This is a genomic window from Winogradskyella sp. (genome assembly GCF_045105575.1).
GTDB lineage: Bacteria > Bacteroidota > Bacteroidia > Flavobacteriales > Flavobacteriaceae > Winogradskyella.
In genome coordinates, this window is sequence record NZ_JBGCDQ010000016.1 from 1 (window position 1) to 57,671 (window position 57,671).

The window sequence follows — 57,671 nt, forward strand, 5'->3', positions numbered from 1 at the left end:
ATTGATGACATAATTACGCTTTTGCTTTTGCTTTAACTTTCATTTTTTCTCTTCTTCTCTCAGCCCATGAAATAGCATGTTTGTCTAAACTCACAGTTAAGTAACGCATAAAACGCTCATCACGTCTAAATTCTACCTCTAGTGGCTCAATTGCTTGTCCATCTACAGTAAATTCAAATAAGTGATAAAAGCCACTTTTTTTGTTTTGGATTGGATACGCTAGCTTTTTTAAGCCCCAATCTTCTTTGGATATCATCTTAGCACCTTTAGAAACGAGGAAATCCTCATATTTCTTTACTGTCTCCTTTATCTGATCTTCAGATAAAACGGGATTTAAGATGAAAACAGTTTCATAATGATTCATAATAAATAATTTTGTTTATTGTTAAAACGGCTGCAAAAATACACATTTATTCTATATTTGCCTATTCATTTTACAACTACTTTTCTACGTCCTATTTTAAGGCTAAAATCCTCTAAAAAATATGTTAATCACGACGCTTTGTCGGTAATATTTGTTTTTTAACCGAATTTATCGTACTATTGTCGATATCTTAACCTAAAATAAATAATGTTATGACTTTAAACTGTGTAGTTGTTGATGATTCTGCGATTCAGCGCCTCTCTATAGTAAAGTTAATTGAGAATCATTCCTCACTTAATCTTATTGCAGAGTACAGCAGTGCGTTAGAAACAAAAAACGGTCTTAATACCCATAAGGTTGATCTTATCTTCTTAGATATAGAGATGCCAGTATTAAACGGTTTTGAGTTGCTAGATGTGCTCAACAACAAACCCCAAATTATTTTTGTTACCGGTAAAACCGAGTATGCTTTTAAAGCATTTAATTACGATGCTACTGATTATCTTCAGAAACCAATTACAAAAGAACGTTTTAACGTTGCCGTAGAAAAAGCTATTGAGCAGCACAAATTAAAACTCGATTTTAATGAGACTGATGGTGAACATATCTTTGTAAAAAGTAATCTTAAAAAACGTAAAGTTTATATTAAGGATATTAAATGGATTGAAGCCCTTGGTGATTACGTAAAAGTGGTTACAGAAGAAAACAGCCTCGTTGTTTTGTCAACTATGAAGGCCTTTGAACAAGAATTACCAGAGGGTAAATTCTTGAGAATTCACAAATCCTATATTGTGAATCTAGACAAAATTGACCGATTTAACAGTAAAAATGTTGAAGTTGGTGCTTATGAAATTCCATTGAGTCGAAATAAAAAGACCCAATTAGTAGATGCGTTAAATAATATGTAGAATTTTTACATCTCTTATTTAGAGAATTACATTATAAGTTTTAAAAAATCCTGAGCTTTTGCTTGGGATTTTTTAGTTTACTTCACTAAAGTTCCCTTGAGAGGACTTTAGGGATGTTTTTGAAATTTTAGACTATATAGATTTTTTTAAGTATATATTTATAGTAGTAGATAAAGACGTAAGATAAAGCAAGACCATATTTGACTATTGTTTGAAATACTAGGCGATTCACTTTTTCAGCGGAATTGGTTCAACTTACAAATTATGTCTAACTCATAGCCTAAGACTTCAGACCTGCGAGGTTTGAAAAACCTGCTAGGTCTTAGTAGCATTAGTAATTATCCACATTAAGAATAACTCTAACAGACCTAAAATCCTTAACCGCATTAAAACTATTCTCAATCTTCATAATGGCTGCTTTTGTTTTGCCTAAAGATTGGTTTTGAGGTATTTTAACTAAAATATTTTTATGATATAAATTACGGATTCGCGATACTGGTGGAAATTCTGGTCCTAAAACATTCGCTTTAAAAATTTGTTTTAATGATTTAGCATACCAATCTGCCGCTAAATTGACACGATTGTAATCTTTGTGCTTAAACGTAATTTTAATCAATCTAAAGATCGGTGGATATTTATAATTGTAACGTTCATTCATCTGTTCCGCAAACATTTCCTTATAAGAATTGGTAGACACTTGTTGTAAAATATTATGATGCGGATTATAAGTCTGAATTAATACTTTTCCCCTTAAATCAGTCCGTCCGGCTCTACCAGAAACTTGTGCCATTAATTGATAACTGCGCTCGTGAGCTCTAAAATCAGGAAAGTTGAGTAGATTATCTGCATTCATAATACCAACTAACTTTACGAATCTAAAATCGAGACCTTTAGTCAGCATTTGGGTACCGACCAAAATATCAACTTCACGCTGTTCAAAACTATTTATTATTTTCTCGAAACCATATTTGCCTCTTGTGGTATCTAAATCCATCCGTGCCACTTTCTTTTCAGGAAATAGTACTTTGACTTCTTCTTCTATTTGTTCGGTTCCAAACCCTTTGGTGTCTAAAGTTGAATTGCCACAACCTTGACAACTTTTTAGCATGGCCGAATTATAACCACAATAATGACAACGCAACTGATCTCTGTATTGGTGATACGTTAAACTCACATCGCAATTAGGACATTGCGGAGAGATTCCGCAAGTGGTACATTCTATAATTGGTGAAAATCCACGTCTATTCTGAAATAAGATAATTTGAAAACCTTCTTCTAGTGTTTCCGTCATTTCTTGAATGAGGCGATCGCTAAAATGCCCTTTCATGCGTTTTCGTTTGTACTTATCTGCTAGATCGACCAATTCAATATCTGGCATCATGACGTTGTTGAAACGCGTATTTAATTCTACCAAACCATACTTACCTTGGCTGGCATTATAATAACTTTCTAAACTTGGTGTTGCCGAACCTAAAAGCGTTTTTGCTTTAAATAAATTAGCCAAAACTATGGCAGCATCTCTAGCATGATAACGTGGTGCAGGATCGAATTGTTTGTAAGACGATTCATGTTCTTCGTCAACAATGATTAATCCTAAATTATGAAAAGGTAATAATAAAGCCGAACGTGCTCCGATGATGACTTGGGCTTTTTCGGAATTATTCAACATATTTTGCCAAACCTCTACCCTTTCATTTCCTGAATATCTGGAATGAAACACAGCTACCTTTTCGCCAAAATAATCTTGAAGACGACCTACCAATTGTGTCGTCAAGGCTATTTCAGGCAAGAGATATAACACTTGTTTTCCTATATCGAGCTGTTTTTGAATGAGCTGCACATAAATCTCAGTTTTACCAGAAGACGTGACACCATGCAACAATACCACAGACTTTTCTTTAAAAAACGTTTCAACCTCATCATAGGCTTTTTGTTGCGCTTCACTTAAACGTTTAGCATCCGCATCTCCTTCGCCTTCAAACTGAATACGATCGGTTTTAATATGGTATTCTTCTAAGATTTGTTTATCAATTAATGCTTTTACGATGGAAGTTGATGTGCCACTGCGTGATGTTAATTCCGAAACTTTTATGGGTTGCTTTAACGATGCTTCCATGGTAAATAAAGTCAACACTACTTCGCGCTGTTTTGGAGCACGACTTAATTCTTCTAATAATTCTTGTAGTTTTTCTTGCGATTTATGATTGTGATGCAACTTTACATATCGCACTAATTTTGGTGTGTACTTTTCGTAAAGTTCTTCCTGTAAATTTAAAACCCCTTTTTTAACCAAATTATTGATAATTGGCAACACGCGCTTTTTATCTAATATGGAAACCACCTCATTAATTTTTAAGGAGGATTGGTGTTGTAAGGCTTCATAAATTAAAAATTCTTCATCTTTTAATTCAGAATCATTAATAGTTATGTTTTCATTTTTTGAAATAAGGGTTTCACTTTCTAACAAAAATGCATTTGGCATTGCAGCACGCATTACTTCACCTAGACTGCACATGTAATATTGAGAAATCCACTCCCAATGTTGCAATTGGTTTTCTGTAATTACTGGAGTATCATCTAATATTTGATGAATGGTTTTGGCATCATAAGCTGTTGGTGGATTTTGATGAATGCTATAAACTAAAGCCGTATAAATTTTACTTTTACCAAAAGGCACAGCCACGCGCATGCCAACTGAAAGAAACTTTGCTTCTGCTTCTGTAATATGGTATGTAAACGCTTTTTGAAGCGGAATTGGTAAAATAACATCTATAAAATGCAGCATTATTTTACACGTTTCCAGTATTGTGTTTTGTAGAAAAAAGCAATGTAACCTCGTACTTCTAAAGTATCAGGATTGTCTTCTAATTTCAGTCTGCATGAGTATTCTTTACCGTTACTAGGATTGAGAATACTGCCATCTTCGTAGACGTCATCATCTTTTGTTAAACCGTCAATAATAACCATACCCAAAATAGGTTGATCTTTATTTTCATCTTCGCACTCGGTGCATTTTGAATTCTTTTTTTTCGGATTTAATAGTTTGATAATTTTACCGTAAACTTTTCCATCGACCTCATAGATTTCTACAATCGATTTTTCTTCGCCAGTTTCGTCATCAATGGTTTTCCAAGTACCAAAAATCGATTGTGCAGAAACGGCATAGCCAGTAAGGCACGTAAAAATTAAAATCATTATATTCTTAATCATAAGCTAGTGTATTTTAGTGATACTTCAAAAATAAGCGGTTTAATTAAAAAAACCATCTCGATTTGAGATGGTTTGTTAACACTTGAAAAAAAATATAATTATTCTTTTACTATTTTGAACGTTGCCTTTTGAGTTTCCGTTTCAAGACTTAAAATGTAAATTCCTGATTCTAAATTTTCTAATTCAAGTTTTCTTAAGTCTTTTGTTGTATGATAAACTTCTTTACCTGTGATATCATAGATGACTATTTTTTCAAAGGTTAGAGACTCTGATACTTCAATGTTAATAATGTCTGTAAATGAATTTGGGCTGATTTGAACTATTTTATATAAACTATCCTCTATCCCTAGATTTGGATTTATTGTAAATATTTCACATTCATAGAATGACCATTCATCAAAAGAATTTTGCACTCGGATACAAAAGAAATGATCACCTTCTGAAAGTCCATCAGTACCAATATTAATAATTTGTGGAGAACTAGAGATATCAAGAGGTTCGCCGAAACCAATACCAGGATCACTATCTATAAAATATTCTGCGGTTACCACATCTAATTGGTCTATTTGAAAATCTTTTATATAAATAATCTGCCTATCATAATGACTCCAATTATTATCACTATTAAAAGTCCTAATATATAAATCGTGAAACCCATCTGACAAACTTGAAATCTCAATGGTATAAGTTTGACTAAGTTCGCCAGAGTTTGCGTTTACTGTTAAACTTGTACCATTACCAACTCCAGGATCTGAGTCAAAAAAATATTCCGCAGAATCTATGCTTTGGGCATATGCAATGGAACTAAGTAGCATTGAAAAGACTAATATTATACTTTTCATAATTTTTTAGTTTGATGAAGATTCAATTGTAACTTCGATAGTACCGCCTGGTGCTACCTGCTCTGTAATAGCTGTTATGCTAACTGATGGAATACCTGCCGTAAAACCAGAATTATTAAAAACGAAATTAATGTTGTCATAAAGACCCATATCTAAACCGCCAGCTCCTGAGCCTATTGCTGGTGAGCCCGCTTGTAGATTATAATCGTCTAAAGCCGCTTCAAAATCATCATTATTTACATTAACAAATAAGGGGTCGACATTATCTAAATTATTTGAACCTTCCATTAAATCAACGTTACCAGTGCCTTGATTATATGATAAACAATTTTCAAAAATTACGCCTGGACTATTATTATTGGTGTCTGATGGACCACGGTCATCATAAAAAATACAGTTCTGCAATATGATAGAACCGTTTGCATTACCTGCATTTGTTGCGGGAACCTGAACGCCAGAAGTTGCTCTAAAAAAGATATTATTTCTTATTGTAATTGAATTATAGTTTTCGTCAACTATAATTCTACTCCTTATGATATTATTCGTTATAATTAGGTCTGTTGCATTTCCCATTATAGTTCCTGTAACTGACCCTCTAATGATTACATTATTAACACCCTCATCTTGAGTAAAACTTCCAAAATCGATTCTATTATTAACTCTACAGTTTTCAATAATTATATCTTGAATTTGTAATATAGAATTTTGACAATCAATACGATCTGTTATGTACAAACCTGTAAATCTGGAATTAGATGCATTATCTTCAAGAACAATTTCTTCGATAATTGTATTCCTCAAAGTATTACTATGGCCAAAACCAATAAGATTAATTGATTTATTGACTATAATCTCTCCATAAGTCAATTCTGAAGGATGCACATAAATAATGTCACCTGAAGCTGCTTCATCTATGGCCAGCTGCAAATCACTATACTCGGCATTTGCACCCACCGAATTATCTACGGTAATTATTGTTTGAGCGTTTATAAAAAATGATGATATTAAAAACATCAAACTGAGGGTTGTAATTTGTTTCATTTTGTTTTTGGTTTTAAGAATTAATTAATAGCTAAATAAATATGGCATCTTATCGCACTATCCTTTTTAAGGTAAATGCAACAGAGACACTAAAGTTTTTATTAAAATTAAGGGTAATAAATTAGTTGATAGCAGTTTTAGGAGATACTAAAAATCAAAATAATAGTGAATTCCTGCTCCATAAGAAAGCCCTGCAAAAGAGCCAAAAACAGAATTGAATCTACCACCAACATAACCGAGTTCGGCACTAAAGGTAAAACCTTCAACAAATTCTGGAATTTCCAATTCTACTCCTCCACCGAGACCAAAAGAAACCGTATTTGATGATTGAGAGATACCGAAAAAATCATCTCTAACTGAAAAATAACCCAACTGCGCATAAGCGTATGGTTTGTAAAAAATCTCATCATCACTAATACCACCAACATCAAAATTATAAATATAACGTCCGGAAGCAGCAAAAGAAGCACTACCAAAACCATAGGCTCCAAAACCAGCAATAACTTGAGCTCCATGAGTTTCTGTAATGTTATATTTTAGACTTACACCATAAGCTGGGTAAGAAGACACTAAACCTACAGCTGCTGCACCAGGCTCTGCCATGACTTGCGCTTGTACGTTTGCAAAAAACATAAAACTAAACAATAGGGTAAAAAGGTAATTAGTTTTCATAATAAAATGGATTGATTAATAATAATATTTTTATGTGTTTTGATCTAAGTACAAAACACATAATAAATTAATAATGAGGTAAGTAAAGAACATTCAATTCAAAAGAAACAGCAAACAATCACGTTAAAAAGCATATATTATCGTCAAAATAAACTTACAGATTTTCAATTTAAAAATTCAATATTTAACACCTATGTATTAAAAACTATATACATGAATGTAACGGTTTCATAAGTCTATATTATAAGGCACATTGCTAAAGACTCCGTTAGATATCGCATAAGTCACTTCTATAAAGGGTTCTTTTACAATATAGCTAAAGCTTCCTGAAATGGTCTCGTTAGAGGTATCAATTGCTGAAATTGCTAATGTTGCACTTATGGTTTCATCCGCATCAATATAAACATCGTTGCTTCCTTCAAAAAAGTACAGCCCTAACAAATTATCTTCTGGGTAGTTAAAATTTGCCCCAGCAACAATAACATTTGGGTCTTCCATTACTAACGTCAACCCTAACTGTGTTGTTTCAGTCTCATCAAAAATATCATCCAAAGCTATAGCTCCAACTGAAAATCCATAAACTGTTTCTGTACCAACCTCGGCACTGATAAGTGCAGCACCAGCACCATCTAAACCTGAATCGAAATCTTTTGTCTGTCCATTTATCTTTGCGCTTAGTGTTCCTTCCGAATCAAATCCAAGCTGATCGATAATTTCATCTTCAAGATTACAACTTGTTAAGCCGATTGCAATTAAACATAACAGTATTTTTTTCATGAGTATCTGGTTTTTAATTTATAATTGAATCATTAATTGTTAAGATTTATCCGTTTCCTATTTTAAATAATTTACGTAATGCTGTTGTATCCTTATTTTTTTTCACTTTTGAATTATTCGTGTTCTTCTTTTTAGAAGGTTTTTTAACTGTTTTATCTAAAGTTCCTTTTCTTCTAGTCTGCGCACTGGACATCTTTTGTATTTCATTTTGTAATTCAACTTCTCCCAGCCTAGTCTTATTGGTAATTGTGTTTCCTGCCTTTTTATCAGCAAGTGCTCGCAACTGCGCTACTTTTGTGTCTAAATCACCAAAATAGATTTTATCATAGAGTGCAATAGCTTCCGTGTAGCGTTTTTGCTCTTCATATACCCATGCCAAAGACAATAATTCATTTCTGGTTGCTTTAGCATTCTCTCTTTTAGGGTTAAGCTCTAAGCTTTTGATAAGATCTGCCTCAGCTGCCTTAATATTTCCTAATTTAAAATGAACCTCAGCTCTCATAAAATAAGCGGCTGCATTTGGTCTTAATGCCACCACTTGATCATATTTGTCTAAATCGTTTTCTTTTGTATTTTCTTGCGCAATAAGCTTTTTACTCGTTCTCTGAAAGTCTATATGTTGATAATAAACATCGCATGTATAAATTAGTTCAGAATACATCGCTATTAATAAGTCCTTTCTAGCTATTTGTCCTTTCTGAAATTTTTTATTGAGATCTGGCTCTATAATTTGAGCATCAATTTGTGTTGCATACTCAGGTAGCGTTTCTCTTAAACAAATTTTGATGGCATTATTAGTGAGTGTACGTTTTAAACTTTCTTGTTCTAAACATGCGCACATATCTGCTCTGAACTCAGTTTTATAAGTTTGTGCATTTACAGATGGCGCTCCTAGTATTAGAGCTATAACTAACATACAAATTTTCATATCTCTAAGTTTTAAGTTGTTGCTAATTGTCATCGTCTTCCTCTGTACCTAAAACATATGCTTTAACAGAAAGCATACAAAACTTTAGTGCTTTCTTAGAGCGGTTTAAGTTGAAGGTCGCTTTAGCCTGTCTCATAAACGAAGCATCACTAATATCTTCCGCAATATTGGGTATTTCTTGCCAAAGGCTATCTACATCACTTTGAGCACGCTCCATTAATTCATCTTCAAGGTCTGCTGGTATATCTACTCCGGCTTTTACTAAACTATCGTACACAAATACTTTATGGTATAACTCGAAAGAATGCTTTACAAAATTATCTACACTAGTAATTTTAGATTTATTTTTAGGTGGTTTAACACGTATATCTTGAGACCAAATAGATGTTGATATAAGACCTATTATTAATAAAATGATGACATTTTTTTGATATTTACTTTGAAGGATTTTCATAACAATTAGATTAATTATTTAAATCAAAGAAACAACAGACTCCATATATTTCCTATCCTTAATTTATAAGTGCGCACTTTGACTTTATTTTCGCGACAAAAGAATGGCAAATAAAAAAAATTAAATTACTTTTAACTAGCTATTAATTAAACATATGAAGTTCTACCTTAACCTCTTTATTATATTAGGTTCATTGCTCTGTTTTGCTCAACAACAAAAAATTGATTCTCTTATTCTTGAATTAGAAGTTCAAAATGGAGAAACTATAAGTAAACTTAAAATCCTTAATCAGTTAGCAAATTCTTATCAGTACACTAATCCCGAACTGGGCTTAGGTTATGCGGAAAATGCCATAGAACTTGCTAAAACTCTTAAATTAAAAGACGAAGAAATTTTAGCTTATAAATACAAAGCATACAATTACACAGCCTTATCTAAAGACTCATTAGCTATCGCTACCTATGATCGTATTATTAAAATTCAAACCGAACGTAAAAAATGGAGCGAAGTCGCAAAAGCAACCTACAATAAGGGCTTGTTATTACATGGTCAGTCCTATTACAACCAAGCAAACACCTGTAACCGTAAAGCATATGAAATTTTTGAAAGAGAAAAAGATAGTTTTTTAATGTCGGTAGTGCTTAATAGTATTGGTATTAATGAAATGTATTTGTCTTTATATCCAGAAGCTATTGAAAACTTTCTCAAAGCGTCTACCCTCAACGAACTTACAAACAAAACTGAAACTAATCGCCATGCTGCAATCTTAACCAATATTGGTATTCTATATGTGCGACTAGAAAAATATGACCGTGCACTTAATTATTACAATAAAAGTCTCGAAATCAGCAAAAAACTCAATGCAGAGTATGAAATTGCAAATCTTTATACCAATATTGGCAACTTATATGATGGTATTGACCAACCACAAAAAGCTATAGATTATTATCAACAATCTTTTGATATTATGAAACGTATTAACGACGATTTTGGTATTGCCAGTGCCCTCGCTAATACTGGAATTGCCTATATCAGCTTAAAAAACTATGATAAAGCTTTATCATATCTAACTAGGACAATACCTTTATTCAAAGCACTTAACAATACTAATAGTTTAGCGATAACCTATGAAAGTATTGGAACCGCACATTTTGAAAACGCAGCAGAAAGTACCACTAAAAAAAGCCTACTTACTAAAGCCAAGCTTAATTTTGAAAAAGCCCTGATGTATGCAACAGAAATTAATAGTATCGTAAGAAAAGCTAGCGCATTTGAAAAATTAGCTCAAGTAAATTATCAACTGAACGACTTTAAATCTGCCTATCTTCATAAAAATGAAGCAGAAAAATTAAAAGACAGTGTTATGTCTTCTGAAAAGAAAGAAGAAATTGCTAAACTCGAGGCAAAGTACGAATATGAAAAGAAGGAGGTTGCACTTAATGCCATTCATGATAAAGAACAAGCTTTAAAAGAAGTAGAACTTACGCAACACAAATTAATGATAAAATCATCAATCATAGGCGTTAGTGTTTTAGCCATCGCAGCTATCATTAGTTTTATTCTCTATCGACGAAAACAAGAAGCAAAAGTAAAGGCGAAAGAAGCAGAATTTAATCTCAAAGTTTCTGACACAGAACTTAAAGCTTTACGAGCTCAAATGAATCCGCATTTTATTTTTAACTCCTTAAATTCGATTAACTCATATATAGCAAAAAATGATACAGAAAATGCAACAAATTATCTGACTAAATTCTCCAAATTAATGCGTGAAACGTTAGAAAAGTCTGCACAAAAAGAAATTACGCTTAACGAAGACATTCATATCTTAAAAACTTATATGGATATCGAGAACAAGCGTTCTAATAATAGCTTTAAATATAAAATTATGGTTGATGACGCTATTGATCCTGAAAATGCCTTAATTCCTCCGATGATTCTTCAACCATTTGTAGAAAATAGTATTATCCATGGCTTAAGAGATTTTAAGCAAGATGGAATTATTCATATTAATTATAAAAAAGAAAAGGAAATGATGGTTTGCAGTATTGAAGACAATGGAGTCGGGAGAGCAAAGTCCTCTCTATCTAAAACAACATCTAAAAAACAATCTTTAGGTGTTAGCATTACAAAAAGTAGAATAGAAATTCTCAATAAAATTAAGAATACAAAGGGAGATGTCACCATTATAGATAAACCAAACGGCACCAGAATTGAAGTTAAACTTCCACTAACATTAGCTTTTTAAAGATGATTAAAACTCTCATAATAGACGACGAAGAACATTGCAGAGAACGTATTAAAAAATTGATTGCAGACCATGGAGAAAACTTAGAAATTATAGGAACATGTCATACCGTTGAAGATGCATTGATAAAAACGAAAACTCTTTTTCCTGATTTAGTTTTTCTTGATATTGAAATTCACGACAAAACTGGCTTTGAGTATTTAGAACAATTGAAGTCTTACAATTTTAATCTAATTTTTACAACTGCTTTTGATAACTACGCGATTAAAGCCTTCAAATATAGTGCTATGGACTATCTATTAAAACCCATTGATAGTGAGGATTTTATAAACGCAATGAAACGGCTAAACAAAAAGAGAGTTTCAGAAAATTCAGACCTTCGCATACATGCCCTTATTAAAAATCTAAAAAGCGATGAGAAGAAAAAAACCATTACTATTCCTACTGCAAATGGATTTGAAATATTAGAAGTTGAAAATATTATTCATTGCGAAGCCGATACCAGCTATACTCATATACAAACTACGACTAACAAACTACTTGTATCAAAACCCATTAAATTTTACCAAGAACTATTAGAAGATTTGAATTTTTTTAGAATTCATAATTCACACCTTGTTAATATAGATCATATAAAAAAATATACTAAGGGAAAAGGAGGCTATGTCACTATGTCCAATAACAGTCATATCGATGTGTCAACCAGAAGAAAAGAAGCTTTTTTAAAACTTTTTAATTAATATCGTTTTTAGCCTGAGGATACTTCCTCAAAAACTGAAGCGACGCATTCAACTCATAACCCAAAAGTAAAATATTAGAGTTAAGCCATAAATACAATAACAAAATTAACAAACCACCAATAGAACCATAAAGTTCATTATACTGAGAAAAGTTGTTGATATAAATACCAAATAGATATGATGTTAGAATAATAAGCAAAGTGGTGAGTAAAGCACCTATTGAAAAGAAGCGCGTATTCCTGCCTTCGCGAGTACCAAAATAATAGAGCGTAGCCGTTGCCAGATATACCATTAATACAAAGAACATATACTTGGCAAAAATAATCCAACCAATACCAGAATTTGATTCTGATGCGGATTCGTGATTAATACTTTGGTACAAAGGCTCAATCACATAAATCTGAAAATATCCAAAAACAGCAACGGTCAATAAAACCAATATGGCTAAGATTAGCGCAATACCAAATGCGTATAAATATTGTCTAAAAACATTGCGCGTCAATTGCTCATGATATGAATTTTCAAAACCTGAAAAAACAGCATTTACACCATTCGCCATAAGTAACATTGACAATAAAAATACAGATGATAACAACCCTGAACCAGAACCTCCGCTGATATTTTCAAAAATATTAGAAAAGAAAAACTCAGAGGTCTGTGGTGGTAAAAATGAATTTAAAAAATCTAAAAAATCAGTTTGAAAATCAGATATTGGAATATGTGGAATTAAGATAATCACAAACAACAAAAACGGGAAAATGGCTGTAAAAAAACTAAAAGCAATAGCACTAGCTCTAGTCGTTAGGGCACCTTTAACAATACCTTTAATATACAGTTCTATGAGATCATAAACCGATAAACCTTCAAAACCAGGCAATTTAATCTGCTTAAAAAAACGCACGACTAAATTCAACACCGGAATCTTATCTAATTTATCTTCTATGGGTTGACTCATTTTATGGCTTTTTGCTTTTGGCCCTTTGCCTTTGGCTTATCATTATTAAGTATTTTACTTGTTACTTGTAAAAAAAAAAAAAAAACTAATTCAAACCGCTTTTAAACTTAAATCTTTATTATAGACTGAATGGGTTAATGCACCAGACGAAATATAGTCCACACCACATTCCGCATATTTTCTGAGTGTATTTTCGTTGATACCACCAGAAGATTCAGTTAAGCATTGATTTCCAATAAGTTTTACGGCTTTGCGTGTATCGTCATAATTAAAATTGTCGATAAGAATGCGGTACACTCCACCACAATCTAAAATTTCTTGTATCTCTTCAAGGTTTCTGGCTTCGACGATAATTTTTAAATCACGATTGGTATCTTTCAAATACTGCTTGGTTAAATTTATAGCTTTCGCTACTCCACCTGCAAAATCGATATGATTATCTTTTAACATTATCATATCATACAAGGCAAACCTATGGTTTTCTCCTCCTCCAATTTTGACAGCCCATTTTTCTAAAGCACGAATACCTGGTGTGGTTTTCCGAGTGTCTAAAATTTTTGTTTTTGTACCTTCTAATAGATCAACAAACGTTCTAGTTTTGGTTGCTATAGCACTCATACGTTGCATAGCATTTAACACCAAACGTTCTGCTTTCAATATGGATTGTGACGCACCTTCTACATAAAATACAATGTCGCCATATTTCACTTTTTCACCATCTTCAATTAAGGTTTCAACCCTCATGTCTTTATCAACATAAGCGAATACTTGCTTGGCAAATTCTACACCTGCAATAATACCTTCATCTTTTACCAACAACTTGGCTTTGCCTTGAGCTGTAGCAGGAATACATGCCAATGAGCTGTGGTCTCCATCACCAACATCTTCTCGTATCGCATTAGAAATTATTAATTCTATTTCTGTATCGAATTGTGCTTTTGAAATCATTTGTCTTGTAATTTGATGTAAAAATAGGAAATAGATTTACGATATCCGATTTTAGAATTACGAATTACAAATCGAAAAAATCAGGAAATCATGAATTGTAAATCGTAAGTCGTAAATTTGAACCATGCAAATAAAACTCATCGCCATTGGCAAAACCGATAACAAAAACCTCCAAGCCTTAATTGCAGATTACACCAAACGTCTTGGCTTTTACGTTAAATTTGAAATTGAAATTATTCCAGATTTAAAGAAGGTTAAACATTTATCTGAAGCTCAACAAAAGGAAAAGGAAGGAGACCTCATTCTGTCTAAAACCACAACATCTGATGTGCTCATTCTTCTCGATGAAAACGGCAAACAATTAGATTCCGTTTCGTTTTCTGGCTACTTACAAAAACACATGAATTCTGGTATTAAAACTTTAATTTTTGTGATTGGTGGTCCTTATGGGTTTTCAGAAGCGGTTTACAAAAGAGCCAATGGTAAATTAGGCTTATCGAAAATGACCTTTTCTCACCAAATGGTGCGTTTATTTTTTATAGAACAACTGTACAGAGGGTTTACAATTCTTAGAAATGAACCTTATCATCATCGCTAAAAACTATAAACCCTCTGAAATTAAACGTCGAATTTAATTAATGTGTTTTATATACTTCTTTTCTTTTTTTAAGTTGTCTCGTTAAATCGCTAATAGTTTCGTGCATTGCAGCTTCGTAAGTTTTTTCGTTAGAGGTGGCAAAAATTCGTGGTCCAGGTAAACTAAGTTCTATATTACATATTTTACCAGCATTGTGATCTTTTTCGTCATTCTTAAAATAAACCTGAGCTGATATAAGAAACTCAAATTTACTAGCTAATTTTTCTAACTTCTCTAGTGTTAATGCCGAAAGTGAACTACTTGCATCGATGTTTACATATTGAAAATTTACCGTCATAATCTATCTTATTTTAATGAATATTTCTTTTCACTAAGATACGAGATTTAGTTAATTTTAAGACTGATAAATATCATAAAATTGAACTAATTTTTTTGAAGAATGATAAAAAAAGTAGTTTATAAAATGTAAGCCATCCTGATCTAACTGACACAAATATTTCAGTTATTAATTGTGGTTATCGCTTTTTCTTGGTCTTAAACCTGTAACCAATGGCTAACTTAGCATTAGTAAGGTTTAATCGATACTTATTACCAAAATCGAAATCAGTAGCATATAAACCGTTGCTGTAGGTTAAACTTACATAATACTGATTTAAACTATAATTTAATCCTGCATGAAAATCTAACTTGTAAAGCAGCGGATTCGATGGTCGGTAAGTCGCATTCGGTAACGTGATTTTTTTATTCATTAAACCCAAACCTGGCATTACGTTAATTGTAGCCGTAATATTCTCTGGTAATTTAAAATAAGAAACCACACCTGCCAACACTCCTATTGAAACTGCCTGATAACGTCTAATATTGGCACGTTCATTAAAAAAAGCAGCCGTTGTTTCTGATAAAATACCAGGTTGTGTAGAAAAATAATCAAAACTACCAAACGCACCCAAACCTGCAGTAATAAAAACACGCTTATGCTCGTCCTTATCTAAACCCGCTTTTAACAGCGCATAAGAAAAAGCAATGTCATCTAAAGTGCGTAAATAATTAAACCCTAAACTTACAGAACGCAAATCATTTATAAAGATGGTTGGTGCATCAACATTATTTTTTGATCTAAATCCTTTATAGGTTTGTGCGTAAACATTTACAAAATGACGCTCATTTACAATCGTCATGCCTTGAAGATCAAATCGTGTGGTTTCCTCTTTATTGCGCCCTCTAATATTAAAAGCCACATCTACAATCATTTTTTCATTGGCAAAACCAACTCCCAAACCATTTCTATTATTGGGTACAAAACGTACTCTAGCATTTTCATTTTGAACTCTAAATCGATTATCTTTATAATTAGCAAATATCCGTATGGAGTAATTTTCGATATTTCTATCAATCAGCAGCGAATCTAAATCATTTAAATCTTGTGCATTAAGCACAATACAGCAAAAACAAGCTACTAAAATTAGCCAAAGCCTTTGAATTAAGGTCTTTTTAAAATTATCCTGTTTTAACAAATGATACGTAATTAGTCTCTATTTTTACAACAGCTAAATTACATTAATAAAAAGATACTATGCAACTTGTTTTCGCTACTAATAATTTAAATAAACTCAAAGAAGTCCAAGTACTAATGCCTAAACCTATTGAGCTACTTAGTTTGGCAACAATTAGATGTACAGAAGATATTCCTGAAACACAAGACACTATTGAAGGCAATGCCATACAAAAAGCGGAATTCCTTAAAACACATTACAACTACAATTGCTTTGCTGACGATACAGGTTTAGAAGTTGAAGCTTTAAATGGTGCACCTGGAGTCTATTCCGCACGCTATGCAGGACCTCAGCGCAATGCAAAAGACAACACCAATAAATTACTAGCCGAACTCAAAGATAAACCGAACAGAAATGCGCAGTTTAAAACCGTCATCGCTTTACAGCTTAATGATAAATTACATACGTTTACAGGAATTTGCAAAGGCACAATTACGGAGAAAAAACACGGTGAAGGAGGTTTCGGTTACGACCCAATATTTAAACCCGAAGGTTCTATAAAAACCTTTGCTGAGATGTCTTTGGAAGAAAAAAATAGAATTGGCCATCGTGGAAAGGCTGTACAACAACTTATAGAATTTCTTAATAAATTATAAAAAAAACCTTATCAAACCTACAGGTTTTTCGCTTCTATCCACTTACTCATATACTTTATACTTTGCATGGTTTGATGCATAAACAACTGACCCATAAAATTCTGTTGTCTATGTTTTTGTAAGTTTTCTGAAAGTGTTTTTAAATGCGAATAGAACGTACCCTCAAAATGCAAACGATTAAAACGTTCATTTAAAACTTCAAAACCATTTTGTTGCTTTTGTTTCCATATTAAAGAATTGGTATAAAGCGAAACGGCTTTTTCTGCAAAGGCCTCAGGATGGTCTTCTACAAAACCATTGACTTCAAAATCACCAAACATACCTTCTGCTGCAATGGCAGTCATTACAGAAGGTGTTCCGTTTTGCATGGCATCAATAAGCTTGCCTTTAAGACCTGCTCCAAAACGTAACGACGCCAAACAAGCTTTGGCATTTTGCATCACCTCATTAGCATCTTCTGCAAATCTTTTAATGATAAAACCTTCTTTTGTGTTGTTCAGCTGTGTGACTTTTTGTGATGCATAAGATCCATAAACATGTAATTCAGTCCCAATAGCTGTCGGAGGCAATTGTTGTTTTATTAAAGGCCAAATCGTCTGTTTCAAATATAAAACAGCATCATAATTGGGTGCGTGTAAAAAGTTACCAATCGTAATGAAATGTGCTCGTGCTTCAAACCTTGGTAATTGGCTGATTTTTTCCTCTAAAATTGGTTCTAATAAAAAAGGAAGATAATACAGTAAACGTTTATCAATTTTAAACTGCTGGATTAATAAATCCATTTCAGCTTCAGAAATAATTAAACTTAAATCGCAGCGATAGATACTGGCAATTTCGCGCTTGGTGGTATCATTTTGAAGATAGCCAATAGACACTGCTGTATTTTGTTTGTGAGCCTCTTCCCTAGCCTTTCGTAAACCATGAAAATCTTCAGTGTCTAAAATTCTTATGGCATCCGGACATTGCTCCGCAACGCGCCAACCATATTGTTCTTCGGTCATAAAACGATCGAACAGAACGATTTCAGGATTCAGTTCGCTTACGAAAACATCAAACGATGTATCATTTAAAAGAATGGGTTTGGTATTGACATTTATAGCATTTAAATCGAACGTGTTCTCAGAGGTTTTAGCTGCAGAAGAAAACGTTACCTCGTACCCTTGACTTTGAAATTGTTGAATCAATTGAAGCATACGACTGCCTGCCGCAGAACTTTGAGGTTCTGGCCAAACAAAACCAATAATTAAAAGGCTGCTATGAGACATAACAACCTTTTAATTGCAGATTTATAATGCCAAAATAATAAAATGAATGTGGCATTTTTTGATTTTAATTACTTTTTAAATAGACGAAACGCTCTAAACGCTTAAGCTCTTTATCATCTACATATTTGCCTATTTCTTTTCTAAATTGTTTTAGATTTACGTAAGGTCGGTATTCATCAAATTCATGTGCCATTTTCTTTCCAACACCTGGTAATGCCAGAATATCTTCATCCGAAGCTGTATTTAATTCTACAGGCACAAACACATAATTTAAATAGCGTTCGACTTCATTTTCATCGACATACTTGCCAATTTCTCTCTTAAATTGTTTTACACTTATGTATGGTCTGTACTCTTCAAACTCATGAGCCATTCGGTCACCCACACCAGGAATCATCTTAAAATCAGCTTCCGCTGTGGTGTTTAAATTCAATGGAACGAAAACTTTTTTATAAAGTTCCTCAGTACCTTCACTTTGAAGAATAGTACTAAAATCTTTCATGTTTAAAAATGGTCGTTGCTCTAAAATCTGAGAAACAATATCCGCGGAAAGTCCTAAGGCATTTAAATCATCTTCCGTAGCTAAGTTCGCATTTAAAACAACCTTAACCGCTGCTTCTGGTTCACTTATTTTTTCATCCTTAGCTTCTGTTTCAACCGCAACACTTGGCTCTTGTTTCTCACTTGCTGCATCTTTACAAGATACAAATACCATAGAGGCTAAAACGAATACTACTAGTAATTTTGATATACTTTTCATTGTTTTTTATTTATAAGTATTAAATATGAATAACCAATTAATGCTAAAACTACCATACTAAGTGGCGCGAGGGCTGGCAATGCACCAGATAAGCTTTCAAAAAATAAATCCAAATTATTTGCTGTGGGCTGCATCTCTATTTCGAACTCATAATTAGCAATCAGATGCAAATATGAGCCATAAACGCCACTCAACGCTGTGATGATTAGCACGAACTTAAATACATTTTTGACTAATGTTGTTCTTAAAAAAAACAACACAATCATCATTAACATAAGCAAGCTTATACAAAGTATGGGAATGAACTGCAATCTATCTTCATAATGACTTAGAAGATACAAGTCTAATCCTGTACCTAACATCATAATTACAAAAGCCAATAAAATAGTTTTATGTAAACTCAAATGCTTTATCTTATAGGTTTAAAATTAATTTGAGATTGTAAAATTACACACGAAACCTTGGAAATAAAAATTATTTAGATAAATTCTAAATAAAAATAGGGTAAGCTTTGTAATACTCAATTACTAAGTTGAAATTTTTACTATTTTAGACCTTTAAAGCTAGCGTTTCAAATAGTAGAGACCTTAAAAAGCATCACATTTACTTTGACCAAAGATCAACTTTACAAAGAACTAAATTTCGTCAATCATTCGGGCGAAAAGCGATTGAAATATGCTCATCTTGTTATTGACAATCCAGAATTGATTACTCCGCTCCTAGACATTGTTTTTGATGTGGATGATAAAATATCGTGCCGAGCAGCTTGGGTATTAGAGTTTATGTGTGGAGAACAATTAGAGGCTCTTATTCCGCACCTTGATGTATTTACAAGTCATATGGCTAAAGTTCATTTAGATTCTGCCGTAAGACCTGTAGCCAAACTTTGCGAGTATCTTATTAAAGCGAATTATTCTAAAACAGACAACAAAATAAAAACACATCTTACCCAACCACATAAAGAAAAGATTATAGAAGCCTGTTTTGATTGGATGATTACTGATGAAAAAATTGCGCCCAAAGCGTATGCCATGCACAGTTTATTTTTATTAGGCAGAGACTATGATTGGATTCACCCTGAATTAGCCATTATTTTAGAACGTGATTATGAAATACAGAGTGCTGGTTTTAAAGCTCGTGCTCGTCATATTTTGAAGAAAATTAAGAGGTGATGGTAGTGGGAAGCGCGAAGATGGAAGATGGAAGATGGAAGATGGAAGATGGAAGATGGAAGATGGAAGATGGAAGATGGAAGATGGAAGACTAAAAATTACACAAAGTTTCACGGAGAAGGCACGGAGATTCACACAAAAAAAAAAGAATTTACTAAGCGTATGCATTGTTAATTTTTACTCCCAATTTCATTTAACTTAGCTTATTTGCAACTTAACAACTTCACGACTTAACAACTTCACAACTTAACAACTTCACGAGAAAACTTATTTTGAAACTCTAAAACTTCCTGTAGTACTGTCAAACGAAATTAAATCCTTTGGAAACAGCCTATTGAATACACCTTCTGTTATTAAATTGCATGGTTGATCGCAAACCACTTTGTCTTTTTGCATTACAATCATCGTATCGCAAAGTTGAATGGCTAAATCAATTTCGTGCGAAGAAAATAAAATCGTTTTCCCTGTTTCTTTCGTTAAGCGTTGAAGTAATTTTAAAATATAAGCTTTATGATACATATCAAGATGCGTCGTTGGCTCGTCTAAAACAATAATAGCTGTGTCTTGAGCCAAAGCACGCGCTATCATTACCTTTTGTAATTGACCGTCACTCAGCTCATAACATCTTTTGTCTTTTAATTCTATAATATTAACAAGGCTTAACGCATTCGTTACTATTGCTGTGTCTTCGTCAGATAAGTTTCCAATCCAATTGGTATAAGGATGTCGTCCTAATGCCACCAACTCATAAACTGAAAGATTTTTAGAGATTAGCGGTTCTGTAAGAACAATACTTAATTCTTTAGCGAGCTCTAAGGTAGAGGTGCTATTTAATGCTTTTCCGTTTAATAAAATGTCGCCAGTTAGTTCTGGCTGCACTTTAATTAAGGTTCTTAATAAGGTGGATTTACCGATACCATTTGCACCTACCAAACCGATGAGCTGTCCTTTTTGTAATTCGAAATTGATATCTGATACGACAACAATAGCCTTCTTTTTGGTTTTATAACCAATAGTGAGCTGATGTGCACTTAATATGGGATTCGCTGTTTGGTTTTTCACTAATTTATAAATTGATTGATATTGTTATTATCATAACAAATTGAAATATAATGAATTGCCATTACAATTTGAACATTTGTGTTCTTTAAATCGAAATCTAAATTGTTATCTGAAATATAATCTAACATCGATCCATGGCTAAAAGCTTCTGTTTGAATCATATTATTATAATATTTCATCACCATAGAATTATGCTTGGTGGTTTGGCTCAGAAATTCTTGATATTTACTATTTAAGCGAGGTGCAAAATACGTGTAAGTTTCATTACCAGTTCTACTCCGCTTTTGTGTCTTTATTTCCCAAATTTCATTAAACGTAGATTTTGAGATAGAATTAAGCAGCCTATCTATCTTTTTAGGAACCACAGATTTAAAACCCTCTGCTTCTAGCTTAACAATACGTTGTCTAAATTCTTTGTAAAAATTTTCATCATTGAGATCTAATATATCCTCAATAAAAAAAGTTCTCATGGTTTCGAGATCCTTGAGTTCTTCTTGATTAAAAACAGATTGTAGCTCGAAGGTGGTTTTCTGAGATTTACAGCCTAACATTAAAAATGATAAGATAAATATAGAATACGCGAATCGTCTTGGCTTCCAGAAATTAAGGGTTTCTAAAGTCATGTTTTAAATAATTCAAAACATCATCTTCCGTTGCTTTACTAATAACCAAATCACCACAGGTGCGCCAACTAAAGCCGTAATAGCGTTAATAGGTAAGATAAAGTCACTATTAGGAACTTGCGCAATACCATCGCAAATTAACATCACAATAGCACCAAACAAAAACACAGCAGGCAATAATATTTTATGGTTAGAGGTCTTAAATATTTGCCGAGTTAAATGCGGAATTGCCAAACCTATAAATGCTATTGGACCAGCGAATGCGGTTATGGTTCCTGCCATTAAACTCGTGGCTAATATAATGACGAATCTGCTCATTTTCAAACTTAAACCTAAACTTTTTGCATAGTTATCGCCTAATAACAAGGCATTCAAGCCTTTAATTGAAAAAATGCTTAATAAAATGCCTATACTATAAATACCGAAGAAAATTAAGATTTCATCCCAAGACAAGTTGCTTAAACTCCCAAATCCCCAAAAAATATACTGTTGTAGTTGTTCTGCAGAACTAAAATAAGACAACACACTTACGACTGCAGCAGTAATACTGCCAAACATTAAACCTATAATTAATATCGCCATAGTATCTCTCACTTTGCTAGAAACTGCTAACACTGCCAATAATACTAATAAGCTTCCTAAACTTGCTGCAATCACAATACTCCATTTTGAAATTAAGGCAGTTGCAAAAAAACCTCCAAACAATCCTGATCCTAATATCACCAAAGCCACACCCAAACTTGCACCAGAGGTAATCCCTAAAACAAAAGGACCTGCAAGCGGATTTCTAAATAAAGTTTGCATTAGTAATCCTGAAATTCCTAAACCAGAACCTACCATAATCGCTGTTATGGCTTTTGGAAGCCTGAGGTCTGTCACAATAATTTGCCAAGTGCTATTTTCTGATGTTCCAAAAAGACTTTTTAAAACTTCCGAAAACGGAATACTGATTGACCCTAAACTAATGTTAAGTATAAAACAAAACAGCAAGATTACTGATAGTAGTATAAATGAATATGTGTGATTTGTTTTCATTAGTAAAAGACCTCACAGGTTTTAAAAACCTGTGAGGTCTGCAGATATCTATTTTAATTTTTCAAAAAAATAAGGTTCATAATCGCCTAATAATTCAGGATGTGCAATTTTGATTATATCTTTTAAAACCAAATCTGGTCTTGCTGTACCTAATTCATAATATAAGACTCCACCAGTTTCGCCTGTTTTATTGACAAAGCTATACAAGTTTTTAGTGTTGAAGGCTTCAAAATTAGTATAAAGCGGATTGGCATCCTCTAACTGTTTTAAACTTCCATAATACGAAGGACTTAACCATAATTCGGCAGTTTTAGCCTTATCTAAAACCACTTCAAAACTCAAGGCTAGACTGCCATTTCCTGTGGTTTCACTCCAGAGATAATCGACATTGGCATCCTTTAAAAATTGAGCCTCTGCACTAGAGCCATTTGGCAAATACCAAACCTCTTTGTGCATAGCACCACTTAAAACAGTCGGTCTACTTTTTGCATTTTTCGCAATCGCTTTGGCAGCCTTATAATCACGTTCTATTTGGTTGAATATGCCCTCAGCTTCTTTCTCTTTATTAAAAAGCACTCCAAAAAACTTAATCCATTCTGCCTTAGCAAGGGCTGAAGCTTCTACCCAATCGCTATTATAAATTACAGGAATTCCTGCTTTTTTAATAATTTCAAACGCTTTATTAGCACCATCGACTCCAAAACCTACCACCACGTCTGGATTTAACTCCAATAAAACTTCCGTATTTAAACCTTCATTTTTTCCGAGTTCTCTAATGTATCCGTTATCAATGCGTTGTCTTGTTTTTTCAGATGAAATATAATCCGTTCCTGGAAAACCGATTAAACTTTCTTCACTAGTTAACAATTCTAAGGCTGGAATATGTGTTGTTGATGTCGCTACAATCGTTTCTATAGGATTCTCAATAATGGCATCATAGTCTTCTTTGTTAAGACTTGTTTTTGCCTTATTCTCTTTGGAAACGAGTGCATAGCGATATGTTTTTTCAGACTTTGGCCATGGTTTTAAAATGGTTAAAACCGTGTAGTTTTCGTAATAATCTACCGAAAAACCTTCAGCATATTTTAAGTCTAAGGTTTTTGTTGCTGTCGTTAAGTCCATCTCTTGTTTCGGCTCATTTTTGCATGCCGTTAACACAAGAAGTAGTAAGATGATTTTAATAAATTTCATAGGTAACATTTGTAACGTATCGATTGAAATCTTCTGATTATTTTTGATAAAAATTAAACCATGAGAGACGATTCAAATTTAACACTATATATTGTGGCTGGTATTATTATTGCTCATTTTTTAATCGGGTTCATTTATCTCATCTTCAAAATGAATAAGAAAAAATAAGGATTTATCGCCTTGCATTAGTTTAAAACACTACTTTTGCGCTGAATTTTTGGTTTGATTAAGTCGAGAATATTGTTTTAAACACTCATTATGAGGTACTGAAACAAATTCAGCACGACTTCGTCGATTAAAAGGGAATCTGGTGAAAGACCAGAACTGTTCCCGCAACTGTAAACTTAGTCACCGTAATGTGATGCTTGTTATTACACTTCAAGTCACTGTTCCAAATTGGAATGGGAAGGCAAATAGCAAGACGTGAGTCAGGAGACCTGCCATTATTCGTAATCAAAACTACTTTCGGGAGAAAAGTATTTGAATAATGAAAGAGACAACACTATTTTTTCTGTTGCTGCTTTTTAGTAGCGCTGTGCCAGCACAACAATCCACTGATTCAATTCAGCGTCTGGATGAAGTGGTATTGAGTGATGTGAAATTGAAACGTTATTCACGAGGCTACAAAATTACCACGCTTAACGATTCTATACTCAGAAAAAATGCCACCTCCTTAACCGACGTATTGCGTTTTAACTCTAATATCTATTTTAGAGAAAACGGATATGGTATGGTGTCGTCGGCATCGTTTAGAGGTACCAATGCATCGCAAACTGCCGTGATTTGGAATGGTATAAATATTAATTCTCAGCTTACTGGTCAGGTTGATTTTAATACCGTTTCGTCTTCCAATTATAATAACATTACTATAAGAAGTGGTGGCGGAAGTGTGCAATATGGTAGCGGAGCCATTGGTGGCACAGTGCATTTATCTAATGATCTCGACTTTAAAAATCATTTTACCAATACACTGCGTTTGGGTTATGGCAGCTTTAATACTAAAAATGGTAGTTACAACAACTCATTTGGAAACGGCAAGTGGTCTGGTAATTTTGGTGTGGCCTTTGTAGATTCTGATAACGATTATCGTTTTTTAGGCACGGACCAACGTAACGAAAATGGTGCGTTTAATAACTTGGATGTCAGTTTCAATTTGGGTTATGTACTCTCTGAAAAAGATGTGCTTAAATTATATCATCAAAATTTTAGAAGCGATCGTGAGTTTTCCGGTACACTTTTAGCATCGTCTAAAACTAAATACGAAAATGAAGATTACAGGTCAATGTTAGAATGGACGCGTATTTCTGAAACCTATACCTCTAGTTTAAAAGTAGTACATCTTTTAGAACAGTTTAGATATTTTGAAAATAAAAATTTAGATTACACCTCTGAAGGAAGCGCCAATACCTTTTTAATTAAGCATCGTTATGAAAGACAGCTTTCAGACGCTATTGGCATCAGCGTCATCACAGATTACAGCCAGATTAAAGCAACTGGCAATAATTTTGTAGATCCTGAACGTAATGCCTTTTCCGCTACTGCGATTTTAAATCATAGGGCAACCAAAACATTAGAATACAATTTAAATGTTAGAAAAGATGTGGTTTCTGATTTTGAAAGTCCGTTCGTCTTCTCTGCAGATGCCAGTTACCAAGTGCTAAAACCCTATACGTTGCGTTTTAATGCATCTAAAAACTTTAGAGTACCAACGTTTAATGATTTATACTGGCAACCAGTAGGAAATTTAGATTTAGTACCCGAAGAATCGTTTCAGTTTGATTTGGGCCATGTGCTGACCTTTAAAAATTTTAATTTTAAACTGAATACCTTTTACATAGAAACTTCTAATCTTATTCAATGGTTACCAAACACTTTGCTTGGCTATTGGAGTCCTGTAAACGTAGCCAATGCCGAGCATTATGGATTTGAAGCTGAACTAGGAATTACCCAAAACTTTGGAAAACACATTTTTTCAGTAGCCTCAGCCTATTCATATACTGAAACTGAAGATCTAGAACAACAAAGGCAACTTTTCTATGTCCCAATTCACAAAGCAAATGCATCACTATCTTATAATTATAAGGCTTTTACCATGTTTTATCAGCACCTCTACAACGGAGAAGTCGCGATTATTGGAGGCGATTTAGAAAGCTTTGATGTTGGCAACTTTGGCATTTCTTATACGTTAGACGCAACAAAAAAAGTCAGCTATATCGCTGATTTCAGAATTAATAATATTTACAATACCTATTACGAAAACATAGCATTGCGACCAATGCCAAACCGAAATTTTAATATTAATCTTACCCTTAAATTTTAAAACTATGAGTACAACAAAGCTTACATTATTAGTGTTATTATCAATTACATTTATGTTGACATCTTGCGAAAATGACGATGCTGTTAATCAGTCACCATTACCACTTGGCGATTATGAAAATGGCATTCTTATTTCACACGAAGGTCAATTTTCAGGAGGCTTTGGAACTGTATCTTATGTTTCTAATGATTTTAGTACTATAGAAAATAATGTGTTTTCTAATGTGAATGATAGAACTTTAGGGAATGTCGCTCAGAGTATGGCTTTTAATGGTGATTTGGCCTATATTATAATTAATGGATCTAACCAAATTGAGGTGGTTAACAGATATACTTTTGAGTCTGTAGCTACAATTGATTCTGGCTTAAATAATCCAAGATATATCGCTTTTGCCAATAGCAAAGGCTATGTTACAAATTGGGGAGATGGCGGAGTTGCTACTGATGACTACTTAGCCATTATAGATTTAACTACCAACACCATATCTAACCAAACTATTGTCGTAGAAGAAGGTCCTGAAGAAATTATTGCTAGTGGTTCTACTATTTATGTGGCTCATCAAGGCGGATTTAGTCAAAATAATATTATTAGCATCGTAAACTCTAACACAGATACAGTTTCTTCGACTATCAATGTAGGAGATGTGCCAAATTCTTTACAATTAGATTCTAGTGGAAACCTTTGGGTTTTAGCTGGTGGAAAACCATCATGGACAGGTGAAGAAACAGGTGGTAAATTATCTAAAATTAATACTATTGATAATAGCATTGTATCTATTGATTTTGCCGTTACTGAGCATCCTAATTATTTAGTAGCCGAAAATGGAATACTATACTATTACATGTCTGGTAGTGTTTATAAAATGAATAGTACAGCTACACAATTGCCTACAGTTACTGAATTAACTGGATTAAATTTTTATGGAATGGAGATTAAAGACTCAGTTTTATATGGAGTTGACGCAGTAGATTTTGCAAGTAATGGTACACTTTCAGCGTACGATTTAAACACAAATAGCCTATCTAACTCAACAGAATTAGGAATTATTCCTGGTGGGATTTACTTTAATTAGCCCTAATTTCAGTTACTACTTAAATAAAAGCCGCTTTTACTAAATGTAAAACCGGCTTTCTTATTCAAAAATTTCAATCTGATTTTATGGATTAAGCTTATTAAAAATCAATGGTCTGTCATCAAACATATCATAGATAAAAGGATGCTCAAAACGTTTGTGATCAAAATGTTTTACTGGTCGTTGCTCAGTAATTGCAGCACGACTTAAGCCTGTAATATCTGCAATTGCTTCTGCTAATAGACGTTCCTCTTCATTTCCGAGTTCACCAAGGTCGTCAAAATTTTCTGAGATACTAAATCCTAAACTTGGTCCTAAACCATCATAATACTCGGAGAAGCCGTTTGCGTTTTCAGATTCATAGATTAATGGTTGCATCGCATACCTATGATTAGGGTTCGCATTTTGCCTTCCTAAATTAGGAGAATCATAAATGGTAATCGATGCTTGAGGTTTCCCTCTAGTTGTTCCTCCAATTTGAACAACATCAATATGAGGAATTAAACCATTAATTACCAATTCACTTGCAGAAGCGCTGCTTCCAGTGGTAATAATATAAATCTTACTTAGATTTAAGCTGTTGATATTTTGCTGGTAAGTAATATTATTGTCACTGTCTCTTTTAATCATCTGGTCTACAAAACGACTTTCTAAAGATGCTGGATCATTTTGTTCTCTGGAGGCTTGTATCTCGCTATTCCATTTTTGTTTAAAAAAAACATCACCTGTCAATTGTCCTGTAATCATAGAAGACAACCAAATTGCTGTGCTCACACTTCCTCCGCCATTATAACGCAAATCTAAAACTAAATCAGAAACTCCTGCAGATTGAAATTCTGAAAAAATAGCATTCAATTCATTAAGATTGGCATCACCAATTCTAAAATTATTATACATTAAATAACCAATTGTACTACCGCTGATATTAAGAATATTGTGGGTTAAAATTGGGTTTTCTGTAAATTCTGCTTTTGTAAGCGTAATTTCAGTCGTATTTGAGGAAATAACATCATCTTCACGCTCATCAGGTGTGCCGCCATTATCATAATCTGCTAAACCGATGGTATAAGTTGTTGCACTTAATAGATCGCTAAAATTATTTTCGGTTAAAATAGTATCATCAATTCTATTAAAAATCATACCTCTAATAACACCACTTGCTGCTGCATCAGTATTCGGAGATACATAGCGTACATATCCAATAATATCTGAAGTTTCATTTGGCAACCTTACCAAACCAAATCGCATACCATTACTTAAACTTGTGCCTTGTAAGACTTGCTCTAATTGTATATAATCAGGAACAATAATACTAAATTCATCAATAGTTTGCTCTTCGTAAATTAATGATTCAAATAGTTCCTCAGGCGACTCAAAACTATTTAAGTAATTACTGTAAGTCTCGCTAGAATCAAAACGATCATTTGATAAATCTGCAATATTATCCTTATACACATAAACCGCGTTCATGCCTTTCCAAACAAAATCTTTAATATCACCTCCTGATACAGCAGTATCATCCCTATCCTCAAAACAGCTTGTTAAAGCAAAGGCGGCAATGCAAACCAGTATTAAATTCTTCATATTTTTCATAAGCTTATTTTTTCTTTATAATATAACAATTTCCCTTTTAGTCTGTAAAACTCTAAATTTACTTACAATATTGTAAAATAAAAAAATCTTTGTAACAAAATATAAACTCTATCGTCGTAATAATGAAGGCGCATAACAACCGACTTCAACAATCAATCAAAACAGTAATGAAGCAAGCAGATTTTGTAAGCTTAGTAATGCCATTTAAGGATAAAGTATTCCGTTTAGCAAAACGTCTACTGGTTTCGCGCGAAGAAGCCGAAGATGCCACACAAGAAATACTTTTGAAACTATGGAAACATAACAAAAAGATTGAAGATTATAGAAATGTAGAAGCCTTTTCAATGACGATGACCAAGAATTTTTGTCTCGATCGATTAAAATCGAAACAAGCACAAAATTTAAAAATTGTACATAGTAATTACACAGACCACAATGCATCATTACAAAAACAGGTTGAAACAAGAGATAGTGTGGATTGGGTTTCTAAAATAATGGAAGATCTACCAGAACAACAAAAAATAATAGTACAACTAAGAGATATTGAAGCTTATGAATTCGCAGAAATAGCAAAAATGCTAGATATGAATGAAACGGCAATTAGAGTGAATTTATCGAGAGCACGAAAAACCATAAGAGAAAAATTAACAAGCACGCATAAGCATGGCATTACATAATATAGAAGCATTATTAGAAAAGTATCAGAATGCAGAAACGACGCTAAACGAAGAAGCACAATTGAAAGCCTATTTTGAAAGCGACGATGTAGCAGCTCATTTAGAACACTACAAACCTATGTTTCAATACTTTTTAGAGGCGAAAAAAGAGCAATACACTAAGGACGTTCCATTAAAAACGAAGACAACAACATTGTATTCATGGATTTCTGTCGCAGCTGTAACACTCTTAATGCTTGGTATTTTTATTCCTAATTGGAATGATGGCCCAAAAACACTTGCAGATTATTCGCAAGAAGAACAACAATTGTATTTAGAAACGAAACAGGCATTAGCCATGCTATCAGATAATTTTAATGAGGGTACGTCTAGTCTAAAAGTATTAGATCTAGCTTCTGAAAATTTTAATATGGGTATTGAAAAAGCAAGCCATGTAACACAATTTAGTAAAACAACACAAAAATTATTAAAGAATTAGAAACAACCATTAAAAACAAGAACGTATGACACCTACAAAAAATAATAACAACTATTTAAAAAACAAAAAAATCATGACTAAAAAAATTATAACACTAGTAGCCATAATGCTTATCTCTGTAACCGGATTTAGCCAGAGCGTATTTGACAAATTTGAAGATTTAGATGACGTCACATCCGTTATTCTTAATCAAAAAATGTTTAAGATGTTAGCCACAATGGGAGTTGACATGGACGACCCAGAAATGAAAGAATACGGAAAAATGGCTAACAACATAACCAGTTTTAAAGTATTTACCACTGGTAACGCAAAAATATCTGCAGACATGAATGCCACCGTAGTTCAGTATTTAAAATCAGCAGATTTAGAAGAGCTGATGCGTATTAAAGATGGTGACCAAACCGTTAAATTTTATGTGAAAGAAGGTAAAGATGATAACCACGTTAAAGAACTCTTGATGGTCATTTCTGGTCTTAAAGAAATGACTAAAGGTCAAAACATTGAAGTCAATGGTAAAAAGCGTGAGTTTGAAACTATCGTAATGACATTAACTGGAGATATCGATTTAAGGCAAGTTTCTAAAATCACAGATCAAATGGATATTCCTGGTGGTGAACAATTGAAAAAAGCAACGGAAAAGAAAAACTAAACACCTTAACAGAATCATGCGTTACACCTTATCCTTTGTTAAAATGATACATAGTGTAGCGCATAGACTCTAAAAAACACTAAAAATGATACAATCAATCAAAAAATCAGCAGTCCTATTACTTTTAATAGCAATGGTTACCAGTTGTAATCAAGAGCCAACATTACAAACCTATTATGTCGATAACGAATTAAAACCAGGTTTTTCTTCGTTTGATTTGCCAACGAGTTTTATAGACGTTAAAAAGGTTGAAATGACTCAAAAACAAGAAGATGCTTACGAATCTGTGGATAAGTTAAACATACTCACGTTTATGAAAGCCGATACTGAAGTAGATATTTATACTACAGAATTAGAAAAGGTAAAAACCATTTTAGACAATCCGAAGTATGAAGAATTAATGCGAGGTGGTAATTCTACGGACGGGAAATTCGTGATAAAGTTTTTAGGTGATGTTGAAAATATTGACGAGCTCATCATTTTTGGACATTCAAACAACAAAGGCTTTATGATTGCCAGAGTTTTAGGTGATGATATGAGTGCTAATAAAATGATGTCCTTAGCGTCTGTATTAAAAGATGCAGACTATGACCAAGATCAACTCAAAGATTTAAAGGCGTTTTTTAACTAAAGAAATTTAAATAAACTGACTTTTATTTAAATGTTAATATGAATCGTTTTGACGCTCGTCTTCAAAGCGATTCTTTTTTGAGTCATTTTTTATGGCATAACGGATAACCAGAGCAAACATAAACGCCAATCCAAAATATAAGAGTAGTTTAACCATAAAATAATCGAGTATATTAAACAAGCCAGCAACAAAGAAGCCTAAGGCTATAAACGCAACACCTGTTAAAGCCAAACTATCTTTGGTGGTTGGAATGAACTTCAAAACACAATAGGATTAAATACCAGTATAGTTACTAGGCGTAATAGCTTTTAACTCTGTTTTAATTGCGTCTGACACTTCTAAGGTATCGATGAAGTTGGAAATAGAATTCTGCGTAATAGCTTCGTTGGTTCTTGTTAATCCTTTTAAAGCTTCATAAGGATTTGGATAACTTTCTCGTCTTAAAATCGTCTGTATGGCTTCAGCTACTACAGCCCAATTGTTTTCTAAATCTTGCGCAAATTTAGGTTCGTTCAGTAATAATTTCCCTAAACCTTTTACTGTAGATTTAAATGCAATAAGGGTATGACCAAATGGTACACCAACATTTCTTAAAACGGTACTATCTGTTAAATCACGTTGTAATCTAGAAATTGGTAATTTTGCGGATAGATGTTCAAAAATAGCATTTGCGATACCTAAATTGCCTTCGCTATTTTCAAAATCAATCGGATTTACTTTATGTGGCATCGCAGAACTGCCAACTTCACCAGCCTTAATTTTTTGCTTAAAATAATCCATAGACACATACGTCCAGATATCACGATCTAAATCTATAATGATATTATTAATACGCTTTAAAGCATCAAATAAAGCCGCTGCATGATCGTAATGTTCTATCTGTGTGGTTGGAAACGAATGCTGTAAGCCTAATTTTTCATGAACGAATTTTGTTCCAAACGACTTCCAATCAATAGTTGGGTAAGCGACTTTGTGTGCATTAAAATTACCAGTGGCACCACCAAATTTAGCAGCACTTGGCACATCGTTCAGTAAATTAAATTGCTCTTTTAAACGCACCGCAAAAACAGACAATTCTTTACCTAAACGCGTTGGCGAAGCTGGTTGGCCATGCGTTCTGGCTAGCATTGGGATGTGTGCCCAATCTTTCGCCAAGTCTTCTATTTTTTCTAAAAGTATAAAATATTCAGGTACATAAACATCATTCATCGCGTCCTTGATACTCAAAGGAATCGCAGTATTATTGATATCCTGAGATGTCAATCCGAAATGAATAAACTCCTTATAAGCCGATAAATCTAAGGCATCAAATTTATCTTTAATATAATATTCAACCGCTTTTACATCGTGGTTGGTTACTTGTTCAATTTCCTTTATGGCAGCAGCATCTACTTCGGTAAAATTGTTATAGATATATCTTAAATCTTCAAAAACAGAATGGTCCACCGCTTCTAACTGAGGTAGTGGCAATTCGCACAACGCAATAAAATATTCAATCTCTACTAAAACACGGTATTTAATTAGTGCTTCTTCTGAAAAGTAATCTTTTAATTTTTCGACTTTAGAACGGTATCTACCGTCAATTGGTGAAATTGCATTAAGTGGTGAAAGTGCCATTTATCTTGATTTTTTTGAAGCATCAAAGGTAGTGATAAGTTGAGAATTTTTGGTAATGCATTAAGGGTTTTTAGGGAGCTGCTTTTATTGGTGATTTTCATTGAAGAATACCATAATTTGATGTGAGGTTTTTTGACACGGATTTCACGGATTTACACGGATTCTTTGCGTAGTTTAGGCTTTGTGACTTGGCATGAATTATTACACGAAGATTCGCAGAGGATTCACTGAGAAAAAAAGACATGAATTCCACTAATTTAAACTAATCGGAACGCACAACTTTGCGACTTAGCATCTTGGCGTGGGTTGTTACACAGAGATTCACGGAGGATTCACAGAGATTCACAGAGGAAAAAGTTTGACACGGATTTCACGGATTTACACGGATTATTTGCGTAGTTTAGGCTTTGTGGCTTGGCATGAATTATTACACGAAGATTCGTAGAGGATTCACTGAGAAAAAAAGACACCAATTCCACTAATTTAAACTAATCGGAACGCACAACTTTGCGACTTAGCAACTTGACGTGGGTTGTTACACAGAGATTCACAGAGGAAAAAGTTTGACACAGATTTCACGGATTGACACGGATTTTTTACCTACTCATTATTTGCGGCTTTAAATGAACACCTAGAAATTCAGCTACCCGCTTTGAGCTTCAATTTCATTTTCATTTTCAACTTCAATTTCCACTTTATCGATTATCTTTGAGAAATTTGAATTTTTAACATGAACGACACCATAATTCTTTTCATTGCCATTCTTGTTTCAGGCATAATTGGCACATTTATAGGTCTTAAATTTTCGCAATTAAAAAGTAAAAGCGATAAAAGTACACTGGAAGAACGCAACACTAATTTGCAACAGCAGTTTACTGAATTTAAGCAATTTTCTGAAGCTGAAAACCAAAAACAAAATCAGTATTTTAATCAGCAACTAGACGATTTAAAAGCTAATATTTCTAAAATTGAAACAGAACGCGAAGACATCCGACGAGAAAAGGATTTTTTAAATACAGAATTGTCCAGACGTAATACAGAATTTGAAAATCTACAACAACAAAATATAAAACGTGATGAAGAATTAGGCCAACAACAAGAACAATTGCGAAAGGATTTTGAACTCATGGCATCGAAAATTTTGGATGAAAAATCTGAAAAATTCACCCTTCAGAATAAAGAAAATATTAAAAACATACTCCATCCACTTCAAGAAAAAATTCAACTCTTTGAGAAAAAAGTAGACGATACACAAAAAGAAAGTATCAGCATGCATTCTGCTTTAAAAGAGCAACTCTTAGGTTTAAAAGACTTGAACCAACAAATGGCAAAAGAAGCCACAAATCTTACCAGAGCATTGAAAGGTGATAGTAAAACCCAAGGGAATTGGGGCGAATTGGTACTAGAACGTGTGTTGGAAAAATCTGGACTAGAAAAAGACCGTGAGTATTTTGTACAGCAAAATTTTCAGCGCGAAGACGGATCACGTGTCATGCCAGATGTGGTGTTACATCTGCCAGATGCTAAGAAAATGATTATTGATTCGAAAGTATCACTAACGGCTTACGAACAATTTGTAAATTCTGAAGATGAGCAACGGGCTTTATTCTTAAAAGCCCACGTTAATTCTATTAAAAAACATGTGGATCAGTTATCGGCTAAAAACTATCAAGACTTATATGATATTGAATCACCCGATTTTGTATTGATGTTTATTCCCATAGAACCAGCCTTTGCTGTGGCTATAAATGAAGACAATTCCTTATACAATAAAGCCTTTGAGCAGAATATCGTCATCGTTACTCCTTCTACCCTTTTAGCGACTTTGCGTACCATAGATTCTATGTGGAATAACGAAAAGCAGCAACAAAATGCATTAGAAATTGCCAAACAAGCTGGTGCATTGTACGATAAATTTGAAGGTCTAGTCACCGACCTCACAGGAGTTGGCAAAAAGATTGATGCTGCCAAAACGGACTATTCTGCTGCCATGAATAAGTTAGTTGACGGTAAAGGGAATCTGATTTCGCGTGTGGAAAAGATCAAAAAAATGGGTGCTAAAGCTAAAAAAGCCTTACCTGAAAGTATTATAAAACGCGCTGCTGAAGATGATTTCTAAAATATGCCCTAAACATAGCATATTTTAAATTATTCCATTTTAAAGGCATAATTTTGTTTATTCCGTTTTAAAGGCATATATTTGTGGTAAATAGTATTAAAATGACCAGTGTAATTACAGGTGATATTATTAAATCGAGAAAAGCGCTCAGCGAAGATTTATGGCTTAACCCATTAAAATCTGCCCTATCGCAGTTATCTAAAGACGCTTCATTTTATGATATTTATAGAGGTGATAGTTTTCAATTAGAATCTCAAAATATTGAAGACAGCTTTAGAACAGCCGTTTATATCAAAGCCTTTTTAAAATCTACCAAAGGTATTGATGCACGCATGTCTATTGGTATAGGTGGTAAAGCGTATCATGGAAATTCCGTAAGTGAATCTAATGGTGAAGCATTCCTCTATTCTGGAGAAACGTTTGAAACACTAAAAAAAAACAAGCAAAATCTAAAATTAAAAACGAGTAATGCCGCCTTAAATAAAGAAATAAATCTTTATTTTAGATTGGCACTAATTGCCATGGATAATTGGACGGCTAACTCAGCAGAAATTGTAAAGTTAAGTTTAGAACATCCTCTTATGATTCAATCTCATTTAGCGAAACTCATCGGTATTAGCCAAGATGCCGTGAGTAAACGGCAAAAACGGGCTTATTTAGATGAAATTTTAGAATTAGACACCTTATACCGTGAAAAAATAGCCACATTACTATGATACCAATCATTTTAAAATTGCTTTTAGCACATCTTATGGGCGACTTTTTTCTGCAACCGCAACGATGGGTAAAAGACAAAGAAAAAAAGAAACTAAAATCGGTTTGGCTTTATGTGCATGTTGCAGTGCACCTTGCTCTGATGTTTTTATTGGTCTGGGATGTTACTTATACTCCATTAATCTTGAGTATTGGTTTATTGCATCTAATTATCGATGCATCAAAACTTAGCTTTCAGCGTAAAAAAACTAAGCGCCTTTTCTTTTTTATAGATCAATTATTACATGTTATTTCCATCTTTGGTTTAATCGTTTTATTATATGGTGATACTTTTGAATTAAATATCGCTTTAAATTCAACCTTCTTGTTGTTGGTGATTTCGGCGGCATTTTTAACCACACCGACTTCCATCATAATGAAAACTATTTTTTCTAAGTGGAACATTTCTAAACTCACTAAAGACAATGCCTCTTTAGAGGATGCCGGAAAATATATTGGTGTTTTAGAACGTCTTTTAGTTTTTATCTTTATTGTTACCAACCACTGGGAAGCTGTAGGATTTTTAATCACTGCGAAATCTGTTTTTAGATTTGGTGACCTCACGGCTTCAAAAGAACGAAAATTAACAGAATACATTTTAATAGGCACATTAATTAGCTTTGGCATTGCCATTGTTACGAGCCTGATTTACCTAAATCTTAAAAATTATGTTTAAAACCACAGAAGACTCAAGAATACAGATTTCGGAATTAATGATTCCATCTAATGCCAATTTTGGTGGAAAAATTCATGGAGGCTACATCTTAAGTTTAATGGACCGTATTGCTTATGCTTGCGCTGCTAAGCATTCTCAGAGTTATTGCGTAACCGCTTCCGTAAACAAAGTTGACTTTATGAATCCTATTGAAGTTGGCGAATTAGTAACGATGAAAGCATCCGTAAATTACGTCGGAAAATCCTCTATGGTAGTTGGTATACGTGTAGAATCTGAAAATATTAGAACAGGCAAAAAGAAACATTGTAATTCATCTTATTTCACCATGGTTGCAGTTGATGAATCTGGTAAAACCGTTAGCGTTCCAGGTTTAAGATTAACCACAAAAATGGATGCGAAACGTTTTATTAAGTCAATTATAAGACGTGAAAGTGACAGTAAACGCAGTGATGATTTAGACAATCTTTATAAAAATTTAGACGACCATTTAGAAAAACTGAAGGATTATCGCGTTAAAATTGATTTTAAATAGAAAAGCCGCTTCTTCCAATAATCATCGGAACTGAAGCAGCTTTTAGCTTATTTCTTTAGTAATACTAATTATGTTATTGCTTAATAAATCGTTTGGTATGCGATTCTTTTTCGTTTGAAATTTTAACAAGATACACTCCTGTTTTCCAACGCGACACATCAATTGAAGATTCTAATTGTGTAATGTTGCTTTTATGAACACGCTTTCCTAAAACATCAAACACCTCTATCGTGGTGTTTTCTGATGACTTTAATAATCTAATATTCAATCTATCCTTAGAAGGATTAGGTGAAATCGTAAAGTTTTTATCTTGAAAATAATCGTTATCGTTCGACAACTCTAATTGTATCGCAGGACTATCTGAGGAAAAATCCACTGCAGCACGAAGCTGTGTAGTTCCAAAAGCAAAAATTAATAAGATAGTGAGTACTGCTCTTTTCATAAAACCATGATCGATTATTAAGCTAAGTTAATAAATATTTATAAACTCTACTTACAGTTCATCGAAAACTGTGCCATTTATTTTATCACTTCGTTTTAAAAGACAAAAGACCGCTACGCTTTTAGACCCACTAACACAGACTTGATTTTAACGAACTGACAAACAGACCATATTCCCGAAAAACTTCATACTGTATTAAAATCACAAATAAACGTCACTTTAAAAATCGCTTAAATTCTTCATGTCATTGCGTTTAACAACTGACAAATATATTTTTTATCTGCTTAAATACATTTTTCTTCTGGCGTAAAGATCATAAAACGCATCATCCTTTAGACTATCTATAAATAAAATACTTTCTCCTGTACTTTTCATTTCTGGTCCTAATTGCTTATTCACATTAGGGAATTTATTAAATGAAAAAACCGGTTGCTTAATCGCGTAGCCTTCTAACTGCGGATCAAAATTAAAATCCGTCACTTTCTTTTCGCCTAACATCACCTTAGTCGCATAGTTGACATAAGGTTCTTTGTAAGCTTTGGCTATAAAAGGAACCGTTCTAGATGCTCTAGGATTGGCTTCAATGATATAAACAATATCATCTTTAATAGCGAATTGAATATTGATTAAACCAACCGTATGTAAAGCTCTCGCAATGGTATGTGTATGATCTATAATTTGTTGCATCACCAAATCACCCAAATTAAAAGCTGGTAATAAGGCATTACTATCACCTGAGTGAATACCACATGGCTCTATATGTTCCATAATTCCGATGATGTAAACATTACCATCTGCATCACAAATAGCATCGGCTTCTGCTTCAATAGCACCATCTAAATAATGATCTAATAATAATTTATTCCCAGGAATCGATTTTAATAAATCAATAACATGCGCTTCTAACTCGTCTTTATTAATCACAATTTTCATGCCTTGACCTCCAAGTACATAAGATGGTCTTACCAATATTGGAAAATCTAAAACTTCGGCAATGGCTAGTGCTTCATCAGCAGTTTCGGCCACGTCAAACTCTGGATAAGGAATATTATTTTCTTTTAGTATGTTAGAAAAACTACCTCTATCCTCAGCTAAATCGAGCGATTTAAAACTGGTTCCCATAATTTTAACTCCCCATTTTTCTAACTTTTCAGCAAGCTTCAAAGCGGTTTGTCCACCTAATTGCACAATAACACCTTCTGGCTTTTCATGCTGAATAATATCATAGATATGTTCCCAAAATACAGGCTCAAAATATAGTTTATCTGCGATATCGAAATCGGTAGAAACCGTTTCAGGATTACAATTAATCATAATCGTTTCGTAACCACATTCGGCAGCAGCCAAAACACCATGTACACAACAATAATCGAATTCTATACCTTGCCCAATTCTATTTGGTCCAGAACCTAAAACGATAATTTTCTTTTTATCTGTGACAATACTTTCATTCTGAACGTAAACCGTTCCATCTGGTTGTTCAACTTCACTTTCAAACGTAGAATAATAATATGGCGTTTGCGCTTTAAATTCGGCTGCACAAGTATCTACTAATTTAAATACACGGTTAATATTAAATTCACGTCTCTTATTGTAGACTTGGCTCTCTAAACATTTTAGCATGTGCGCTATTTGTCTGTCACCATAGCCTTTTTGCTTGGCTTCCAGTAATAATTCGCGCTCAATAGTATCAATTTTAAAGGTTGAAATTTCCTTTTGAAGTTGAAATAATTCTTCATATTGCTTTAAAAACCACATGTCGATTTTAGTGATTTCATGAATACGACTCAATGGAATTCCCATCGCAACCGCATCATAAATCACAAACACACGATCCCAACTTGCATTGGTCAATTTTTCTATAACCGTATCGTAATCGGTATAGCCTTTTCCATCTGCACCTAAGCCATTTCTTTTAATTTCTAAAGATTGTGTGGCTTTATGAAGGGCTTCTTGAAACGAGCGACCAATGGACATTACCTCTCCTACGGCTTTCATTTGTAAGCCTAAAGTTCGGTCTGAACCTTCGAATTTATCGAAATTCCAACGTGGAATCTTCACCACAACGTAATCTAATGTCGGCTCAAATAAGGCTGATGTTGATTTTGTAATCTGGTTACTTAATTCATCTAAATGATAACCAATGGCTAATTTTGCTGCAATCTTAGCAATAGGATAACCTGTGGCTTTACTCGCTAAGGCAGACGAACGCGACACACGTGGATTAATTTCAATCGCAATAATATCTTCGTCATTATCTGGACTCACGGCAAATTGTACATTACAACCACCTGCAAAATCACCAATACTGCGCATCATATGAATCGCCATATCTCGCATTTTTTGCTGAGTTTTGTCAGACAATGTCATTGCTGGTGCAAGAGTTATGGAATCACCTGTGTGAATTCCCATCGGATCCATATTTTCTATGGTACAAATAATAACAACGTTGTCGTTTCTATCTCTTAACAGCTCTAACTCGTACTCTTTCCAGCCTATTAAAGCTTTATCAATCATTACTTCATGAATTGGAGACACTTCCAATCCGTGTGTTAGTAAGCGATCAAAATCTTCTTCTTTATGCACAATCGCAGCACCATCTCCACCCAGAGTAAATGAGGCTCTAATCACTAAAGGAAAACCAAACTCTTGTGCAATTTCCTTTCCTTTTAAGAATGATGTTGCTGTGGCTTGTGGTGCCATACCAACACCAATCTTTAGCATTAATTCTCTAAACTTTTCGCGATCTTCCGTGATATTAATAGCGTCAATATCTACACCTATAATATCGACACCAAAGTCTTCCCAAATTCCTTTTTCATCGGCTTCAATACACAAATTTAAAGCGGTTTGTCCTCCCATAGTTGGTAAAACGGCATCGATTTGAGGATGTTCTTTTAAAATATGAACAAGTGATTTTGTATTCAATGGCAACAAATACACATGATCTGCCATTGTAGGATCCGTCATAATCGTTGCCGGATTAGAATTGATCAAAATCGTTTCAATGCCGTCTTCTCGTAATGAGCGTAACGCTTGAGAACCCGAATAATCAAATTCGCAGGCCTGACCAATAACAATAGGACCTGAACCGATGAGTAAAATAGATTTTATGTTGGTGTTTTTTGGCATAATACTGACTGTATAAAATATATGTTTAATTAATTTGGCTGTGCAAAAATAGTTAACAATAGGATACAAAAAAAGGCGTTACACCTAAGTAACGCCTTTTATATATTAACAATTGTTAATCATTATTTCTTATGTCTTGATTCAGTAGACACAGATAATTTTTTTCTTCCTTTAGCTCTTCTACGTGCTAAAACTTTTCTTCCGTTAACAGAAGCCATTCTTTCTCTGAAACCGTGTTTGTTTCTTCTCTTTCTCTTTGACGGTTGAAACGTTCTTTTTGGCATGTCTTATATTTTTAAAAACTAATATTCTTATTTGATGTATTGAGGTCTACCTCAAAACTGCGTGCAAATATACAACAAGTTTTTACTTTAGCAAGACCCAAAAGATTTTTTTTGAATAGATTCTAAACTCTTTGTTTTTATTATCTTTGCGCTCCGTAAAAATTCTAAAAAACATGTTTCATAAAAATATAAAACTAGTTATAGCAGCCTTAATTATTGGCTTTGGTATCTATCAATTTACCGAAGGGTATATTGGTAATGGTATTATGTACCTGCTATTATCTACCATATTTATTTTTCTTTACTTTAAAAACGAAATGATTTTACTCGCTTTTTTAAAATTGAGAAAACAAGATTTTGTTGGTGCTAAAAAATGGTTAGATAAAATTAAAAATCCGGAAGGAGCTTTAGTAAAAAAACAACAAGGGTATTTAAATTACTTAAATGGCATCATGGTTTCGCAAACGGACATGAACCAAGCCGAAAAATATTTTAAAAAATCTATTAACTTAGGTTTGTCTATGGATCATGATTTAGCGATGGCTAAGTTAAATTTAGCAGGCATTGCTTTTTCTAAAAGACGAAAAACAGAAGCTCAAAAATTATTAGCTGAGGCTGAAAAATTAGACAAAAGAGATATGCTTGCGGAACAAATAAAGATGATGAAGAAGCAAATGAAGCAAGCGATTATTCCGAAACAGCAATATGGTCAACCGACTTCTGCGCGTCAGAATCGTCGTAGTAGACGTTAGATATTGAAGTTGAAGTCGAAGTTGAAGTTGAATACGAAACTGAAGTCGAAATTTAAAAAACTAAAAAAGGCTCTTACATTAATTTGTTTGAGCCTTTTTAATTAGAATTAATTCTTTTTGTACGAACCCGCTTTTGGGATTTCTATCAGATAAGATTTACGCGATTTATTATTTAAATGCGGTTCTCTTAGCCAAGGATTGTGAAGCTTTAGAATTTTATAGTTAATTCCGAAACCTTTAGCAAACTGTGCAAAATTGGTGACTGCAGTGTCTACTTCAACCTTGTAAGTTGGAATTTCCTTGTAAAGATGTGATTCGTTAAAATTGAATCCATATTTCTGTGGATTTGATAGTATCTCTTTTAAAGCCACTATTCTAAACACATAACGTCCTGTTTCTTCTCCTAACAATAAATCATAGTAGCTAGCAACATCTTGTTCTTTTAAACGTCTAGACACTCCATAATTACCAGCGTTATAAGCAGCTGCTGCTTTGGTCCAAGTTCCTAAACTCGCTTTGGCTTTCTTTAAATAATCGCAAGCCACTTCTGTTGCTTTTTCTAAATTGTAACGTTCATCGACGTTATCATTGACTTCTAATCCATTTTCGCGTCCAGTAGCTTTCATAATTTGCCAAACACCACTTGCACCTGCTGGAGATCTTGCCGTTTGCACCAGGCCACTTTCAATCACTGCTAAATATTTAAAATCGTCTGGCACACCATTCTTTTTAAGAATCGGTTCTATAATCGGAAAATACTTTTGCGCACGTTTAAACATTAATAGACCATTAGATTGCCAGTAGGTATTTACGAGTAATTCTCTATCCATACGTTCATAAATATCTGGATCTTCAACAGGAACTGCTTCACCAGCAAAATTCAAGTTTTCAGGCATTTCTAACGCATAGACATTATAACTATTTGCAACAGGATCTTTCTCTAAGGAGATATTATCGAATGGCAGTTTCTCGTCTGGAGACTTTTGCATCGAGAAAATAAATACGCCAGAGACACAGATAATACCAATTAATGCTAAACTATTTTTTATGATTTTCATGCTATTTTATTTAATACGCTTTGTGGCTAAATGTAATGAATCTTGAAACACCATTCAAGTTCAACCTTCAATAAGTTTTGGTAAATTTTCGTTAAACCATTTGTACTTATTTATAATCATAATGTGCGTTCCACCTTTAATAACAATGCAGTCACCACCGCACGAATGCGGAAAAACAGCATCATTATCACCATGAATATAAATGGCTTTTGAGTTAGGTTCTTCCTGCTCCCAGCATACCACTTGCTTAATCGACCAATCTAAATACGTTTTGTCGTTTACAGAAAGGTACTTTTTATATAAATCAACACGCTTTTTTATCGTTTCTCCAAAAACATATTTTGCTAACAAATCGATATTACTGACCAATTGTGTTGGCAAAATTTTATAGGCTTTGGTCACTTTAAGCAACTTTAATCGTTTTGGTAACTCGTGATGTGATTTTACACTAGAGACGACAAATAATTTTTTTAGGTTTAGAAATTTACTCATTTCTTGAACTAACATACCACCAAACGAAACACCCAATAACACGACATTATCATGCACTATAAATTTGCACATTCGTTGCGTATACTCTTGAAGCGTTTCTTCCTTATCAGGAATTTGCCATTCTAACCAATGTATTTTGTAACGCTCAACAGGTAACTTAATATGCTCAAAAATAATAGGATCTGCTGCCATGCCTGGCATTAAATAAACATGTGTTAAATTGGTTTCCATAGGTGTGAAAAGACTTTTATTGGGACATCTTAATTAATTACAATGTAAGGTTTTAACAACTAAAACCGAATTATTTCGATGGTTTTTTGTACCTTTGCACAGCAAAACTATATAATTTATAGTATCTACACGCCAACCGCTGAATTTAATAAACAAAAATTATGACAGAAACTGCTGAATTGATTGACAATGATTTTCTTCGTCAATTTGAATTAAAGGTTGAAAACGACATGGCTATTATTGAATACTCATTACAAGAACGTAAGATATTCTTGACCAAAATGATTATTCCGGATGCTATTAGAACAGATGAATTTGAACTCGATTTTATCGACTTAGTGTTTAGTAACATTAAGGAACGTAACATTAGTGTAGTGCCAACGAGTCCGGAAATTGCAAAATTTGTAAGACGCAACAGAAAATATAAGCGTATGCTGCCAGTAGGTATTCGTATCTGATGTTAGACGTTAGACGTTAGACGTTAGACGTTAGACGTTAGAAATATAAAAAAATCCGAAACTTTTTAGTTTCGGATTTTTTATTTTTACTATTGTTTTGTATACACAAATGTAGCGTCTTCATACAACTGTTCATCCGTATCTAAATTTAAGATATCAAAATAATCTTCAATTACAAAAGACAATTCATCACCAGCTATGTTTACGATAGATTCTTCATCGCCATCAATAATAATATTGTTCCCATTCTGACTCCAATCTGTAACATATACCTCATTAAAAGGATCACAATCAATATCAAAAGCCATCATATCTCCAACTTTATAAATTTGAATATCAAAATCTGAAGTTGTTGCAATCTCTACTGTATTATTTACGCCAAATGTTAATGTTTCATTACTCAAACAATTTATTCCCTCAATTTCATTCAACTCGTCTAAAAGATTCAAACTTGAAGTGCCATTAGAATTAATATCGTAAGCCTCTGGAGTTATTATTTTAGTTAATTTCCAAGTGCCCAATAAATTATTTACTTCTGCAGTATTATCCTCATCCTCACAAGAATTTAAAAAAAGGGACATGATTACTAGGCAAAATATAACATTTAGTTTTTTCATTTTTATGTGTTTTTTTTTTAAAATCTAGTTTAATTTTTTCACGGCTAATCTTAGAAAAGCACTTAGCTTAAGTAAACATCTGTAATTATTTATCGGACAAATTCATTAATAAATTCAAATCGCACCAAACCATCCTCATCAATTTTAGTAAGTTCTACCTTATGCAATGTATTCACCAATTCTGGATTCCAAGGTGCTTTTACCTTAACGTAATTTTCTGTAAATCCGTGGATGTAGCCTTCCTTATTTTCACCTTCAAACAACACAGTACGTTCTGTGCCTAATTGATTTTCATAAAAAGCGCGTCGTTTTTTCGCAGACAAACCTCTCAGCATTTTACTGCGTTTAGCTCTTACATTTTTATACACGACTCCTTCCATTTCTGCAGCTTCTGTATTATCGCGCTCAGAATACGTAAAGACGTGTAAATAGGAAATATCTAATTCATTCAAAAAGTGATATGTCTCAAGAAACAAGTCATCTGTTTCTCCAGGAAAACCAACGATAACATCGACACCAATACAAGCATGTGGCATCACTTCTTTTATTTTTGAAACACGATCTACGTACAATTCTTTCATATAGCGACGTTTCATCTTTTTTAGGATGTCGTTGCTACCACTCTGCAGTGGAATATGAAAATGTGGTACAAAAGCTCTAGATTTTGATACTAAATCTATCGTTTCGTTTTTTAATAAATTAGGTTCTATTGATGAAATTCTTAGTCGCTCTATCCCTTCAACCTTGTCGAGTTCGGTTACTAAATCTAAAAACGTATGCTCGTGTTTTTTATTCCCGAATTCACCTTTTCCGTAATCTCCAATATTTACACCTGTCAGTACAATTTCTTTAATTTCTTGTTCTGCAATTTCTTTGGCATTTTGTAATACATTAGTCATGGTATCACTTCGAGAAATCCCTCTCGCCAACGGAATTGTGCAATAAGTACATTTATAATCGCAACCATCTTGTACTTTTAAAAAAGCTCTCGTTCTGTCACCAATAGAATAACTACCTACGTAAAAATCAGCGTCTTTTATTTCGCAAGAATGCACTTCGCCAAAATCATTTTTAGTAAGATCGTTTAAGTAATCTGTAATTTTAAATTTTTCAGTAGCACCCAAAACCAAATCCACACCATTAACGTCGGCTAATTCTTCTGGTTTTAGTTGTGCGTAACAGCCAATGGCTGCCACAAATGCTTCAGGATTTACCTTTTGCGCTTGCTTTACAATAGTTTTAAAACGCTTGTCTGCATTTTCGGTTACCGAACAAGTATTGATGACATAAATATCAGCTTTTTCTTTAAAATCCACACGCTCAAAGCCTTCATCCGTAAAACCTCTTGCTATGGTGGAGGTTTCAGAAAAATTAAGTTTACAACCTAATGTGTAAAATGCGACTTTTTTTGTTCGATTCATTCTTTATTATCCTGAACTTGTTTCAGGATCTTTTTAAATTTACCTTTAGACCTTAATTAAAGGCTAAATAATAGCTTCACGTTTTTGTGGCTGCAAATTTACAACATATAAGTTATATGCTAAAACGCACTCCTTTCTTATTCCATAGATTAGTTTATGGTTCATTAATTTTGATCATTTTTTCTTGTAATTCAAAAGAAAACACAAGTAAAGATCACCTCGTTTTTAAATACAATGAACACAAAAATATTGGCTCTCTAGATCCTGCTTTTTCAAAAGATTTAGCCGATATCTGGGCAACGCATCAACTTTTTAATGGTTTGGTGCAAATGGATGACCAACTCAATGTAAAGCCATGTATTGCCAAAAACTGGTCGATTTCTGATAGTGCAAAACTGTACACCTTTAACCTTAGAAAAGATGTCTTTTTTCATAAACATGAATTGTTTGGTACTGCAACTGCCCACACCAACCAAGATTCAACGCGAACCGTTAGCGCTACAGATTTTGAATTCAGTTTCAACCGACTTAGAGATAAAACTGTCGCTTCTCCTGGCAGTTGGGTTTTAAATAAAGTGGATGATTTTTATTCCGTTAACGATTCTACATTTCAAATTAAATTAAAACAACCCTTTCCTGCATTTTTAGGTTTGTTGACTATGAAATATTGTTCTGTCGTTCCTAAAGAAATTGTAGAACATTATGGTAACGATTTTAGATCTCACCCAATAGGAACTGGTCCTTTTAAATTTAAGCGTTGGGAAGAAAATTTAAAACTCGTTTTCAGACGCAACAAAAACTATTTTGAAACTGATTCAGAAAATCAACAATTACCTTACCTCGAAGCAGTAGCGATTACATTTCTACCTGACAAACAGAGTGAGTTTTTACAATTTGCGCAAGGTAACATCGATTTTGTATCTGGCTTAGATGGTTCTTATAAAGATGAAATTTTATTAGCTGACGGTAATTTAAAACCAAAATATGCTGAGGACGTAAAAATGATTCGAGGCCCTTATCTCAATACGGAATACTTAGCTTTTTTCATGGAAACTGAAGTTGCTACGATTCAGTCTTTAAAATTGAGAAAAGCTGTTAATATTGGTTTTGATCGAAATAAAATGATGACCTATTTGAGAAATGGTATCGGCATTGCTGCAAATGGTGGTTTTATTCCCAAAGGTTTACCTGGCTTTGATGCGGCTATTGGTTTTAATTATCAACCAGAATTAGCCAAACAATTGGTTGCAGAGTTTAAAGCAGAAACAGGTATTAACAATCCTGAAATTACGCTGACCACCACTAGTAATTATTTAAGTTTTTGTGAATTTATTCAGCGCGAACTTCAAAAAACAGGTTTATTGGTTAATGTGGATGTGATTCCTCCTTCAAGCCTTAAAGATGCAAAAGCTAATGGTCAACTCGATTTTTTTAGAGCAAGCTGGATTGCCGATTATCCTGATGCTGAAAATTACTTGTCATTATTTTATAGTAAGAATTTTGCTCCGAATGGCCCAAATTATACGCATTTTAAAAGTGAAACATTCGACAATATGTATGAAGCAGCGTATTTAGAAACTGATGCAGATTTGCGTGCGCAACTTTATACTAAAATGGACTCCTTAGTAATGGCATCTGCTCCAATTGTGTCTTTATTTTATGATGAAGTGGTTCGATTTACGCGCAAACCTATTGAAGGTCTTGGCATTAACGCTACTAATTTATTGGAATTGAAGTCTGTGCGAAAAACTAAATAATTCGTACTAAGACGCAACAAAAGCGATAGTGATTAAAACTAATGCCTAAAAAATAATTACACAAAGTTCCACAAAGAAGGCACCAAGATTCACAAAGAAAAGTTGACAATTCCCGAAAGCTATAGGAATTACTAATGATTACAAATCTTTAATTTTTAGCCACTTTAAGTAAAAAAGAAGAGCCCAAAGCCATAAATTAAAGTCCCAAGACTGGCGATGGACTGTCAACAGAAGCCTACCAACTGAACTCTAAAACCCAGAAAAATAATACAAATCATCTCCACCTTGTCCTCTAGACCGTCTCGAAGAAATATAACCCGTAGTTAAATCATCATTTAGAAAAAAGGAAAAATCGTCTCCACGACTGTTAATAGGCTTATCTAAAGATATTGGTTCTTTAATAATATTTGTAGAATTTAAATCGTATTCATAAATATCAATTCCACCTTTTCCACCAATTCTATCTGAAGAAAAGTACAACTTGTTATCTGCACTTACAAAAGGAAACGTCTCAGTACGAGGTGAATTAATATGCTCTGCTAACTTCGTTACTTCACCATAAGTTTTATGGTCGGTAACAGACACTTTATAGATATCTGATTTTCCTTTGGTATCTTTTACATCTGCAATAAAATATAAGGTAGAACCGTCTGGACTTAAAGCAGGATGCGCAAAATTGTGATCGGGATCGCAAAATGGCAAGGAGGTAAAATTTGTCCAGCCCTTACCTTCTTCATATTCCGCGCGTTGAATTAAAAGATTAAACGTATTCATATCTTTTAACTTATTCTCACCTTTTTCAGTATGGTTGGTGGTAAAATACATGTACTTTCCGTCCTTAGAGTATGTTGCTACCGACATATTAGACATGCCAACTTCCTTACGTCTTACGAGTTTTGCGTCAACTATTTCACCGTTTTCATCTGCTTTGCCTTCATAAATAGCATAAAGGTTTTGTGCATATTTATCTAAAATAACACGACCATTTTTTCTTGTAAGATTAGAACTAAAAAGCACTTTATCATTTACAACTCTAGCTGCAAAATGATCAAGTTTGTTATTAATTTTAAGCCTTTTAACTTCGACTTCTTGTGCGAATCCGAGACTTATAAAAAATAAAAAAAGTAGGTTTAATTTGGGATTTACTGTCATGTTATTCTCTTCTAAATTGTTTTGTTTCTTCAAAAATATGTTCTAAAATCGTTTTATCATTTTCTGTGAATGCTAGTTTTCGTCTTGCCATAACTACTTCCGCAACTTCAAAAGCTTTGGCGGTTTTATAGGTAACAAAACCTTTACTTCCTCCCCAAGAAAAACTTGGCACAAAGTTTCTAGGAAATCCACTGCCAAATATATTAGCACTTACACCAACAACTGTACCAGTATTAAACATGGTATTAATTCCGCATTTACTGTGATCTCCCATCATAAGTCCACAAAACTGTAAACCTGTTTTAGCAAAGCCTTCTGTTTGGTAGTCCCAAAGCCTTACTTCGGCATAATTATTCTTTAAATTACTATTGTTAGTATCTGCGCCAAGGTTACACCATTCGCCAATAACGGAATTTCCTAAAAAGCCATCGTGACCTTTGTTAGAGTAACCGAAAAGCACTGAATTATTAACCTCGCCACCAACCTTGCTATGCGGACCAATAGTCGTTGGTCCATAAATTTTAGTTCCTAATTTTAATGTTGCATTGTTGCAAAGTGCCAAAGGACCTCTTACGATCGAACCTTCCATAACTTCAGCATCTTTACCAATATAAATTGGACCGTCACTTGCGTTTAAAGTTGCAAAATTAAGTGTGGCGCCTTTTTCAATAAAAATATGTTCCGCATTTATAGTATTAACCGTAGCAGGAATTGGTTCTGATTCGCGATCCTTAGTCATTAAATTAAAATCTTCAACAATAGCTGCTCCGTTTTTAGAAAAAATATCCCAAGTATGTTCAATTTTTAAAATATCTCCTTGATACTCTATCGCTTCGAACGTTGAAAAATCAGAATGCTCCTCACCTTCCATCGCAAAAAAAGCAATAACATCTTCGCCTTTAAACAACGCTTGATTGTGCTTTAAATCTTTAACAAGTGTCACAACTTCTAAATTTGGTAGAAATGACGCATTAATCATAATGTTTTCTTCGAGCTCTACCATCGGATACTTATCTGACAAATAATCTTCGGTAATAGTGGTGGTTGTATATTCTAAATGCATTTCCCATTTTTCGCGAATGGTTAAAATACCCACTCTTAAATCTGCGACAGGTCTGGTGAAGGTAAATGGCAATAAATTATTACGATAAGTACCGTCAAATAAGATATAATTCATAAGGCATCAAAATTAAATTCAAAATTCTAACTAAGAAAAGCACAATATCACTTTTAGTATACTTTCAATTGCAACGACATTAGTTCTCAGTGACTTTTATAGTCAGCCACTTTATTCTTGCAAAAAGTCATGGGTCAAATGTAATTTAATTACAGAAAACAAAAAAGCCTTTCTGTTGATAGAAAGGCTTTTTCGATTATCGGTAAGCGTTGTTTATTTTTTAAACTTCGCGTATTTGTTTTTGAACTTATCAATACGACCAGCAGTATCTACCAATTTAGATTTACCTGTGTAAAATGGGTGAGATGTTCTAGAAATCTCCAATTTAACTAATGGATATTCATTACCATCAACATCGATAGTTTCAGTTGTATCTGCTGTAGATTTAGTTAAATATACCTCTTCATTAGACATATCTTTAAATGCTACTACTCTATAATTTTCTGGATGTATTCCTGCTTTCATCACTAAATGCTTTAATTGTACTCGATTTTTCGAGGTGCAAATTTAAGTAATTTTTATAAATCTACAATCTTTTTGGTTATTTTTATTTAGCGAATATAGATAACATTTGTGTAACTTTGAATACTAACTCATTGATTAAGTAAAAAAACATCTCATTATGGAAGAAGCTAAACCACCCGTTAAACCGATTGCATATAATTTCGGTTTATACCTAGGACTATTGACAATTGCCGGACTTGTAATTTTATATGCCCTTAATATAGAAAGTCATTGGATTGCCAGCGTTATTAGCACAGTGGCTACAATTGCTATTTACTATGTTGGCATTAGTGCCTATAAAAAACTTAATTCAAACATATTAAGTATTGGTGATGGTTTAAAAACAGGAATGGGAATTGCCTTAATAGGTGGACTAATTTCAGGAATTTATTCAATTATACATTATGGGTTTCTAATGCCTGAATTTCTTGCAGGTAAAAGAGAAGAAGCAATTGCCGATATGATGTCTCAAAACCCAAACATGCAAGGCGAAGAACTAGAGATGGGAATGAAGATGATTGATATCACAACTACAGAATTTTTTATAGCGACTATGATGCTTCTTGGAAGCCTATTTTTTGGATTTATAGTTTCGCTTATAATAGCAGCAATTCTTAAAAATGACCGCTAGTCCCTGAAAAAAATTCTCTATTTTTGAAGTCAAGAAATCAGACCAAACGCTATGGACATATCAGTAGTTATACCACTACTTAATGAAGAAGAATCTTTGAAAGAATTACACGATTGGATTGTATCAGTAATGTTAGCCAATCAGTTTTCTTACGAAATTCTATTTATAGACGATGGCAGTACCGACCGCTCTTGGCAAATTATAACGGAACTTGGGGAAATTAACCAAAACGTTAAAGGTATTAGGTTCTTAAAAAACTTTGGGAAATCACAAGCTTTGCATGCTGGTTTTGCAAAAGCTGAAGGTGCTGTGGTAATTACCATGGATGCGGATTTACAGGATAATCCAGAAGAAATCCCAGAACTCTTCAAAATGATTACAACAGATCATTTCGATTTAGTTTCTGGCTGGAAAAAGAAACGCTACGACTCCTATTTCTCTAAAAATTTACCTTCCAAGTTATTTAATTGGGCAGCCCGAAAAACATCTGGTGTTACGCTTAATGATTTTAATTGCGGACTCAAAGCTTACAGCAATGTCGTGGTGAAACATATTGATGTGTATGGCGAAATGCATCGTTATATTCCTGTTTTAGCAAAAAACGCAGGATTTACAAACATTGGCGAAAAAGTAGTGCAACACCAAGCACGTAAATATGGGACAACCAAATTTGGAATGAATCGTTTTGTAAATGGCTTTTTAGACCTTATTACCATTTGGTTTATTTCGCGCTTTGGTAAACGGCCTATGCATCTCTTTGGTGCTATTGGTGTTATTATGTTTATCATCGGCTTCGGATTTGCATTTTATCTGGGTTTAGATAAATTATTTTTTAACCCAACAGGTCGTTTAATTACAGATCGACCGCAATTCTACATCGCACTATCTACTATGATTATTGGTTCTCAATTCTTTATAGCAGGCTTTTTAGGCGAACTCATCTTAAGATCTAAACGCCATCAGCAACGTTATTTTATTAAAGAAAATCTGCAGCTCTCTTAGTATCTTTAATTTATAATGCCGTAAAGCATTTTAAAAATGCGAATTGTTTATTTTTGTTCATCACTATTTTAGTTAATAAATCTCTTTTACTTATGATACATATTAAACCAGAAATTTTAGAACGCGTTAATGCTTGGTTAACACCAACATTTGATAAAGACGCTCAAGAACAAATTAAAAACCTTATCGCTTCTAACCCAAAAGAATTAGAAGAGAGTTTTTATAAAGACCTAGAATTTGGAACTGGTGGTATGCGAGGGATTATGGGATTGGGTACCAACCGAATTAACAAGTACACTTTAGGAAAAAACACACAAGGTTTAAGTAATTACCTAAAACAATCATTTCCTAATGAAGCTATAAAAGTTGCTATTGCTTACGATTGCAGACATAATAGCCAATCGTTTGGTAAAGTGGTTGCCGATGTGTTTTCTGCAAATGGCATCAAGGTATTTTTGTTTGAAGACTTAAGAGCCACACCAGAATTATCATTCGCGTTAAAACACTTAAATTGTCATTGTGGCATTGTGTTAACTGCGTCTCATAATCCACCAGAATACAATGGTTACAAAGTGTATTGGCAAGATGGAGGTCAATTAGTACCACCTCAAGATTCAGCTGTCATTGCAGAAATTAACCGCTTAGATTATTCTGAAATTAAGTTTGAAGCGAATTCAAGTTTAATTCAATATATCGGGAAAGATGTGGATGATGTATTTATAGATTCATCTGTAAAAAACGGTAGTTTTGACACGTCTGATGCGGCAAGACAAGATTTAAATATTGTATTTACCTCATTACATGGTACGTCTATTACTGCTATTCCTGAAACTTTAAAACGTGCAGGTTATACCAACGTTAATATTGTTGAAGAACAACGCGAACCTAATGGAGATTTTCCTACCGTAGTGTCACCAAATCCTGAAGAACCAGAAGCTTTAAAAATGGCTATGGAACTGGCAGAAAACGTTGGTGGTGATGTTGTTATTGGTACCGACCCAGATTGTGATCGTTTAGGCGTTGTGGTTCGGAATTTAGAAAATGAACTCGTTATCCTTAACGGTAATCAAGCCATGTTATTAATGACCGATTTTCTATTAAAACAATGGAAACATTCTGGTAGAATTAATGGCAATCAATTTGTAGGTTCTACGATTGTATCAACTCCTATGATGACGGTTTTGGCCAATGCTTACAATGTAGAGTCTAAAATTGGGCTGACAGGTTTTAAGTGGATTGCCAAAATGATTAAAGACTTCCCTAGTATGGATTTTATTGGTGGTGGTGAAGAAAGTTTCGGATTTATGGTTGGTGCCTTTGTTAGAGATAAAGATGCCGTAACCTCTACCCTTTTAGCTTGCGAAATTGCCGCACAAGCCAAAGCCAATGGTAAAACCATGTATCAAGAGCTTATCGACTTGTATGTGGCACATGGCTTCTATAAAGAACGTTTAATATCGCTGACTAAAAAAGGAATTACTGGTGCAGAAGAAATTAAGCAAATGATGGTTGATGCAAGGGAGAATCCGTTAAAAATAGTCAACGGTTCTAAAGTGGTACGCATTGAAGATTACCAATTATCCATTGCTAAAAATACGGAAAACAATACGCAAGAAGCCATCGATATCCCGAAGTCTAATGTCTTAATTTATTATACTGAAGACGGTAGTAAAATTGCGCTAAGACCGAGTGGTACTGAGCCAAAGATTAAATTTTATATTAGTGTAAATACAAAACTAGACAATTCGGCAGCCTTTGCAAAAACGGAGCAGTTGTTGGAATCTCGTATCGATGCCATCCTTAAGGATATGAAACTAATATAGATGAACTACCTAAAAAAAATATTCGTATTTGCTATACCATATAAGCGATACGCATTTTTAAATATCTTTTTTAATATATTATATGCTTTGTTTGGGGCACTCTCTTTTGTAGTGTTAATGCCGATGCTAAATATTTTATTTGGTGAAGATCAAGAGCGTATTGATACCAAACCTCAACTTGAAGATTTTGATGGTATCGGATCTTTTCTCAAAGACACACTGACCTATACGGTACAATCTTATGCCGATGAGGATCAGCTACGAGCGCTTACCTTCGTTATTATATTAGTGATCGTTGTGTTTTTACTTAAAAATATTTTTAATTATTTAGCGCTTTACTTCGGAACATTTTTAAGAAACGGAATTTTAAAAGATTTAAGAAATACCTTATATAAAAAAACCGTAGAATTACCCATGAGTTTCTTTTCTGAAAAGCGGAAAGGAGATTTAATTGCACGTGTCTCTAACGATGTTAATGAAGTACAAAATTCTTTTTTATCCGTTTTAGAAATTATTATTAGAGAACCACTTAGTGTGATTTTTTCTATTGTAATTATGCTTAACATTAGTGTAAAACTCACCCTTTTTGTTTTTGTTTTTATTCCCACAGCTGGTATTATTATTTCACTTATTGCTAAGCGGTTAAGACAACAATCTGCGGATGTTCAAAAAGAACAAGGAGTCTTTTTATCTATTTTAGAAGAAACGCTCAACGGACTAAAAATTATAAAAGGTTTTAATTCTGAAACACTATTCAATTCAAAATTTACGAAATCTACACAACGTTCTTTTTCTTTTTCAAATAAAATGATGAACCGCCAAAATATCGCAACACCGTTAAGTGAATTTCTTGGTATAGTGACTATTGCCTGTTTATTGTGGTTTGGTGGACGTATGGTCATTGTTGACAAAACCCTTTTGGCGTCATCTTTTATCGCTTTTATGGGTTTAGCCTACAACATATTAACACCTATTAAAGCATTAAGTAAAGCTAATAATAGTGTAAAACGAGGAAATGCAGCTGCAGAACGTGTTTTAGAAATTATTGAGACGGATAACCCTCTAGAAGACCAACCAGAAGCGCTTACTAAAGCTACTTTTAATTCTGAATTAAAACTCAACAACATATCCTTTAAATATGAAGATGAATTGGTCTTAAAAAACTTCTCACTTAGCGTCACTAAAGGTAAAAGTGTAGCTTTAGTAGGCCAGTCGGGAAGTGGAAAAAGTACCATAGCTAATCTCGTCACCCGTTTTTATGATGTCAATGAAGGTGATATTTCTATCGATGGTAAAAATATTAAAGACATTACGAAGCACTCCCTTAGAAGTTTAATGGGATTAGTAACACAAGATTCTATTCTGTTTAACGATACCATTAGAAATAATATGATTATCGGCAGAGAAAATGCCTCTGATGAAGCTATTATTGAAGCGCTTAAAATTGCCAATGCATGGGAGTTTGTTAAAGATTTAAAAGGAGGTTTAGATTATAATATTGGTGATGGTGGTACAAAAATTTCTGGTGGCCAAAAACAACGTTTAAGTATTGCTAGAGCAGTTCTCAAAAATCCACCAATTATGATTTTAGATGAAGCAACCTCAGCTTTAGATACTGAAAGCGAACGATTGGTTCAAGATGCCTTAGAGAAGATGATGCAAAATAGAACCTCTGTTATTATTGCGCACAGATTATCTACCATTCAAAATGCAGATGAAATTATTGTTTTAAATAAAGGTGAGATTGCAGAACAAGGCACGCATACCGAACTTATTGCTAAAAATGGAGTGTATAAGAAATTAGTAGACATGCAGAGTTTTGAGTAATAGTTTGAACTAAATTTTGCTCGTTTAATGGCGTAATTATTTACTTTCGACTATTTAAACAGTCAACCTCTCAATAACCCAATAACTTAATAACCCAATACCTTAAAATCATAAATCAAAAAAGGATGTATAGTTAAATACATCCTTTTTCTTTGTTATCAAATTTGGGGAACTGATAACGAATAATAGGTTAAGCTGAGGCAAACATATAATAAATAAGATTACAAAACAAGAAAAATATGCATTTTATCGTAATTATATGCATTTTATCGTGTATTTTTATCGTAAGCACTTGATAATCAATAACCATGTGTACTTATTATTTTTTAGAAAAACATAAGTATAACACAGTGAATAATTCGAGAGTTTAAGACTTAACCCATAGTCTAAAAATAAAGTTGTTATCAACAAAAAAAAGGATGCATCGTTAGATACATCCTTTTTGGTTGTTATCAGATTTGGGAAACTGATAACGTATAGTAGGTTAAGCTGCAGCAAACATATAGCAAATAATAGTAGCACGCAAGAAAAAAATGTATTTTATCGATTTAATTTGTATTTAATCGATTTAATTAGTCTTAAAACACTGATAATCAATAAAAAAAATAAACTCTTTTTTAATGCATAAAATTTTCAATTAAACTTTTAGTAATTTGATGGGTCTTAATACCAAAGTAACTTACTTGAATACCGAATCAGAATTTATATCCCGTTTACAAAATCCTTCTACAAAAGAAGCTGCCTTTAGAGAGTTATTACAACGCTATAAGGAACGCTTGTATTGGCATATACGTAAGATTGTGATTCGGCATGAAGATGCAGACGACGTGCTGCAAAACACCTTTATAAAAGTGCATCGTAGTATTGATAAATTTAAAGGTGAAAGTCAATTGTTTTCATGGTTGTATCGCATTGCCACCAATGAATCTATTACACATCTTAATAAAAATGCAAAACGCTTACAAATTAGCAATGAAGAGCACCAAAATAGAGCCATTAATAATTTAACCGCAGATGTTTATTTTGAAGGTGATGCTATTCAACTAAAATTACAACAAGCGATAGCTACTTTGCCTCAGAAACAACAATTGGTATTTAACATGCGGTATTTTGAAGACATTAAATATAAGGACATGGCCGAAATTTTAGACACCAGTGAAGGAGCTCTAAAAGCCTCCTATCATATTGCCGCTAAAAAAATAGAAGCCTTTTTAAGCTCGGATTAAACTATTTGTTGTATTTGAAGTCTTAGATATAGAATAATAAGAGATGACCACTTTCGTGGAAACTAAAGATGAAAGAAAATAAATTACAACATATTAAAACCACAGGATTTAAAACTCCTGACCATTACTTTTCTCAAGTCGAAGAGCAGATACTTAATGATTTATCTTTGAGAACCCAAATAGATGCATCCGGATTTGACGTTCCTAAAGATTATTTTGATACGGTGGAATCTCAAATACTGAATAAAGTCGCAACTCAAAGCGATACCAAGGTGATACCTTTATTTAGCTTAAAAAAAATAATTTATACAGCATCGATCGCAGCTGCATTAGTTTTAGGATTTCATCTGTTTTTTAATACTTCAGAAAAAATCAACTTAGAAGATCTTGAAATGGCATCTATTGCATATTATTTAGAAGTCGAAGATTACACAAGTAATGATTTAGCAGCGCTTTTAACTGAGGAAGAACTCGACGCTTTTAACGCCACAGATTCACAAATATCGATAGATTCAATTGAAGATTACTTATTAAACCATGCAACACTTGAAGATTTAATTATAGAATAAACTTATGAAAAAAATAGTCTTTACCCTATTATTTATAGCGATAACCACAATTACTTTTGC

The 57,671-nt window shown here is 33.5% G+C and carries 60 protein-coding genes and 1 riboswitch (1 of these 61 running past the window's edge); of the genes, 27 read left to right on the plus strand and 33 right to left on the minus strand.

The features are described 5' to 3' along the window. Nucleotides 1–13 precede the first annotated feature (13 nt). Complete coding sequence (gene rpsF, locus AB8B52_RS04270; protein WP_406025581.1) at nt 14–364, minus strand: 30S ribosomal protein S6; 351 nt, start codon at nt 362–364, stop codon at nt 14–16. Nucleotides 365–576: 212 nt separating this feature from the next. Between rpsF and AB8B52_RS04275 the strand changes: the two genes are divergently transcribed. Further along, entirely contained in the window at nt 577–1,272 is a 696-nt protein-coding gene (locus AB8B52_RS04275) for a LytTR family DNA-binding domain-containing protein (protein ID WP_179339550.1), read from the plus strand. 331 nt (nt 1,273–1,603) lie between these two features. Here the strand turns inward: AB8B52_RS04275 and priA are convergent, their stop codons facing one another. The 8 genes from priA to AB8B52_RS04315 all read right to left on the minus strand — a co-directional run bounded on the left by priA (nt 1,604) and on the right by AB8B52_RS04315 (nt 9,196). Then, nucleotides 1,604–4,057 carry a primosomal protein N' gene (priA, locus tag AB8B52_RS04280; RefSeq protein WP_406025584.1) on the minus strand — a complete coding sequence of 818 codons (2,454 nt, stop codon included), beginning with the start codon at nt 4,055–4,057 and terminating at the stop codon, nt 1,604–1,606. Further along, nucleotides 4,057–4,482, minus strand: a complete 426-nt coding sequence (locus AB8B52_RS04285) for a DUF2147 domain-containing protein (protein WP_406025586.1) — start codon at nt 4,480–4,482, stop codon at nt 4,057–4,059. Before AB8B52_RS04285 ends, priA begins: the two co-directional genes overlap by 1 nt. Before the next feature lie 98 nt (nt 4,483–4,580). Continuing rightward, on the minus strand, nt 4,581–5,297 hold the full coding sequence (locus AB8B52_RS04290) for a T9SS type A sorting domain-containing protein (protein WP_406025588.1): 717 nt from the start codon (nt 5,295–5,297) through the stop codon (nt 4,581–4,583). A 33-nt stretch (nt 5,298–5,330) separates the two neighbouring features. Further along, entirely contained in the window at nt 5,331–6,365 is a 1,035-nt protein-coding gene (locus AB8B52_RS04295; RefSeq protein ID WP_406025590.1) for a hypothetical protein, read from the minus strand. A 147-nt stretch (nt 6,366–6,512) separates the two neighbouring features. Then, entirely contained in the window at nt 6,513–7,037 is a 525-nt protein-coding gene (locus AB8B52_RS04300; protein ID WP_406025592.1) for a hypothetical protein, read from the minus strand. Nucleotides 7,038–7,265: 228 nt separating this feature from the next. Next, on the minus strand, nt 7,266–7,814 hold the full coding sequence (locus AB8B52_RS04305) for a hypothetical protein (protein ID WP_406025594.1): 549 nt from the start codon (nt 7,812–7,814) through the stop codon (nt 7,266–7,268). Nucleotides 7,815–7,860: 46 nt separating this feature from the next. Continuing rightward, nucleotides 7,861–8,742, minus strand: a complete 882-nt coding sequence (locus AB8B52_RS04310; protein WP_406025596.1) for a tetratricopeptide repeat protein — start codon at nt 8,740–8,742, stop codon at nt 7,861–7,863. Nucleotides 8,743–8,764: 22 nt separating this feature from the next. Further along, nucleotides 8,765–9,196 carry a hypothetical protein gene (locus AB8B52_RS04315; RefSeq protein ID WP_406025598.1) on the minus strand — a complete coding sequence of 144 codons (432 nt, stop codon included), beginning with the start codon at nt 9,194–9,196 and terminating at the stop codon, nt 8,765–8,767. A 154-nt stretch (nt 9,197–9,350) separates the two neighbouring features. Between AB8B52_RS04315 and AB8B52_RS04320 the strand changes: the two genes are divergently transcribed. Together AB8B52_RS04320 and AB8B52_RS04325 are read left to right on the plus strand one after the other, a co-directional pair. Beyond that, a complete protein-coding gene (locus AB8B52_RS04320; protein WP_406025600.1) occupies nt 9,351–11,441 on the plus strand; it encodes a tetratricopeptide repeat protein in 2,091 nt (696 codons plus the stop codon). Between the two features lie 2 nt (nt 11,442–11,443). Then, on the plus strand, nt 11,444–12,181 hold the full coding sequence (locus tag AB8B52_RS04325; protein WP_406025601.1) for a LytR/AlgR family response regulator transcription factor: 738 nt from the start codon (nt 11,444–11,446) through the stop codon (nt 12,179–12,181). Here the strand turns inward: AB8B52_RS04325 and AB8B52_RS04330 are convergent. Beyond that, nucleotides 12,174–13,136, minus strand: coding sequence for a YihY/virulence factor BrkB family protein (locus AB8B52_RS04330; protein ID WP_406025603.1), 963 nt, complete (start codon nt 13,134–13,136; stop codon nt 12,174–12,176). The genes AB8B52_RS04325 and AB8B52_RS04330 overlap by 8 nt on opposite strands. Before the next feature lie 90 nt (nt 13,137–13,226). Continuing rightward, nucleotides 13,227–14,084 carry a carboxylating nicotinate-nucleotide diphosphorylase gene (gene nadC / locus AB8B52_RS04335; protein ID WP_406025605.1) on the minus strand — a complete coding sequence of 286 codons (858 nt, stop codon included), beginning with the start codon at nt 14,082–14,084 and terminating at the stop codon, nt 13,227–13,229. 124 nt (nt 14,085–14,208) lie between these two features. On the opposite strand from nadC, the gene rlmH reads away from it, so the two are divergent. Next, nucleotides 14,209–14,682: a 23S rRNA (pseudouridine(1915)-N(3))-methyltransferase RlmH gene (gene rlmH / locus AB8B52_RS04340; protein WP_406025607.1), complete on the plus strand. Its 474-nt coding sequence runs from the start codon at nt 14,209–14,211 to the stop codon at nt 14,680–14,682. 37 nt (nt 14,683–14,719) lie between these two features. On the opposite strand, the gene AB8B52_RS04345 is transcribed toward rlmH, so the two are convergent. Then, entirely contained in the window at nt 14,720–15,019 is a 300-nt protein-coding gene (locus AB8B52_RS04345) for an HPF/RaiA family ribosome-associated protein (protein WP_406025609.1), read from the minus strand. Nucleotides 15,020–15,197: 178 nt separating this feature from the next. Beyond that, entirely contained in the window at nt 15,198–16,196 is a 999-nt protein-coding gene (locus tag AB8B52_RS04350) for a DUF4421 family protein (protein WP_406025611.1), read from the minus strand. Between the two features lie 59 nt (nt 16,197–16,255). Between AB8B52_RS04350 and AB8B52_RS04355 the strand changes: the two genes are divergently transcribed. After that, nucleotides 16,256–16,831 carry a non-canonical purine NTP diphosphatase gene (locus AB8B52_RS04355; protein WP_406025613.1) on the plus strand — a complete coding sequence of 192 codons (576 nt, stop codon included), beginning with the start codon at nt 16,256–16,258 and terminating at the stop codon, nt 16,829–16,831. A gap of 17 nt (nt 16,832–16,848) precedes the next feature. Here AB8B52_RS04355 and AB8B52_RS04360 read toward each other — a convergent pair whose 3' ends face one another. From AB8B52_RS04360 to AB8B52_RS04370, 3 genes are all read right to left on the minus strand, one after another. Then, entirely contained in the window at nt 16,849–18,096 is a 1,248-nt protein-coding gene (locus AB8B52_RS04360) for a glycosyltransferase (RefSeq protein WP_406025615.1), read from the minus strand. A 64-nt stretch (nt 18,097–18,160) separates the two neighbouring features. Next, nucleotides 18,161–18,856 (minus strand): hypothetical protein, encoded by a 696-nt coding sequence (locus tag AB8B52_RS04365; RefSeq protein ID WP_406025617.1) that lies wholly within the window; start codon nt 18,854–18,856, stop codon nt 18,161–18,163. Beyond that, entirely contained in the window at nt 18,853–19,260 is a 408-nt protein-coding gene (locus tag AB8B52_RS04370) for a hypothetical protein (protein ID WP_406025618.1), read from the minus strand. Before AB8B52_RS04370 ends, AB8B52_RS04365 begins: the two co-directional genes overlap by 4 nt. A 204-nt stretch (nt 19,261–19,464) precedes the next feature. Here AB8B52_RS04370 and AB8B52_RS04375 point away from each other — a divergent pair, with 204 nt between their 5' ends. Then, complete coding sequence (locus tag AB8B52_RS04375) at nt 19,465–20,028, plus strand: adenylosuccinate lyase (RefSeq protein ID WP_406025620.1); 564 nt, start codon at nt 19,465–19,467, stop codon at nt 20,026–20,028. Nucleotides 20,029–20,295: 267 nt separating this feature from the next. Here the strand turns inward: AB8B52_RS04375 and AB8B52_RS04380 are convergent, their stop codons facing one another. From AB8B52_RS04380 to AB8B52_RS04395, 4 genes are read right to left on the minus strand one after another with little or no spacing between them, the layout of a single operon-like run. Beyond that, nucleotides 20,296–21,090 (minus strand): ABC transporter ATP-binding protein, encoded by a 795-nt coding sequence (locus AB8B52_RS04380; RefSeq protein ID WP_406025622.1) that lies wholly within the window; start codon nt 21,088–21,090, stop codon nt 20,296–20,298. Further along, nucleotides 21,090–21,713 (minus strand): hypothetical protein, encoded by a 624-nt coding sequence (locus tag AB8B52_RS04385; protein ID WP_406025624.1) that lies wholly within the window; start codon nt 21,711–21,713, stop codon nt 21,090–21,092. The genes AB8B52_RS04380 and AB8B52_RS04385 overlap by 1 nt, the downstream gene beginning before the upstream one ends. A 12-nt stretch (nt 21,714–21,725) precedes the next feature. After that, nucleotides 21,726–22,748 carry a FecCD family ABC transporter permease gene (locus AB8B52_RS04390; protein WP_406025626.1) on the minus strand — a complete coding sequence of 341 codons (1,023 nt, stop codon included), beginning with the start codon at nt 22,746–22,748 and terminating at the stop codon, nt 21,726–21,728. Nucleotides 22,749–22,796: 48 nt separating this feature from the next. Further along, on the minus strand, nt 22,797–23,939 hold the full coding sequence (locus AB8B52_RS04395) for an ABC transporter substrate-binding protein (RefSeq protein ID WP_406025628.1): 1,143 nt from the start codon (nt 23,937–23,939) through the stop codon (nt 22,797–22,799). Between the two features lie 244 nt (nt 23,940–24,183). Continuing rightward, a riboswitch (cobalamin riboswitch) is annotated at nt 24,184–24,399 on the plus strand. A 27-nt stretch (nt 24,400–24,426) separates the two neighbouring features. On the opposite strand from AB8B52_RS04395, the gene AB8B52_RS04400 reads away from it, so the two are divergent. Both AB8B52_RS04400 and AB8B52_RS04405 read left to right on the plus strand, forming a co-directional pair. Then, nucleotides 24,427–26,259 carry a TonB-dependent receptor plug domain-containing protein gene (locus tag AB8B52_RS04400; RefSeq protein ID WP_406025629.1) on the plus strand — a complete coding sequence of 611 codons (1,833 nt, stop codon included), beginning with the start codon at nt 24,427–24,429 and terminating at the stop codon, nt 26,257–26,259. Between the two features lie 4 nt (nt 26,260–26,263). Beyond that, nucleotides 26,264–27,331, plus strand: coding sequence for a YncE family protein (locus AB8B52_RS04405; RefSeq protein ID WP_406025631.1), 1,068 nt, complete (start codon nt 26,264–26,266; stop codon nt 27,329–27,331). An 84-nt stretch (nt 27,332–27,415) separates the two neighbouring features. On the opposite strand, the gene AB8B52_RS04410 is transcribed toward AB8B52_RS04405, so the two are convergent. Further along, the gene (locus tag AB8B52_RS04410) at nt 27,416–28,915 is read right to left on the minus strand and encodes a S41 family peptidase (RefSeq protein WP_406025633.1); all 1,500 of its coding nucleotides are present in this window, start codon (nt 28,913–28,915) and stop codon (nt 27,416–27,418) included. Nucleotides 28,916–29,091: 176 nt separating this feature from the next. Here AB8B52_RS04410 and AB8B52_RS04415 point away from each other — a divergent pair, with 176 nt between their 5' ends. The 4 genes from AB8B52_RS04415 (at nt 29,092) to AB8B52_RS04430 (ending at nt 31,359) form a co-directional block, all read left to right on the plus strand. Continuing rightward, nucleotides 29,092–29,601, plus strand: a complete 510-nt coding sequence (locus AB8B52_RS04415; RefSeq protein WP_406025635.1) for an RNA polymerase sigma factor — start codon at nt 29,092–29,094, stop codon at nt 29,599–29,601. Next, nucleotides 29,588–30,079: a hypothetical protein gene (locus tag AB8B52_RS04420; RefSeq protein WP_406025637.1), complete on the plus strand. Its 492-nt coding sequence runs from the start codon at nt 29,588–29,590 to the stop codon at nt 30,077–30,079. Before AB8B52_RS04415 ends, AB8B52_RS04420 begins: the two co-directional genes overlap by 14 nt. Before the next feature lie 73 nt (nt 30,080–30,152). Next, nucleotides 30,153–30,728, plus strand: a complete 576-nt coding sequence (locus AB8B52_RS04425) for a DUF4252 domain-containing protein (protein ID WP_406025638.1) — start codon at nt 30,153–30,155, stop codon at nt 30,726–30,728. A gap of 85 nt (nt 30,729–30,813) precedes the next feature. Beyond that, nucleotides 30,814–31,359: a DUF4252 domain-containing protein gene (locus tag AB8B52_RS04430; RefSeq protein ID WP_406025640.1), complete on the plus strand. Its 546-nt coding sequence runs from the start codon at nt 30,814–30,816 to the stop codon at nt 31,357–31,359. 33 nt (nt 31,360–31,392) lie between these two features. Here AB8B52_RS04430 and AB8B52_RS04435 read toward each other — a convergent pair whose 3' ends face one another. Both AB8B52_RS04435 and purB read right to left on the minus strand, forming a co-directional pair. Further along, nucleotides 31,393–31,620, minus strand: a complete 228-nt coding sequence (locus tag AB8B52_RS04435; RefSeq protein WP_406025641.1) for a hypothetical protein — start codon at nt 31,618–31,620, stop codon at nt 31,393–31,395. Between the two features lie 12 nt (nt 31,621–31,632). Then, on the minus strand, nt 31,633–32,976 hold the full coding sequence (purB, locus tag AB8B52_RS04440; RefSeq protein WP_406025643.1) for an adenylosuccinate lyase: 1,344 nt from the start codon (nt 32,974–32,976) through the stop codon (nt 31,633–31,635). 301 nt (nt 32,977–33,277) lie between these two features. On the opposite strand from purB, the gene AB8B52_RS04445 reads away from it, so the two are divergent. From AB8B52_RS04445 to AB8B52_RS04465, 5 genes are all read left to right on the plus strand, one after another. Further along, entirely contained in the window at nt 33,278–33,421 is a 144-nt protein-coding gene (locus AB8B52_RS04445) for a hypothetical protein (protein ID WP_406025645.1), read from the plus strand. Between the two features lie 285 nt (nt 33,422–33,706). Further along, nucleotides 33,707–35,095: a DNA recombination protein RmuC gene (gene rmuC / locus AB8B52_RS04450; RefSeq protein ID WP_406025647.1), complete on the plus strand. Its 1,389-nt coding sequence runs from the start codon at nt 33,707–33,709 to the stop codon at nt 35,093–35,095. A 101-nt stretch (nt 35,096–35,196) separates the two neighbouring features. Then, entirely contained in the window at nt 35,197–35,811 is a 615-nt protein-coding gene (locus tag AB8B52_RS04455) for a transcriptional regulator (RefSeq protein ID WP_406025649.1), read from the plus strand. Further along, nucleotides 35,808–36,524 carry a DUF3307 domain-containing protein gene (locus tag AB8B52_RS04460; protein ID WP_406025650.1) on the plus strand — a complete coding sequence of 239 codons (717 nt, stop codon included), beginning with the start codon at nt 35,808–35,810 and terminating at the stop codon, nt 36,522–36,524. The genes AB8B52_RS04455 and AB8B52_RS04460 overlap by 4 nt, the downstream gene beginning before the upstream one ends. After that, the gene (locus tag AB8B52_RS04465; protein WP_406025652.1) at nt 36,517–37,056 is read left to right on the plus strand and encodes an acyl-CoA thioesterase; all 540 of its coding nucleotides are present in this window, start codon (nt 36,517–36,519) and stop codon (nt 37,054–37,056) included. The genes AB8B52_RS04460 and AB8B52_RS04465 overlap by 8 nt, the downstream gene beginning before the upstream one ends. 73 nt (nt 37,057–37,129) lie before the next feature. Here AB8B52_RS04465 and AB8B52_RS04470 read toward each other — a convergent pair whose 3' ends face one another. The 3 genes from AB8B52_RS04470 to rpmH form a co-directional block, all read right to left on the minus strand. Then, nucleotides 37,130–37,498 (minus strand): T9SS type A sorting domain-containing protein, encoded by a 369-nt coding sequence (locus AB8B52_RS04470; RefSeq protein ID WP_406025654.1) that lies wholly within the window; start codon nt 37,496–37,498, stop codon nt 37,130–37,132. A 276-nt stretch (nt 37,499–37,774) separates the two neighbouring features. Then, nucleotides 37,775–40,630, minus strand: a complete 2,856-nt coding sequence (gene carB, locus AB8B52_RS04475) for a carbamoyl-phosphate synthase large subunit (RefSeq protein WP_406025656.1) — start codon at nt 40,628–40,630, stop codon at nt 37,775–37,777. Nucleotides 40,631–40,752: 122 nt separating this feature from the next. Next, complete coding sequence (gene rpmH / locus AB8B52_RS04480; protein WP_115818167.1) at nt 40,753–40,914, minus strand: 50S ribosomal protein L34; 162 nt, start codon at nt 40,912–40,914, stop codon at nt 40,753–40,755. A gap of 173 nt (nt 40,915–41,087) precedes the next feature. Here rpmH and AB8B52_RS04485 point away from each other — a divergent pair, with 173 nt between their 5' ends. Continuing rightward, nucleotides 41,088–41,666 (plus strand): DUF2892 domain-containing protein, encoded by a 579-nt coding sequence (locus tag AB8B52_RS04485; protein ID WP_406025658.1) that lies wholly within the window; start codon nt 41,088–41,090, stop codon nt 41,664–41,666. 107 nt (nt 41,667–41,773) lie between these two features. Here the strand turns inward: AB8B52_RS04485 and AB8B52_RS04490 are convergent, their stop codons facing one another. After that, the gene (locus AB8B52_RS04490; RefSeq protein WP_406025660.1) at nt 41,774–42,724 is read right to left on the minus strand and encodes a lytic transglycosylase domain-containing protein; all 951 of its coding nucleotides are present in this window, start codon (nt 42,722–42,724) and stop codon (nt 41,774–41,776) included. A 60-nt stretch (nt 42,725–42,784) separates the two neighbouring features. Then, nucleotides 42,785–43,447, minus strand: coding sequence for an alpha/beta hydrolase (locus AB8B52_RS04495; protein ID WP_406025662.1), 663 nt, complete (start codon nt 43,445–43,447; stop codon nt 42,785–42,787). Nucleotides 43,448–43,608: 161 nt separating this feature from the next. Here AB8B52_RS04495 and AB8B52_RS04500 point away from each other — a divergent pair, with 161 nt between their 5' ends. Continuing rightward, nucleotides 43,609–43,905, plus strand: coding sequence for an N-acetyltransferase (locus AB8B52_RS04500; RefSeq protein ID WP_178988931.1), 297 nt, complete (start codon nt 43,609–43,611; stop codon nt 43,903–43,905). Between the two features lie 89 nt (nt 43,906–43,994). On the opposite strand, the gene AB8B52_RS04505 is transcribed toward AB8B52_RS04500, so the two are convergent. Then, nucleotides 43,995–44,486, minus strand: a complete 492-nt coding sequence (locus AB8B52_RS04505) for a hypothetical protein (protein ID WP_406025664.1) — start codon at nt 44,484–44,486, stop codon at nt 43,995–43,997. A 125-nt stretch (nt 44,487–44,611) separates the two neighbouring features. After that, nucleotides 44,612–45,943: a tRNA (N(6)-L-threonylcarbamoyladenosine(37)-C(2))-methylthiotransferase MtaB gene (gene mtaB / locus AB8B52_RS04510; protein ID WP_406025666.1), complete on the minus strand. Its 1,332-nt coding sequence runs from the start codon at nt 45,941–45,943 to the stop codon at nt 44,612–44,614. Between the two features lie 116 nt (nt 45,944–46,059). On the opposite strand from mtaB, the gene AB8B52_RS04515 reads away from it, so the two are divergent. After that, a complete protein-coding gene (locus tag AB8B52_RS04515) occupies nt 46,060–47,700 on the plus strand; it encodes an ABC transporter substrate-binding protein (protein ID WP_406025668.1) in 1,641 nt (546 codons plus the stop codon). A 249-nt stretch (nt 47,701–47,949) separates the two neighbouring features. Here AB8B52_RS04515 and AB8B52_RS04520 read toward each other — a convergent pair whose 3' ends face one another. From AB8B52_RS04520 to AB8B52_RS04530, 3 genes are all read right to left on the minus strand, one after another. Beyond that, the gene (locus AB8B52_RS04520; RefSeq protein ID WP_406025670.1) at nt 47,950–48,885 is read right to left on the minus strand and encodes a hypothetical protein; all 936 of its coding nucleotides are present in this window, start codon (nt 48,883–48,885) and stop codon (nt 47,950–47,952) included. Next, nucleotides 48,854–50,029: a GlmU family protein gene (locus AB8B52_RS04525; RefSeq protein ID WP_406025672.1), complete on the minus strand. Its 1,176-nt coding sequence runs from the start codon at nt 50,027–50,029 to the stop codon at nt 48,854–48,856. Before AB8B52_RS04525 ends, AB8B52_RS04520 begins: the two co-directional genes overlap by 32 nt. 213 nt (nt 50,030–50,242) lie before the next feature. Then, entirely contained in the window at nt 50,243–50,494 is a 252-nt protein-coding gene (locus AB8B52_RS04530; protein ID WP_406025674.1) for a type B 50S ribosomal protein L31, read from the minus strand. Between the two features lie 157 nt (nt 50,495–50,651). Here AB8B52_RS04530 and AB8B52_RS04535 point away from each other — a divergent pair, with 157 nt between their 5' ends. The 7 genes from AB8B52_RS04535 to AB8B52_RS04565 all read left to right on the plus strand — a co-directional run. Continuing rightward, on the plus strand, nt 50,652–51,164 hold the full coding sequence (locus AB8B52_RS04535; protein ID WP_406025676.1) for a DUF4199 domain-containing protein: 513 nt from the start codon (nt 50,652–50,654) through the stop codon (nt 51,162–51,164). 51 nt (nt 51,165–51,215) lie between these two features. Beyond that, nucleotides 51,216–52,166: a glycosyltransferase family 2 protein gene (locus AB8B52_RS04540; protein ID WP_406025678.1), complete on the plus strand. Its 951-nt coding sequence runs from the start codon at nt 51,216–51,218 to the stop codon at nt 52,164–52,166. A gap of 92 nt (nt 52,167–52,258) precedes the next feature. Continuing rightward, the gene (locus AB8B52_RS04545) at nt 52,259–53,989 is read left to right on the plus strand and encodes a phospho-sugar mutase (protein WP_406025679.1); all 1,731 of its coding nucleotides are present in this window, start codon (nt 52,259–52,261) and stop codon (nt 53,987–53,989) included. Beyond that, the gene (locus AB8B52_RS04550; protein ID WP_406025681.1) at nt 53,990–55,816 is read left to right on the plus strand and encodes an ABC transporter ATP-binding protein; all 1,827 of its coding nucleotides are present in this window, start codon (nt 53,990–53,992) and stop codon (nt 55,814–55,816) included. Nucleotides 55,817–56,472: 656 nt separating this feature from the next. After that, entirely contained in the window at nt 56,473–57,042 is a 570-nt protein-coding gene (locus tag AB8B52_RS04555; RefSeq protein ID WP_406025683.1) for an RNA polymerase sigma factor, read from the plus strand. Between the two features lie 68 nt (nt 57,043–57,110). Continuing rightward, nucleotides 57,111–57,611 (plus strand): hypothetical protein, encoded by a 501-nt coding sequence (locus AB8B52_RS04560; protein WP_406025685.1) that lies wholly within the window; start codon nt 57,111–57,113, stop codon nt 57,609–57,611. 4 nt (nt 57,612–57,615) lie between these two features. After that, on the plus strand, nt 57,616–57,671 hold the 5' portion of the coding sequence (locus AB8B52_RS04565; protein ID WP_406025687.1) for a sensor of ECF-type sigma factor. 391 nt of this gene lie beyond the right edge of the window; the window shows 56 of its 447 coding nt (coding positions 1–56); it begins with the start codon at nt 57,616–57,618; the stop codon falls past the right edge of the window.

Coding starts and splice junctions, on each gene's coding strand:
- rpsF (WP_406025581.1), bottom strand. CDS start 364: ATGAATCATTATGAAACTGTTTTCATCTTAAATCCCGTTTTATCTGAA.
- AB8B52_RS04275 (WP_179339550.1), top strand. CDS start 577: ATGACTTTAAACTGTGTAGTTGTTGATGATTCTGCGATTCAGCGCCTC.
- priA (WP_406025584.1), bottom strand. CDS start 4,057: ATGCTGCATTTTATAGATGTTATTTTACCAATTCCGCTTCAAAAAGCG.
- AB8B52_RS04285 (WP_406025586.1), bottom strand. CDS start 4,482: ATGATTAAGAATATAATGATTTTAATTTTTACGTGCCTTACTGGCTAT.
- AB8B52_RS04290 (WP_406025588.1), bottom strand. CDS start 5,297: ATGCTACTTAGTTCCATTGCATATGCCCAAAGCATAGATTCTGCGGAA.
- AB8B52_RS04295 (WP_406025590.1), bottom strand. CDS start 6,365: ATGAAACAAATTACAACCCTCAGTTTGATGTTTTTAATATCATCATTT.
- AB8B52_RS04300 (WP_406025592.1), bottom strand. CDS start 7,037: ATGAAAACTAATTACCTTTTTACCCTATTGTTTAGTTTTATGTTTTTT.
- AB8B52_RS04305 (WP_406025594.1), bottom strand. CDS start 7,814: ATGAAAAAAATACTGTTATGTTTAATTGCAATCGGCTTAACAAGTTGT.
- AB8B52_RS04310 (WP_406025596.1), bottom strand. CDS start 8,742: ATGAAAATTTGTATGTTAGTTATAGCTCTAATACTAGGAGCGCCATCT.
- AB8B52_RS04315 (WP_406025598.1), bottom strand. CDS start 9,196: ATGAAAATCCTTCAAAGTAAATATCAAAAAAATGTCATCATTTTATTA.
- AB8B52_RS04320 (WP_406025600.1), top strand. CDS start 9,351: ATGAAGTTCTACCTTAACCTCTTTATTATATTAGGTTCATTGCTCTGT.
- AB8B52_RS04325 (WP_406025601.1), top strand. CDS start 11,444: ATGATTAAAACTCTCATAATAGACGACGAAGAACATTGCAGAGAACGT.
- AB8B52_RS04330 (WP_406025603.1), bottom strand. CDS start 13,136: ATGAGTCAACCCATAGAAGATAAATTAGATAAGATTCCGGTGTTGAAT.
- nadC (WP_406025605.1), bottom strand. CDS start 14,084: ATGATTTCAAAAGCACAATTCGATACAGAAATAGAATTAATAATTTCT.
- rlmH (WP_406025607.1), top strand. CDS start 14,209: ATGCAAATAAAACTCATCGCCATTGGCAAAACCGATAACAAAAACCTC.
- AB8B52_RS04345 (WP_406025609.1), bottom strand. CDS start 15,019: ATGACGGTAAATTTTCAATATGTAAACATCGATGCAAGTAGTTCACTT.
- AB8B52_RS04355 (WP_406025613.1), top strand. CDS start 16,256: ATGCAACTTGTTTTCGCTACTAATAATTTAAATAAACTCAAAGAAGTC.
- AB8B52_RS04360 (WP_406025615.1), bottom strand. CDS start 18,096: ATGTCTCATAGCAGCCTTTTAATTATTGGTTTTGTTTGGCCAGAACCT.
- AB8B52_RS04365 (WP_406025617.1), bottom strand. CDS start 18,856: ATGAAAAGTATATCAAAATTACTAGTAGTATTCGTTTTAGCCTCTATG.
- AB8B52_RS04385 (WP_406025624.1), bottom strand. CDS start 21,713: ATGACTTTAGAAACCCTTAATTTCTGGAAGCCAAGACGATTCGCGTAT.
- AB8B52_RS04390 (WP_406025626.1), bottom strand. CDS start 22,748: ATGAAAACAAATCACACATATTCATTTATACTACTATCAGTAATCTTG.
- AB8B52_RS04395 (WP_406025628.1), bottom strand. CDS start 23,939: ATGAAATTTATTAAAATCATCTTACTACTTCTTGTGTTAACGGCATGC.
- AB8B52_RS04400 (WP_406025629.1), top strand. CDS start 24,427: ATGAAAGAGACAACACTATTTTTTCTGTTGCTGCTTTTTAGTAGCGCT.
- AB8B52_RS04405 (WP_406025631.1), top strand. CDS start 26,264: ATGAGTACAACAAAGCTTACATTATTAGTGTTATTATCAATTACATTT.
- AB8B52_RS04410 (WP_406025633.1), bottom strand. CDS start 28,915: ATGAAGAATTTAATACTGGTTTGCATTGCCGCCTTTGCTTTAACAAGC.
- AB8B52_RS04415 (WP_406025635.1), top strand. CDS start 29,092: ATGAAGCAAGCAGATTTTGTAAGCTTAGTAATGCCATTTAAGGATAAA.
- AB8B52_RS04420 (WP_406025637.1), top strand. CDS start 29,588: ATGGCATTACATAATATAGAAGCATTATTAGAAAAGTATCAGAATGCA.
- AB8B52_RS04425 (WP_406025638.1), top strand. CDS start 30,153: ATGACTAAAAAAATTATAACACTAGTAGCCATAATGCTTATCTCTGTA.
- AB8B52_RS04430 (WP_406025640.1), top strand. CDS start 30,814: ATGATACAATCAATCAAAAAATCAGCAGTCCTATTACTTTTAATAGCA.
- purB (WP_406025643.1), bottom strand. CDS start 32,976: ATGGCACTTTCACCACTTAATGCAATTTCACCAATTGACGGTAGATAC.
- rmuC (WP_406025647.1), top strand. CDS start 33,707: ATGAACGACACCATAATTCTTTTCATTGCCATTCTTGTTTCAGGCATA.
- AB8B52_RS04455 (WP_406025649.1), top strand. CDS start 35,197: ATGACCAGTGTAATTACAGGTGATATTATTAAATCGAGAAAAGCGCTC.
- AB8B52_RS04460 (WP_406025650.1), top strand. CDS start 35,808: ATGATACCAATCATTTTAAAATTGCTTTTAGCACATCTTATGGGCGAC.
- AB8B52_RS04465 (WP_406025652.1), top strand. CDS start 36,517: ATGTTTAAAACCACAGAAGACTCAAGAATACAGATTTCGGAATTAATG.
- AB8B52_RS04470 (WP_406025654.1), bottom strand. CDS start 37,498: ATGAAAAGAGCAGTACTCACTATCTTATTAATTTTTGCTTTTGGAACT.
- carB (WP_406025656.1), bottom strand. CDS start 40,630: ATGCCAAAAAACACCAACATAAAATCTATTTTACTCATCGGTTCAGGT.
- rpmH (WP_115818167.1), bottom strand. CDS start 40,914: ATGCCAAAAAGAACGTTTCAACCGTCAAAGAGAAAGAGAAGAAACAAA.
- AB8B52_RS04485 (WP_406025658.1), top strand. CDS start 41,088: ATGTTTCATAAAAATATAAAACTAGTTATAGCAGCCTTAATTATTGGC.
- AB8B52_RS04490 (WP_406025660.1), bottom strand. CDS start 42,724: ATGAAAATCATAAAAAATAGTTTAGCATTAATTGGTATTATCTGTGTC.
- AB8B52_RS04495 (WP_406025662.1), bottom strand. CDS start 43,447: ATGGAAACCAATTTAACACATGTTTATTTAATGCCAGGCATGGCAGCA.
- AB8B52_RS04500 (WP_178988931.1), top strand. CDS start 43,609: ATGACAGAAACTGCTGAATTGATTGACAATGATTTTCTTCGTCAATTT.
- AB8B52_RS04505 (WP_406025664.1), bottom strand. CDS start 44,486: ATGTCCCTTTTTTTAAATTCTTGTGAGGATGAGGATAATACTGCAGAA.
- mtaB (WP_406025666.1), bottom strand. CDS start 45,943: ATGAATCGAACAAAAAAAGTCGCATTTTACACATTAGGTTGTAAACTT.
- AB8B52_RS04515 (WP_406025668.1), top strand. CDS start 46,060: ATGCTAAAACGCACTCCTTTCTTATTCCATAGATTAGTTTATGGTTCA.
- AB8B52_RS04525 (WP_406025672.1), bottom strand. CDS start 50,029: ATGAATTATATCTTATTTGACGGTACTTATCGTAATAATTTATTGCCA.
- AB8B52_RS04530 (WP_406025674.1), bottom strand. CDS start 50,494: ATGAAAGCAGGAATACATCCAGAAAATTATAGAGTAGTAGCATTTAAA.
- AB8B52_RS04535 (WP_406025676.1), top strand. CDS start 50,652: ATGGAAGAAGCTAAACCACCCGTTAAACCGATTGCATATAATTTCGGT.
- AB8B52_RS04540 (WP_406025678.1), top strand. CDS start 51,216: ATGGACATATCAGTAGTTATACCACTACTTAATGAAGAAGAATCTTTG.
- AB8B52_RS04545 (WP_406025679.1), top strand. CDS start 52,259: ATGATACATATTAAACCAGAAATTTTAGAACGCGTTAATGCTTGGTTA.
- AB8B52_RS04550 (WP_406025681.1), top strand. CDS start 53,990: ATGAACTACCTAAAAAAAATATTCGTATTTGCTATACCATATAAGCGA.
- AB8B52_RS04555 (WP_406025683.1), top strand. CDS start 56,473: ATGGGTCTTAATACCAAAGTAACTTACTTGAATACCGAATCAGAATTT.
- AB8B52_RS04560 (WP_406025685.1), top strand. CDS start 57,111: ATGAAAGAAAATAAATTACAACATATTAAAACCACAGGATTTAAAACT.